Source organism: Roseiarcus sp., from assembly GCF_049514155.1.
Taxonomy (GTDB): Bacteria; Pseudomonadota; Alphaproteobacteria; order Rhizobiales; family Beijerinckiaceae; genus Roseiarcus.
The window spans coordinates 1-48322 of sequence record NZ_JBEKVH010000008.1; the positions used below are offsets into that span (position 1 = coordinate 1).

42 protein-coding genes and 2 pseudogenes are annotated in these 48322 nt (G+C 69.3%); 20 read left to right on the plus strand and 24 right to left on the minus strand.

Going from position 1 to position 48322, the window contains the following annotated elements:
* The 6 genes from ABSF49_RS02085 to ABSF49_RS02110 form a co-directional block, all read left to right on the plus strand.
* A partial coding sequence (locus ABSF49_RS02085) for a GMP reductase (RefSeq protein ID WP_424110972.1) occupies positions 1 to 777 on the plus strand: 777 nt, incomplete at its 5' end.
* Positions 778 to 888: 111 nt separating this feature from the next.
* Positions 889 to 2085: a dual-specificity RNA methyltransferase RlmN gene (gene rlmN / locus ABSF49_RS02090; RefSeq protein WP_424110973.1), complete on the plus strand. Its 1197-nt coding sequence runs from the start codon at positions 889 to 891 to the stop codon at positions 2083 to 2085.
* Between the two features lie 87 nt (positions 2086 to 2172).
* On the plus strand, positions 2173 to 3285 hold the full coding sequence (gene hflK / locus ABSF49_RS02095) for an FtsH protease activity modulator HflK (RefSeq protein ID WP_424110974.1): 1113 nt from the start codon (positions 2173 to 2175) through the stop codon (positions 3283 to 3285).
* Positions 3282 to 4193: a protease modulator HflC gene (gene hflC, locus ABSF49_RS02100; RefSeq protein ID WP_424110975.1), complete on the plus strand. Its 912-nt coding sequence runs from the start codon at positions 3282 to 3284 to the stop codon at positions 4191 to 4193. The genes hflK and hflC overlap by 4 nt, the downstream gene beginning before the upstream one ends.
* 47 nt (positions 4194 to 4240) lie before the next feature.
* Entirely contained in the window at positions 4241 to 5224 is a 984-nt protein-coding gene (locus ABSF49_RS02105) for a YjbE family putative metal transport protein (protein ID WP_424110976.1), read from the plus strand.
* 24 nt (positions 5225 to 5248) lie between these two features.
* The gene (locus tag ABSF49_RS02110; protein ID WP_424110977.1) at positions 5249 to 5725 is read left to right on the plus strand and encodes a GNAT family N-acetyltransferase; all 477 of its coding nucleotides are present in this window, start codon (positions 5249 to 5251) and stop codon (positions 5723 to 5725) included.
* Between the two features lie 6 nt (positions 5726 to 5731).
* On the opposite strand, the gene ABSF49_RS02115 is transcribed toward ABSF49_RS02110, so the two are convergent.
* Positions 5732 to 8017, minus strand: coding sequence for a putative bifunctional diguanylate cyclase/phosphodiesterase (locus ABSF49_RS02115; RefSeq protein WP_424110978.1), 2286 nt, complete (start codon positions 8015 to 8017; stop codon positions 5732 to 5734).
* A gap of 142 nt (positions 8018 to 8159) precedes the next feature.
* On the opposite strand from ABSF49_RS02115, the gene ABSF49_RS02120 reads away from it, so the two are divergent.
* Complete coding sequence (locus ABSF49_RS02120) at positions 8160 to 9167, plus strand: sugar-binding transcriptional regulator (protein ID WP_424110979.1); 1008 nt, start codon at positions 8160 to 8162, stop codon at positions 9165 to 9167.
* Here the strand turns inward: ABSF49_RS02120 and ABSF49_RS02125 are convergent.
* A complete protein-coding gene (locus tag ABSF49_RS02125; protein ID WP_424110980.1) occupies positions 9164 to 10372 on the minus strand; it encodes an acetoin dehydrogenase dihydrolipoyllysine-residue acetyltransferase subunit in 1209 nt (402 codons plus the stop codon). The genes ABSF49_RS02120 and ABSF49_RS02125 overlap by 4 nt on opposite strands.
* Positions 10373 to 10728: 356 nt before the next feature.
* On the opposite strand from ABSF49_RS02125, the gene ABSF49_RS02130 reads away from it, so the two are divergent.
* Both ABSF49_RS02130 and ABSF49_RS02135 read left to right on the plus strand, forming a co-directional pair.
* Complete coding sequence (locus ABSF49_RS02130) at positions 10729 to 11067, plus strand: P-II family nitrogen regulator (protein WP_424110981.1); 339 nt, start codon at positions 10729 to 10731, stop codon at positions 11065 to 11067.
* A gap of 287 nt (positions 11068 to 11354) precedes the next feature.
* Positions 11355 to 12650 carry a PAS domain-containing protein gene (locus tag ABSF49_RS02135; protein ID WP_424110982.1) on the plus strand — a complete coding sequence of 432 codons (1296 nt, stop codon included), beginning with the start codon at positions 11355 to 11357 and terminating at the stop codon, positions 12648 to 12650.
* A gap of 102 nt (positions 12651 to 12752) precedes the next feature.
* On the opposite strand, the gene ABSF49_RS02140 is transcribed toward ABSF49_RS02135, so the two are convergent.
* Complete coding sequence (locus tag ABSF49_RS02140) at positions 12753 to 13769, minus strand: asparaginase (RefSeq protein WP_424110983.1); 1017 nt, start codon at positions 13767 to 13769, stop codon at positions 12753 to 12755.
* A 150-nt stretch (positions 13770 to 13919) separates the two neighbouring features.
* On the opposite strand from ABSF49_RS02140, the gene ABSF49_RS02145 reads away from it, so the two are divergent.
* Entirely contained in the window at positions 13920 to 14636 is a 717-nt protein-coding gene (locus tag ABSF49_RS02145) for a CBS domain-containing protein (protein ID WP_424110984.1), read from the plus strand.
* A gap of 12 nt (positions 14637 to 14648) precedes the next feature.
* Here the strand turns inward: ABSF49_RS02145 and ABSF49_RS02150 are convergent, their stop codons facing one another.
* Together ABSF49_RS02150 and ABSF49_RS02155 are read right to left on the minus strand one after the other, a co-directional pair.
* Complete coding sequence (locus tag ABSF49_RS02150; protein ID WP_424110985.1) at positions 14649 to 15656, minus strand: CBS domain-containing protein; 1008 nt, start codon at positions 15654 to 15656, stop codon at positions 14649 to 14651.
* A gap of 94 nt (positions 15657 to 15750) precedes the next feature.
* Entirely contained in the window at positions 15751 to 16662 is a 912-nt protein-coding gene (locus ABSF49_RS02155; protein WP_424110986.1) for an NAD-dependent epimerase/dehydratase family protein, read from the minus strand.
* Positions 16663 to 16750: 88 nt separating this feature from the next.
* Between ABSF49_RS02155 and ABSF49_RS02160 the strand changes: the two genes are divergently transcribed.
* Both ABSF49_RS02160 and ABSF49_RS02165 read left to right on the plus strand, forming a co-directional pair.
* Positions 16751 to 18577, plus strand: coding sequence for an ATP-binding protein (locus tag ABSF49_RS02160; RefSeq protein ID WP_424110987.1), 1827 nt, complete (start codon positions 16751 to 16753; stop codon positions 18575 to 18577).
* 36 nt (positions 18578 to 18613) lie between these two features.
* Positions 18614 to 20257, plus strand: a complete 1644-nt coding sequence (locus tag ABSF49_RS02165) for a putative bifunctional diguanylate cyclase/phosphodiesterase (protein WP_424110988.1) — start codon at positions 18614 to 18616, stop codon at positions 20255 to 20257.
* 19 nt (positions 20258 to 20276) lie between these two features.
* Here ABSF49_RS02165 and lpdA read toward each other — a convergent pair whose 3' ends face one another.
* From lpdA to aceE, 3 genes are all read right to left on the minus strand, one after another.
* Entirely contained in the window at positions 20277 to 22022 is a 1746-nt protein-coding gene (lpdA, locus tag ABSF49_RS02170) for a dihydrolipoyl dehydrogenase (RefSeq protein WP_424110989.1), read from the minus strand.
* A 66-nt stretch (positions 22023 to 22088) separates the two neighbouring features.
* The gene (locus ABSF49_RS02175; RefSeq protein WP_424110990.1) at positions 22089 to 23378 is read right to left on the minus strand and encodes a 2-oxo acid dehydrogenase subunit E2; all 1290 of its coding nucleotides are present in this window, start codon (positions 23376 to 23378) and stop codon (positions 22089 to 22091) included.
* 55 nt (positions 23379 to 23433) lie between these two features.
* A complete protein-coding gene (gene aceE, locus ABSF49_RS02180) occupies positions 23434 to 26097 on the minus strand; it encodes a pyruvate dehydrogenase (acetyl-transferring), homodimeric type (protein WP_424110991.1) in 2664 nt (887 codons plus the stop codon).
* 204 nt (positions 26098 to 26301) lie between these two features.
* On the opposite strand from aceE, the gene uraH reads away from it, so the two are divergent.
* The 5 genes from uraH to ABSF49_RS02205 all read left to right on the plus strand — a co-directional run bounded on the left by uraH (position 26302) and on the right by ABSF49_RS02205 (position 31859).
* Positions 26302 to 26658 carry a hydroxyisourate hydrolase gene (gene uraH, locus ABSF49_RS02185; RefSeq protein WP_424110992.1) on the plus strand — a complete coding sequence of 119 codons (357 nt, stop codon included), beginning with the start codon at positions 26302 to 26304 and terminating at the stop codon, positions 26656 to 26658.
* Between the two features lie 233 nt (positions 26659 to 26891).
* Positions 26892 to 28382 carry a DHA2 family efflux MFS transporter permease subunit gene (locus ABSF49_RS02190; protein WP_424111013.1) on the plus strand — a complete coding sequence of 497 codons (1491 nt, stop codon included), beginning with the start codon at positions 26892 to 26894 and terminating at the stop codon, positions 28380 to 28382.
* A gap of 216 nt (positions 28383 to 28598) precedes the next feature.
* Positions 28599 to 29048, plus strand: coding sequence for a MarR family winged helix-turn-helix transcriptional regulator (locus tag ABSF49_RS02195; protein ID WP_424110993.1), 450 nt, complete (start codon positions 28599 to 28601; stop codon positions 29046 to 29048).
* A gap of 190 nt (positions 29049 to 29238) precedes the next feature.
* The gene (locus ABSF49_RS02200; protein WP_424110994.1) at positions 29239 to 30309 is read left to right on the plus strand and encodes an HlyD family secretion protein; all 1071 of its coding nucleotides are present in this window, start codon (positions 29239 to 29241) and stop codon (positions 30307 to 30309) included.
* Positions 30306 to 31859: a DHA2 family efflux MFS transporter permease subunit gene (locus ABSF49_RS02205; RefSeq protein WP_424110995.1), complete on the plus strand. Its 1554-nt coding sequence runs from the start codon at positions 30306 to 30308 to the stop codon at positions 31857 to 31859. Before ABSF49_RS02200 ends, ABSF49_RS02205 begins: the two co-directional genes overlap by 4 nt.
* 19 nt (positions 31860 to 31878) lie before the next feature.
* Here ABSF49_RS02205 and ABSF49_RS02210 read toward each other — a convergent pair whose 3' ends face one another.
* The 5 genes from ABSF49_RS02210 to plsX are packed head-to-tail and all read right to left on the minus strand — an operon-like array spanning position 31879 to position 35936.
* Positions 31879 to 32673, minus strand: coding sequence for a bestrophin-like domain (locus ABSF49_RS02210; protein WP_424110996.1), 795 nt, complete (start codon positions 32671 to 32673; stop codon positions 31879 to 31881).
* A 56-nt stretch (positions 32674 to 32729) separates the two neighbouring features.
* On the minus strand, positions 32730 to 33410 hold the full coding sequence (locus ABSF49_RS02215) for a hypothetical protein (RefSeq protein WP_424110997.1): 681 nt from the start codon (positions 33408 to 33410) through the stop codon (positions 32730 to 32732).
* 25 nt (positions 33411 to 33435) lie between these two features.
* The gene (locus ABSF49_RS02220; protein ID WP_424110998.1) at positions 33436 to 33852 is read right to left on the minus strand and encodes a GNAT family acetyltransferase; all 417 of its coding nucleotides are present in this window, start codon (positions 33850 to 33852) and stop codon (positions 33436 to 33438) included.
* Positions 33853 to 33866: 14 nt separating this feature from the next.
* Positions 33867 to 34850, minus strand: a complete 984-nt coding sequence (locus ABSF49_RS02225; RefSeq protein ID WP_424110999.1) for a beta-ketoacyl-ACP synthase III — start codon at positions 34848 to 34850, stop codon at positions 33867 to 33869.
* A 30-nt stretch (positions 34851 to 34880) separates the two neighbouring features.
* Entirely contained in the window at positions 34881 to 35936 is a 1056-nt protein-coding gene (plsX, locus tag ABSF49_RS02230) for a phosphate acyltransferase PlsX (protein ID WP_424111000.1), read from the minus strand.
* 198 nt (positions 35937 to 36134) lie between these two features.
* Between plsX and ABSF49_RS02235 the strand changes: the two genes are divergently transcribed.
* Complete coding sequence (locus tag ABSF49_RS02235) at positions 36135 to 37625, plus strand: amidase (protein WP_424111001.1); 1491 nt, start codon at positions 36135 to 36137, stop codon at positions 37623 to 37625.
* Between the two features lie 69 nt (positions 37626 to 37694).
* Here the strand turns inward: ABSF49_RS02235 and ABSF49_RS02240 are convergent, their stop codons facing one another.
* Both ABSF49_RS02240 and ABSF49_RS02245 read right to left on the minus strand, forming a co-directional pair.
* On the minus strand, positions 37695 to 38231 hold the full coding sequence (locus ABSF49_RS02240; protein ID WP_424111002.1) for a YceD family protein: 537 nt from the start codon (positions 38229 to 38231) through the stop codon (positions 37695 to 37697).
* The gene (locus ABSF49_RS02245; protein ID WP_424111003.1) at positions 38228 to 38773 is read right to left on the minus strand and encodes a ubiquinol-cytochrome C chaperone family protein; all 546 of its coding nucleotides are present in this window, start codon (positions 38771 to 38773) and stop codon (positions 38228 to 38230) included. The genes ABSF49_RS02240 and ABSF49_RS02245 overlap by 4 nt, the downstream gene beginning before the upstream one ends.
* An 85-nt stretch (positions 38774 to 38858) precedes the next feature.
* On the opposite strand from ABSF49_RS02245, the gene ABSF49_RS02250 reads away from it, so the two are divergent.
* Positions 38859 to 39320: an outer membrane protein assembly factor BamE gene (locus ABSF49_RS02250; protein ID WP_424111004.1), complete on the plus strand. Its 462-nt coding sequence runs from the start codon at positions 38859 to 38861 to the stop codon at positions 39318 to 39320.
* A gap of 88 nt (positions 39321 to 39408) precedes the next feature.
* Here the strand turns inward: ABSF49_RS02250 and ahpD are convergent, their stop codons facing one another.
* The 9 genes and pseudogenes from ahpD to ABSF49_RS02295 form a co-directional block, all read right to left on the minus strand.
* Positions 39409 to 39951 carry an alkylhydroperoxidase, AhpD family gene (ahpD, locus tag ABSF49_RS02255; protein WP_424111005.1) on the minus strand — a complete coding sequence of 181 codons (543 nt, stop codon included), beginning with the start codon at positions 39949 to 39951 and terminating at the stop codon, positions 39409 to 39411.
* Between the two features lie 4 nt (positions 39952 to 39955).
* Complete coding sequence (locus ABSF49_RS02260) at positions 39956 to 40510, minus strand: peroxiredoxin (RefSeq protein ID WP_424111006.1); 555 nt, start codon at positions 40508 to 40510, stop codon at positions 39956 to 39958.
* Positions 40511 to 40712: 202 nt separating this feature from the next.
* The gene (locus ABSF49_RS02265) at positions 40713 to 42851 is read right to left on the minus strand and encodes a sodium-translocating pyrophosphatase (RefSeq protein ID WP_424111007.1); all 2139 of its coding nucleotides are present in this window, start codon (positions 42849 to 42851) and stop codon (positions 40713 to 40715) included.
* 257 nt (positions 42852 to 43108) lie between these two features.
* Positions 43109 to 44062, minus strand: a complete 954-nt coding sequence (locus tag ABSF49_RS02270; protein ID WP_424111008.1) for a lytic murein transglycosylase — start codon at positions 44060 to 44062, stop codon at positions 43109 to 43111.
* 116 nt (positions 44063 to 44178) lie between these two features.
* A complete protein-coding gene (gene folD / locus ABSF49_RS02275) occupies positions 44179 to 45081 on the minus strand; it encodes a bifunctional methylenetetrahydrofolate dehydrogenase/methenyltetrahydrofolate cyclohydrolase FolD (RefSeq protein WP_424111009.1) in 903 nt (300 codons plus the stop codon).
* 55 nt (positions 45082 to 45136) lie between these two features.
* Complete coding sequence (locus tag ABSF49_RS02280) at positions 45137 to 46009, minus strand: aldose epimerase family protein (RefSeq protein WP_424111010.1); 873 nt, start codon at positions 46007 to 46009, stop codon at positions 45137 to 45139.
* A 163-nt stretch (positions 46010 to 46172) separates the two neighbouring features.
* A pseudogene (locus ABSF49_RS02285) lies at positions 46173 to 46724 on the minus strand (inositol monophosphatase family protein); the annotation flags it as partial.
* A gap of 16 nt (positions 46725 to 46740) precedes the next feature.
* A complete protein-coding gene (gene thiL / locus ABSF49_RS02290; protein ID WP_424111011.1) occupies positions 46741 to 47721 on the minus strand; it encodes a thiamine-phosphate kinase in 981 nt (326 codons plus the stop codon).
* Complete coding sequence (locus ABSF49_RS02295) at positions 47718 to 47987, minus strand: DUF3658 domain-containing protein (protein ID WP_424111012.1); 270 nt, start codon at positions 47985 to 47987, stop codon at positions 47718 to 47720. The genes thiL and ABSF49_RS02295 overlap by 4 nt, the downstream gene beginning before the upstream one ends.
* 152 nt (positions 47988 to 48139) lie before the next feature.
* On the opposite strand from ABSF49_RS02295, the pseudogene ABSF49_RS02300 reads away from it, so the two are divergent.
* Positions 48140 to 48322 (plus strand): annotated as a pseudogene (locus ABSF49_RS02300) (tyrosine--tRNA ligase); the annotation flags it as partial.

Sequence of the window (48322 nt, forward strand, 5' to 3'; positions counted from 1 at the left end):
GAAGACGGCGTTCACGCCTTCTACTCGCTCGGCGCCGCCGAGGCCGACCGCGCCAAGCTCGCCGCGGTGCGCAAGCGCGCGCAGCCGCGCCTCATCTGCATCGACGTCGCCAACGGCTACGCCGAGAAGTTCCTCGGCATCGTCAAGCAGGTGCGCGACGAAAACCCGCAATCGGTGATCATGGCCGGCAATGTCGTCACCGGCGATATGACGGAAGCGCTGATTCTCGCCGGCGCCGACATCGTCAAGATCGGCATCGGCCCCGGCTCGGTGTGCACGACGCGCCGGGTCACCGGCGTCGGCTATCCGCAGCTCTCGGCGATCATCGAATGCGCCGACGCCGCTCACGGCCTCAAGGGTCAGGTCTGCGCCGACGGCGGCTGCACCGTTCCCGGCGACGTCGCCAAGGCCTATGGCGCCGGCGCCGACTTCGTCATGCTCGGCGGCATGCTCGCCGGCCACGACGAATGCGACGGCGAAGTCCGTTACGAGATGCGCGACGGCGAGAAGGTCGCGGTCGGCATGCAGTTCTACGGCATGTCGTCGGAGACGGCGATGAAGCGCTATTCGGGCGGCGTCGCCGCCTACCGCGCTTCCGAGGGCAAGACGGTCGAGACCCCCTATCGCGGCCCGGTCGACGCCACCATGGCCGAGATCATGGGCGGCGTGCGCTCGATGATGACCTATATCGGCGCCACCCAGCTCAAGGAGGTTTCCAAGCGCACGACCTTCGTCCGGGTGACGGCGCAGACCAACGACGTGTTCGGCGGCTCTTAACCCTCGCCGCTAACCGTAGCTGCGAATCCAGCGCTCAAAGGAGCGCCGGACCCGAGCTGCGCCGGTCCTCGGCCTTTTTCCCACCCCGACCCATGTGATAGAAGCCCCCTCATGTCCCCGGCCCTCGCCTCCCTGACGGCTGCGCCGCCGAGCCTCGCCGGCGCGACCCGCGCCGAGATCGCGCGCGCGCTCGCCGAAATCGGCGCGCCCGAGCGGGAGCTGCGCATGCGCGCCGGTCAGCTTTGGCACTGGATCTACCATCGCGGCGCGCGCGAGTTCTCGGCGATGCGCAACATCGCCCGGCCGGTGCTCGACGCGCTCGGCGAGCGCTACACGCTGGCGAGGCCCGAGATCGTCGCCGAGCAGGTCTCCGCCGACGGCACTCGCAAGTGGCTGTTGCGCATGGCGTCCGCCTATCCCGGCGACCGCGGGGCCGAGATCGAGGCCGTCTACATTCCCGAGACCGCCCGCGGCACCCTGTGCGTCTCGAGCCAGGTCGGCTGCACCCTCAACTGCACGTTCTGCCACACCGGCACCCAGGCCTGGGCGCGCAACCTCACGGCGGCGGAGATCGTCGGGCAAGTTCTGGTCGCGCGCGACCGGCTCGGCGACTTTCCCGGCGGGACGCCGCCGACCGACGGACTCGTGCCCTCCGGCGAAGGCGTGCGCGCGGTGTCGAACGTCGTTTTCATGGGCATGGGCGAGCCGCTCTACAATTTCGGCAACGTCCGCGAGGCGATCGCGATTCTGACCGACGGCGACGGCCTTTCGCTGTCCAAGCGGCGCGTCACCGTGTCGACCTCCGGTGTCGCGCCAGAATTGGCGCGGCTCGGCGCCGAATGCGGGACGATGCTCGCGGTGTCGCTGCACGCGACCAACGACGCGCTGCGCAACACGCTGGTGCCGCTCAACAAGAAGTACCCGATCAAGCAACTCCTGCAGGCCTGCCGCGACTATCCCGGCGCGTCCAACGCGCGACGCATCACCTTCGAATACGTGATGCTGAAGGGGGTCAACGACTCGCCGGCCGAGGCGAAGGCGCTGGTGCGGCTGCTCGCCGGCCTGCCGGCCAAGATCAACCTCATCCCCTTCAACCCTTGGCCGGGCAGCCCTTATGAATGTTCGGACTGGGAGGCGATCGAGCGCTTCTCCGACATCGTCTTCGCCGCCGGCTACGCCAGTCCGGTGCGCACCCCGCGCGGCCGCGACATCCTCGCCGCCTGCGGCCAGCTCAAGAGCCAGACCGAGCGGCTCAGGGCGCGCGCGCGGCTGATGCTGGAGGAGAACCTCGCGGTTGGCCTCGATTGACCCATCGCAAAGCGCGGCGCGCCGGAGCGCCCCCCCTGGCGGTCGGCGGCGCCCGCCGCCCGACCCAGCCGTCGTCAAGGACGCGCCATGACTGATGCGCCTGCCGCAGGCGACGAGCCGACGCCGCAGCCCGAAGGCCTCGGCGCGCTGCTGCGCGAAGGCGTCCTCAACCTGGTGCGCGCGCCGCGGCTCGGCCGGCGCGGCGTCCGGCTGCTTGTCGCCATCGTCGTCATCGGCTGGGCCGCCACGTCGATCTACAGGGTTCAGCCCGACGAGCAGGGCGTGGTGCTGCGTTTCGGTCACTGGATCGACACCACCCAGCCGGGTCTGCACGTCCACCTGCCGTTCCCGATCGACTCGGTCCTTTTCCCCAAGGTTACTCAGATCAACCAGGTTCAGCTCGGCAACCCGAGCGCGCCCGGCGACCCCGCGAGCGGACGCGAGCGGCAGATGCTGACCGGCGACGAGAACATCGTCGAGGCCGATTGCGCCGTGTTCTGGAAGATCCGCGACGCGGGCGAGTTCCTGTTCCGCGTCAACGCCCCCGAGGCCGCGGTGAAGATCGCCGCGGAGGGCGCGCTGCGCGACGTCATCAGCCATACGCCGATCCAGGCGGCGATGTCCGACAAGCGCCAACAGATCGCCGACGAGACCAAGACGCTGTTGCAGTCGCTGCTCGACTCCGAGCACGCCGGCATCGAGATCACCCAGGTCCAGCTGTTGCGCGTCGAACCGCCGCTGGCGGTGATCGACGCCTTCAACGACGTGCAGCGGGCCCGCGCCGACCAGGAGCGCTCGCGCAACGAGGCCGAAGCCTACGCCAACGACATCCTGCCGCGCGCCCGCGGCGACGCGGAGCGCATCCGCCAGGATGCGGAGGCTTACAAGACCCAGGTGGTCAACCTCGCTCAGGGCGACGCCAGCGCCTTTCTATCGGTCTACGCGAGCTACCAGAACGCCAAGGAGGTCACGGCCTGGCGCCTCTATCTCGACAGCGTCGACGAAGTGCTGCGCAAGGCGACCAAGGTCATTTTCGACACTTCGGGCAAGGGCGTCTCGAGCGTCGTGCCCTACATGCCGGTCACCGAGACGCGCGCCCGTCCCGCCGTCCCGCAGGGCTTGGCCCCGCCCGCGATCCTGCCGAGCGTTGCGCCGCCCGCAGGCGCGCAACCGACGCCGGCGCAGGGAGCCGTGCGATGAAGACGCGCCTCCTTCTCGCGCTGGCGGCGATCGTCGCCGCCATCGTTTATCTCGTCGCCTCGTCGCTTTACGTCGTCGGCGAGGGCGAGCAGGCGCTGGTCGTCCGCCTCGGCGCGCCGGTCGGCGTGGTCGTCGAGCCCGGCCTGAAGGCCAAGGCGCCGTTCATCGACAGCGTCTATGTCTACGACACGCGACTGCAGCTGCTGGAGCCGCCGCCCGAGCAAGTGATCCTCGGCGACCAGAAGCGGCTCGAGGTGCAGCCTTACACCCGCTTCCGCATCGTTGAACCTTTGCGCTTCTATCAGGCGCTGCGCACCCTCGATCAGGCGCGCGCTCAGCTGGCGCAGCTGGTGAGCTCGTCGGTGCGCCGCGAGCTCGGCCAGGTTTCGCTGCTGACGCTGCTGACGCCGCAGCGCAGCGACATCGTCGACCTGATCAAGAACGAGGTCGTGACCAAGGCGCGTCCGCTCGGCGTCGAAATCGACGAAGTGCGCTTCCATCGCGCCGACCTGCCGTTCGAAACCAGCCAGGCGATCTACGACCGCATGAAGTCGGAGCGGCAGCGCGAAGCCAAGGAGCTGCGCGCGCAAGGCGCCGAGTGGGCGCAGCAGATCGAGTCGCGCGCCGATCGCGACCGCACCGTCCTGCTCTCGGAGGCGCAGCGCGCCGCCACGATCAGCCGCGGCGAAGGCGACGCGGAGGCCAACCGCGCGCTCGCCGAGGCGTTCGACAAGGATCCGGGCTTCTATCAGTTCTATCGGGCGCTGAAGACCTACCGCAGCGCCCTCGCCGATTCGGGCCCGACGCTGGTGTTGTCTCCCGACGCCGATTTCATGCGGACTCTGGAGAGCGGGCCGAATCCGCCGCAAAGCCCGCCGACGCCGCCGGCGCCGCGGAGCGCGCCGTGAGCGTCGCGGCGCGCGCGGCGCTCGGCCCGGCGGCCGGGGCGTGAGGCATGGACCTCTCGGCCGGAGCCGCCTGGCTCGCCATTCCTCTGCAAATCTTCGTCGTCGACCTGCTGCTCGGCGCCGACAATGCGCTGCTGATCGCAGTCGCCTGCAGCGGCCTCAGCCCGCAGGACGCGCGTCGCGCGGCGACGGTCGGCGCCGGCGGGGCGATCGTCCTGCGCCTGCTTCTGGCGACCATCGCCGCTTCGCTGCTCGCCGTGCCGCTGGTCAAGCTGATCGGCGCCTGGGCGCTGATCGTCGTCGCCCTCAACGTTTCCGCCGACTCCCAGCGCGGCGCCCTGCCGACGCGTGAAGCTGGCGCGGCGCGCCGCGATCTGTGGGCGGCGGCGGCGGCGATCGTCGTCGCCGACGCGGCGATGAGCCTCGACAACGTCATCGCCCTGGCGGCGATCGCGCGCGGCAATTTCTGGCTGCTGGCCGCAGGCGTCGTCGTGTCGATCCCGGTGCTCGCCTATGGCGGCGTCGTTCTTTCGGCCGCGCTGCGCGCCGCGCCATGGCTGGTCAAGCTCAGCGCGGCGCTGCTCGGCTGGATCGCCGGCGACATGGCGGTCACCGACCCGCTGGTCGGCGGCTGGATCGCGGCCAACGCCCCAGCGCTTGCGGCGATCGCCCCGGCGCTCGGCGCCCTCTTCGTCTTCTTCGCCGACCCGTCGGCGCGGCCCCCGACGCCGGCGCCGTCCGCCGCCGGCCGACCCGCGCCTGGCGCCTTGCCGGCGAAGCCCGCGCTCGCCGCTCCTCAGCCACCGCGCCCGCGGCCGAAGCTCGTCGCCGCCGAAGCGGCGTCGGCGACGCCGGCCGCGACCGCGCCGAAGCCGCCGCAGTCGGAACCGGCGGAACCCGAGGCGCGCGTCGAGCGCGGCCGCTTGGCGATGTCGCCCGAGGACCGTTTCGCCGTGATCGGCGTGCTGGTGCTCGCCTTGATCGCCGGCATCGTTCTGATGCTTGTTTCCTATCTCGACAGCGTCAACTGACGCCGGCCCGCGGCGGAGGAGATCATGCAGCCGAGCGCAGCGACGCCGACGCCGCCCGCGAAGATCGTTCCCCTCCTCGCCGCCGATCGCGCCGAATGGGCGCCGTTGTGGCGCGGCTATCTCGACTTCTATCGCGCCGCGGTCGACGCGACGACGACGGAGACCACGTTCGCCCGCTTGACCGGCGGGAGCGAGCCGATGGGCGGCTTCCTCGCCCGCGACGGCGACGGCGCGGCGATCGGCCTCGTCCACTGGATCGTCCATCGCTCGTGCTGGACCGTCGGCGACTATTGCTATCTGCAGGACCTGTTCGTCGCCGCGGGCCGCCGCGGCGGCGGGGTCGGTCGCCTGCTGATCGACGCGGTCGCCGCCAAGGCGTGGGCGCTCGGCTGCTCGCGCGTGCACTGGCTCACCCACGAGACCAACCGCGACGCCATGCGGCTCTACGACAAAGTCGCTGAGCGTTCGGGCTTCATCCAGTACCGGATCATGATCGGCTGAGGCCGGTCAGCCGTTGGCGATCCGCCGATACGGCGCAGCGCCGCCGCGCTCGAGCTCGGCGAGCGCGAGAACCTCGTCAAGCCGCTTGGGCTGGCCGAACAGGAATCCCTGCGCCTCCGCGCAGCCGAGCTCCGCCACCGTCGCGAGCTGGGCGCGCGTTTCGACGCCCTCGGCGATGGTCGTCATGCCGAAGCTCGAGGCGAGCTCGATGATTGCTCGCACCGTCGCGCGCGTCGCCTCGCGCCGCTCCAGCTTCTGCACGAACGAACGGTCGATCTTGATGCTGTCGAACGGATATTGCTCGAGGCAGTTGAGGCTCGAATAGCCGGTGCCGAAGTCGTCGAGCGAGATGCGCACCCCCATTTCCTTGAGGCGGCGCAGCTGCGCGGCGATGCGCGGGCTGTCGTTGATGAGGAACGACTCGGTCACCTCGATCTCCAGCCGGTCGCTCGACACGCCGAAATGATCGAGGCACTTGCGGACATGCGAGGCGAGGTCGAACGATTCGAGCTGCACCGGCGAACAATTGACCGCCACCCGAACGTCGACCGGCGTGCGCGCCATGTCGGCGCAGGCGCGCTCCAGCACCCACGCGCCGATCGGCACGATCAGCCCGGTCTCCTCGGCGACGGCGATGAATTCGGACGGCGGGATCATCGTCGATCCGAACCGCCAGCGCAGCAACGCCTCGTAGCCCACCGTCAGTTCGCTGCGCGTCTCCTTGATCGCCTGGTAGGCGAGATACAGCTCGTCGCGCTTGATCGCGTTGCGCAAGCCGCCCTCGATCATCACCTTGCGTTGAACCGCGTGATGCATGTCGGGGTGGAAGAAACGAACCGAGCCGCGCCCCTGCCCCTTGGCGGCGTAAAGCGCCATGTCCGCCGCCTTCAGCAGCTCGCTGGTCGCGATCGCGTCGCGCGCGGCGAAAGCGACGCCGACGCTGGCGCCGACCGAGGCGTGGATCGAGCCGAGCTCGTAGGGCGCCGCCAGCTCGCGACAGATGCGCAGCGCCAGGACGCCCGCCTCGTCGCCGTAGCCGGCGACCAGCTGGACGACGGCGAATTCGTCGCCGCCGAGCCGGCCGACCAGGTCGTCTGGCCCGGCCAGGGCGCGCAGGCGATCGGCGACGACGCGCAGCAGGTCGTCGCCGATCGGATGGCCGTGGGTGTCGTTGATGTATTTGAACCGGTCGAGGTCGATGACCAGCAGCGCCATCGCGCCTTCGCCGGAGGGAGAGGCGAAGGTCTGATCCAGACGCTCGCGGATCGCGGTGCGGTTGGCGAGCCCGGTCAGGGAATCGCGACGCGCCTGTTTGGAGATGCGCGCCTCGAACAGCGCTGCGCGCAGCGCCAGCGCGTAAGCCGTCGCCGCAATGAGCAGCGACAGGATCGCAGCGACGGTGACGCACAGCGCGCCCCAGCGCATGAGGCGCGGATCGCGGTCGAGATCGGGCGGCGTCGCGACGACGGCGAGCGGCGAATCGGCGATCGCCGCGACATAACCCGGCCGGTCGCCGCCGAGCGCTGCCGGCTCGCTCGCATCGGCGCCGCGCAGGGGTTCGCCGAGCGGCAGATTTTGGCCCACGAGGCCGCCGAGCGTTCCGGCGCCGGCGAGAACGTCGCCGGTCCGTTCGACCAGCGCGACGCCGCCGCGGCTCGCGTCGCGCTCGGCGGCTTCGGCGATCAGCGAAGCGGGGTCGACGACGGCGACGAGGACGCCGAGAACGCCGCCGTCGCGGTCGGCCAGGCGGCGCGCCAAAACGATGCGCCCAGACGAAACGATTACGGATCGGCCGGAGCGGTCGCCGCCCGAGCCGTCGACGAACGTCCGCCGTTCGCTCTCGGACGTTGCGGCGACCGCGCCGAGCGCAACGGCGCCGGACGCGTCGAAGACAGCGAAAGCGCCGCGCTCGCCAATGAGCGCCGAGCCCTGGTCGGCGAGCGACCGCCAGTCGACTGCCGCGCCGTCGCGCCCAGCGCGGTCGGCGAGGCGAACGAGCGCGCTGTCGATGTCGGCAAGCGAGCGGGTGGCCACGCGTCCGGCGATCTGAACCAGCTCGGCGGCGTCGCGCTCGCCCTCGTCGCCGAGCATGGCGCGCTCGTGCGCGAAGACGCCCCAGGCGACCATGCAGACGACGGCGATCCGCAGCGCGCCGAAGGCGATCGCCTGCTGGCGCAGCAGCCTCCGGATCCGCCCGGCGATCCGCGCGAGCCGATCAAACGCGGCTCCGCCGACGGCGGCGGCGGACGACGATCCCGAGGTCGCGCGCGGCGTCATCCCTGGGACCGACATCGACACTCCTGGAGGATCGTGGTTGTTGCGCAAGTTAGAGGCGAGGAATTACCAATTCATCAAAGTCTTCCTGCGTCGGAAGCGCGCATTGCCCGCACATTCGGCGTTAAACTCCAGCGATTCGCAGCCGACCGAGACCGCCATGACCCGCACGCCTCCTCAAGCCGACCCTGCCGCGCATCGGCAGCGCGCGCCGCTGCGCCGCGGCGAACGGCTGCGCCAGCGCGCGGCGTGGATGTATTACGTCGAGGAGATGACGCAGAGCGCGGTCGCCGAGGCGCTCGGGGTCGGCCGCGTCACGGTGGTGCGCATGCTGGCCGAGGCCCGTGCGCTTGGCGAAGTCAGGATCGCCCTGGCGCGCGGCGCTTCCGACCTCGCCGGCCTTGAAATCGCTCTCGCCAAAGCCCTCGGGGTCGGCGAGGCGATCATCGCGCCCTTGTCCGCCCCCGACGCCGACCCGACCGCGCCAATCGGCGCTGCGCTCGGCGCGGTCATTTCCGAGCTCGTCGCCGACGACATGAAAATCGGCCTCGGCTGGGGCCTGACGCTGCGCCGGGCGCTCGACCACCTGAGCGAACGCGCGGCGAAGGCGGTGACGGTGGTGTCGCTGGTCGGCGGCGTCACCCACGTCGGCTCGATCAATCCGGCTGAATTCGCGTGGGAGTTCGCGCGCGCCTACAACGCCGACTGCTACCTGATCCCGGCGCCGGCCCTGGTCGACAGCGCCGAGACGCGACAGGCCTTGATCGAACGCTGCGGCCTCGCCGAAGTCTATGAATTCGCCCGCCGCCTCGACGCGATCGTGTTCGGCGTCGGCGCGCTCGACGCCAACTCGACCGTCGTCCGCTTCGGCCTCATCGGCGAGGCCGAGCGCCGTCGCCTGCGCGAATATGGCGCGGTCGGCGAGGCGCTCTGCTACGTCTATTCGGCCGAAGGACGGTTGATCGACCACCCGATCAACGCGCGCGTGATGTCGGCGCCGCTGGAGGCGGTGGTCGCCGCGCCGATCCGGGTCATGGCGGCGGGCGGCGCCGCCAAGATCGAAGCGTTGCGCGGCGCCGCGCGGCTGCTGAGGCCGACGACGCTGGTGACCGACGAAACGACCGCGCGGACGCTGCTCGCCGTCGACCCGGGCGCGAAGGCGCGCTAACCGCCGGCGCGGACGAGTTCGCTCAACAGCCGCGCCACCTCGTCGGGGGCCTCGAGATGGGGCATATGGCCGACGCGAGCGAGGCGATGAAGCGCGATCAGCCCATTCAGGCCCTCCGCCTGCCGAGCCGGAAGGACGCGATCCTCGACGCCGACGATGACCTTGGCGGGAATGGCGATCTCGGCCAGCCAGGGACGAATGTCGATCGCTTGCGCGCCGTCGGGGAACAACGCCTCGGCGAGGCGAGCCTGAGCCTCGACCAACCCGCCCGCCGCCCGTTGGCGCAAGGTCGTATTGACCAGCGCCGAACCGAGCGCCGCCGGATCGGCGACGAGTTCGCGCATCCATGGGCTGAGGCTCGCTTCCGAGCGCGCGCGCAAGAAGCCGGCGATGAACGCGCCGTTGACCTCCGGGCCGAGACCGGCAGGCGAGATGAGCGCCAGCGACAGAGCGCGAAAGCCGGGCGCGGTCGTCAGCGCCGCCGCAACCGCGCCGCCGAGCGAATGGCCGACGAGATGCGCCGCCGCGACCCCCTCCTCCGCGAGCGTCGCGGCGACCGCCGCCGTCAGCGCCCCGAGCGTCGCTTCGCCGGCGAACGGCGAAGCGCCGTGGCCGGGCAGATCGAGCGCCAGCGCCGAACAATCGCCCGCCAGACGGCCGATCAGCGGCCGCCAGCCGTTGAGGTCGGCGCCGAAACCGTGAACGAAGACGATCGGCGCGCCCTCGCCGCGCGCCAGCCACAGGCGGTTGAGCCGCGCGCCCGCGCCAATCACGAGCGCCGGCGCGGGCGGCAAGGCGGGCGAGGGCTCGTCGGCCTCGTCCGATCGAGCCGGCGCATCGCCGGACGCATCGGATTGCGACGGCGCGGCGACCGGCGCCAGCAGCGCGCGCAGCTCGCCGGCGAGCGCCTGCAGATCGGGATCGAAGGGCTCGTCCTCGCCGACAATCCAGGCGACGGTCGCCCCGACCGGCAGCCGGTCGCCAGCCTTGGCGCGCAGGCCGCGCAGCACGCCGCTCGCCGGCGCCTCGACCACCGTCGCCGCCTGGTCGGCCTCGATCTCGAATAGCGGCTGCCCTACGCGCACACGCTCGTCTTCGGCGGCGAGCCAGCGGTTGAGCTTGCCCGTCTCAGCGTTCGACGCGACGCGCGGCAAAATGACTTCGACGGCCATCGACGCTCCGTTGGCGGCCGCTTTCACCGACATTGCGCGCTCTCCCTCGCAATTGCGCGCGCCATCGCGACGATCGCCCCGACCTGCGGCGCGGCGGCCCGGCCGACGACCCGCCGATCGGCAATCGGCAGGTTGAGATCATCGAACGCCTCGCGCTCGGCGACAAGCGCGCAGACCGTCGGACGGCCGCCTGTAGGCGGCGATGGCGCAGCCTCGGAGTCCAACTGGCGGTCGCTGCGGCAATTCGCCCGGAACAGTCGCATTCGCGCGCTTTTCAATGCTGATTTCCTGTGCATATTGCTGGAGAATTGATCAGAATGTCGTCCGCCCGGTCAAGGCGCGGCGGACGCGACGCCGCGAGAGGGGCGGCGAAGGAAGCACGGGGATCCATGAAGCTCATCACCGCCATCGTCAAACCCTACAAGCTCGACGACGTGCGCGCGGCGCTCGATCGGCTCGGCGTGCGCGGCATGACCGTGACCGAGGTCAAGGGCTACGGGCGGCAGAGGGGCCATACCGAAATCTACCGCGGCGCTGAATACGATGTGAGGTTCACGCCGAAGTCCTGCGTCGAGGTCGTCGTCGCCGACCGCCTCGTCGACGGCGCCGTCGATGCGATCTGCGCCGCCGCGCGGACCGGCACAATCGGCGACGGCAAGATCTTCGTCTCGCCGATCGAAGCCGCGTACCGCATCCGCACCGGCGAGACCGGCGAAGACGCGCTGTAAGCGCGCGTCGCTCGCATGGCGGCCGGCGCCGGTTTTGCCCCCTGCGTCAAGAGCGGACCCACTTGCCCCCCATCGTTCGCCCGCGACGAGACGCTCAACAGCGTCACGACGCCGCTTTACCTAGTTGATAACGCCCGCAGGCGAAGTCGATCGCGCTTGTAAAAGTGCTAGGGTAAAATCATACGAATCGCGACTCAAATCGATCGCGGACGCTCCGCCGATTCGTCGCGAACGCTGCGTGGCGTCATTCCGGTCGAGTCTTGCGCGACGGAACGGGAGGACTGCGAGTGAGTCGAGACGCTGGCGCCCCCGCCGAGTTGGAAGCTCGCGTCGCCGAGCTCGAGACGAAGTTGCAGCGCTATCAGAAGGCGTTCGACGCCATTTCGCAGGGCGTCGCCTTCTTTGATCACGAGCAACGGCTGATCATGGGCAATCGGCGATACGCGGAGATTTATCGCCTCACGCCCGATCAGATTCCGCCGACGACGACGTTGCGCGAAATCACCGAGCGTCGAGCCGCGGTGGGCGCCTGTCCGATGGCGGTCGACGACTACATCGCTTATGTGGCGTCGATCAACGCCAAGCGGGAGGACCGCGATTGGAGCATCAGGCTCGACGACGGTCGCTCCATCAACGTTCGTTATCGGCCGATGGCCGACGGCGGGTGGATATCGATACATGAGGACGCGACGGATCTGCGAGAAAAGCGGCTGCTGATCGAAGAGAGGATTTCGCAGCAGTCGCTGATCGACGTCGTGCCTGACAACCTCTGGGTCAAGGATGTGGAGAGCCGCTTCGTCGTCGCCAATCGCGCGACGGCGCTGCGGATGGGCCACGCGTCGCCCCAGGAGCTGATCGGCAAGTCCGACCTTGAACTTTGTCCGTGGGAAACGGCGCAGAAGTACCTGGCGGACGAACGCGAAGTCATCGAGAGCGGCCGTCCGATGATCGACAGCGAGGAATACGTCCTAGCGCCGGACGGCGCAAAGGTCTGGATCGCGACGACGAAAGCGCCGCTTCGCAATGAGCGCGGCGAGGTCGTTGGAATCATCGGCGTTTCGCGCGACGTCACACGGCGAAGGCTGGCGGACGCGCTGCGGGAGGGCCAGGCCGAAATCTTGCAGATGATCGTCGGCGGCGCGTCGGCGGAAATCGTGCTTGAGGAGCTCGTCCACCTCGTCGAATCGCAGTCGAACGGAACCGTCGTCGCGATCGTCCCACTCGCCGACAACGGACGGAAGTTGCGGCGGTCCGTGACGTCGCTGGCGGAAATCGAAGTCCAAAGCGGTCAACTTCTCGCCGGACCGCTGGGCGAGACGGTTCGTCGCGGCGACTTGGTCATCGTTCCCGATATCGCCTCCGATCCCGCTTGGGCGGAGCAGCGCGAACGCATCGGCGCACTGGGACTGCGCGCCTGCTGGTCGACCCCAATCATGTCGCAAGGCGGCGAGCCGCTCGGCGTGCTGGCGGTCTTCGCCCACTCGGCGCGCGAGCCGAAAGAAGCAGAAATCAAGCTCGCTCAAGTTGCGGCGCAGTTGGCCGCGATCGCGATCGGACGAAGCAGCGCGAAAGCGACGGGCTAATCCCTTAGCGCTTGGGTAGCCGCGCGCGGGCGGGCGGCGCCGTTGCATTGAGCTTCGTCGTGAGACCCGGCTTCCGAGGCCGGTCGCGTCCGACGCTGGCGATCACGCGGGCAGTCCTTGCAGCGGCGCCGAAGGCCGTAGGCTTCCGACCGCGATCCCGTTCCAGTTGCGCACGATCGGCGCGGCGAAGGGCCCAAGCCGAGCGCGATCTTCCCCATCGGCAGGCAGGAAGCGGCGGATCAGCGTCGCAATCATCGTCTGCGCCGCGCGGGTCGCGCCGTCGTCGGCCTTGACCGCGAGGCCGAGGCCGAGCTCCGGCAAGGCGGCGCAATAGACGCCCTCGGCCCCGGTCTTGACGAAGACGCGCGCGCCGCAAAGGCGCATGACCTCGGTGTCGAACCGACCCTCGCCGGCGACCATTGCCGGGTTCGCCGCGGCGGCGGCGAAGATTCGTTTGGCGGCGGCGGCGCGGCGCGGCGCCAGGCCCGCGCCTGTCGCCAGACGCGCGAAGCCGAGCGCCAGCGCGCGCAACGGAACGGCGTAAGTCGGGATCGAGCAGCCGTCGGTCGCGCAGACGTCCTCGCCGAGCGCCGCGCCGGTCACGTCCTCGATCGCCGCCTTGACCGCGCGCTGGACCGGATGCGCCGCCTGTTCGTAGCCCTTGGACGCCCAGCCCGACGCGCAGGCGAGGCAAAGGAAGCCCGCGTGTTTGCCCGAGCAGTTGTTGTGCAGCGGCGACGGCGCCTGGCCAGAGCGCGCAAGCGCGCGCGACGCGTCTTCGCCGAGCGGCCAATGCGCGCCGCAGGCGAGCGACGAAGCGTCGAGCCCCGCCTTGGCGAGCATCGCCGCCGCCGTCTCGACATGCGCCGCGGCGCCGGAATGCGAGGCGCAGGCGAGCGCAATCTCGGCCTCGCTGAGCCGCAAAGCGTCGGCCGCGCCGCTCTCGACCAGCGGCAGCGACTGCAGCGCCTTGACGGCGGAGCGCGGAAAAACCGGCTCGTCGATTTCGCCGAACATGAGCGCGACCGCGCCGTCGGCGTCGACGACCGCGCCGGCGCCGCGGTGGCGCGATTCGACGCGCGCGCCGCGCATGACCTCGACGACGACGGGATTGGACAAAGCGAGCGCTCCTGTGACGATAGAGCCTGGGCGAGCTATACAGGGGGCGCGATCGCCACTCTAGCTGCGGCGCCCAAGCGTTTGCGCGCGGTCAAGGCGGCGAAAGGCGAACTGCCGCAAATTAAGGCGGGGGAAAAGAGGAAGAACGACATGCGGGTTCGCGACGCGATGACGCACGGCATTATCGGCGTGCGCGACACGGCCAGCCTCGCCGAGGCGGTCGAGACGATGTTGCGGGCCGGAATCAGCGCGCTGTGCGTCTTCGACGAGCGCAAGGCGCTGGTCGGCATCTTGAGCGAAGGCGACCTGTTGCGGCGCGGCGAACTCGGCACCGAAAAACGCCGGCCGCGCTGGCTGGAATCGCTGTTGAGCGGCGGACGACTGGCCCACGCTTACGCCCATGAGCATGGCCGCACCGCCGCCGAAGTCATGACCCGCGAAGTCGTCACCATCGACGAGGACGCGCCGCTGTCCGAAGCCGTCGACGCGATGATCCGCCGCCGGGTCAAGCGCCTGCCGGTGGTGCGAGGCGGCAGCGTGATCGGCGTCGTGTCGCGCTCCGACCTGCTCAAGCGGCTCTATGTCGAGTTGCGGCGCGATGCGGAGCCCCGTTCCGACGTCGAAATCTGCGCCGCCATCCAGGCGGAGATCGAGTCGCGAGGCTGGGCCCCGCGCGCCTCCATTCGCGTTTCGGCCAAGAACGGCGAAGTGTCGCTCGAGGGCGCGATCGCCGACGAACGCCTGCGCGAGGGCCTGCGGGTGATCGCCGAGAACATCCCCGGGGTGAAGTCGGTGCGCGACCGGCTCGCCTGGGTCGAGCCCAATTCCGGCATGTTGCTGTCGGCGGAGGACGAACCGCGCGAGTGAGCGGCGGCCCCGCTAGTCGTTCCAGCTGAGAAACAGGCCGACGTCGCCGAGCACGCCGTCGACGTAGCTGACGATGCGCGCGACAAGGCGGAAGCCCTTGGGTTTCAGCTCGTATCGCCATCGTTCGACGACCTCTGCGGGTTCGCCCCGTAACGTCGTCTCCCAGCCGGACTCGGCCGCGTTGATCATGCGGCCGCCGTCGGAGCACAGATCGCTGGAAAAGCGGTGCAGGAGAAACTCCTTGTCGCCGCGCCGCGCCGCCGCTTCGGCGCGATCGAGAAGTCGGCGCCAGGATGCTTCGCTCAAGTGGCGGCGCAGGATCTCGCGGGCCTCGCGTCGCCTGACTTCGAGCTCCGCGACCTCCTCCGCCGCCGCCCTTTCGATCGCCGCGCGCTCGGCCGCGCGCGACTCGCTGCGAAAGGCGTCGGCTGAGATCCGACTCTGACCCTCGCGCGTTGCGGCCGACGCCGCGCCCGACGAGGCGACGCCGCCTCTGAGGCTCGCCCCGCCGGCCAGAGACTCGAGAAATCGCAGCAATCCGGGCGCATGCCGGCTCTTGGTCCGCGACAGCTTGTCCAGCTGTTCGACCACGGCGAGCAGATCGGTGCGGCTGACGATGCCAACCAGCCGGCCGTCGCGCACTACGGGAAGCCGCTTGATCCGCCGCCAATGCAGGAGAGCGGCGATCTCGTCCGCCGGCGTGCCGGGATCGACGAAGATCAGCGGCGCGCTCATGACGTCGCTTACCCGTCGAAGCCCGGCGGCGTCGGACGGCGACAGGACGGCTGCCCCGGCGAGCATCTCGAGCCACCATTCGCGGCGGTAGTCCTCCGTGCGTCGGCCAAGCAGGTCGCCGTCGCTGACCATGCCGATCGGCTTACCCGCGGAGTCCACGACCGGGGCCGCCCTCACGCCGCTCTCCAGCATCAATCGCGCGGCGTCCTGGACGGTCGCGTCCGCCTGAACGGTGATCACCCCGTGGGTCATCAACTCGCTGGCGATCAACTGCGCGTCTCTCAATCGGACGCCTGGCGGAGGCTGCCGCGGCCCCGCCGACGGCGTCCACTTTCCTCCCTGCCCCTATCTAGAACCCTTTTTCGCGGTTTGCGAGCCGTCACGTCGTCGCGCGTCCCTCCCCCGCCGCAGCCAAGGCCTCAAGGCCCTCGCGGTAGGTCGGGTAGAGCCAGCGATAGCCGAGCTCGCGCCTGAGCCTGCCGACGTCGACGCGACGATTGTCGTCGTAGAAGCTGCGCGCCATCGGCGTCAGGCGCGCTGTCGCAAAGTCCTCCTCAGGCGGCGGCGCGGCGCCGACGAGTTCGGCCGCAAAGACGATGACGTCCTGCGGCGGCGCCGGCTCTTCGTCGGCGACGTTCCAAAGCCCGCCCGGCCCGCCGGCCGCGATCAACCGAGCCGCGACCGCCGCGACGTCGTCGACATGGATGCGGTTGAACACCTGGTCCGGCTTGACGATCCGCCGCGCTTGACCGCTGCGAAGCCTCTCGAGCGCGTTGCGGCCTGGCCCGTAGACGCCCGCGAGCCGCAGTGCGTCGACCGCGACGCCGCGCTCTTCGCCGAACGCGCGCCATTCGCCTTCCGCCGCCAGTCGCCGCATGGCGCGCGGCGAACCCGGCGCCGGCGCGCTCAACTCGTCGACCCAGGCCCCACCGCGGTCGCCGTAGACGCCGACGCTGGAAAGGTAGACGACCCGCCTCAACGCCGGCGCGGCGGCGATCGCCGGCGCGAAACGCTGAAGCGCCGGATCGCCGTTTTCGTCGGGCGGCGCGCTGACGAGCAGCGTGTCGGCGCCGCGCAACGCGGCCTCCAACGCCGGCTGCGCCGACCGATCGTCGACCGCCCAGGCGGCGACGCCGTCGCGACGCCAGGCGCGCGCCGTCTCCGGGTCGCGCGTCGCGCCGCTCGCTTCGACGCCGGGAAGGCGCGCCAGGACGCGCCGCGCCGTGTAGCCGAGCCCGAAGGCGAAGAGTCTCATCGCGGCGAAGAAACGTCGATCGGGCGAGGAATTCAAGCCTGAACGCCGCGGTTAACCCGGCCGAAAGGATCGCCCGCCAGTATTCCGTTGAATTCCCGCGCGGCAGCGCCGCTTTAGGTCGCCAATGGCCACGACCGTCACCGCGTTCGATTTTTCCCCGCCAGCGCCGATCGAGTCGTCGCTCGGCGCCGTGCTCGGCGTGAGGGGGTCGGAGGCGCGCGTCGGTCTGCCGGCGCCGTCTCTCAGCGACTCGTTGCGCGCGACCGTCGGCACGTTTCTCGCCATCGCCGCCGGCCCCCATCGCCTGGTCGGCGTGGTGACGGAGGTCGACGGCAACGCCGACCGCGACGACTCGCGTTTCGGCGCCATCGCGCGCGTCGATCTGATGGGGGAGATCAAGCAGGACGCCGGCGCCGAGCATTTCGTCCGCGGCGTCTCGGCCTATCCGGCGATCGGCGACAGCGCGCGCATCATCGGCGCCGACGAACTCAGGCTCATCTATCGCACGTCCGGCGCGAGGACGATCGACGTCGGCGCGCTGCGTCACGACGAGACCATTCACGCCACTGTCGACGTCGACAATCTACTCAGCAAGCACTTCGCCATCCTCGGTTCGACCGGCGTCGGCAAGTCGAGCGGCGTCGCAGTGCTGATCAACGAAATTCTCGACGCGCGGCCCGATCTGCGCGTCTTCCTGCTCGACGGCCACAACGAGTATGGCCACTGCTTCGGTTCGCGCGCCAATGTCGTCAGCGCCTCGCAGCTCAAGCTGCCGTTCTGGCTGTTCAACTTCGAGGAATTCATCGACGCGCTCTATTACGGGCGTCCGGGCGTCGAGGACGAGGTCGAAATCCTCGCCGAGCAAATCCCGATCGCCAAGAGCCTCTACCAGTCGCAGCGCGGCCTCGCCGAGCGCGCCACCCTGCGCCGCGTCGATCCGCGCAACGCCGGCTTCACCGTCGACACGCCGGTTCCCTACACGATGCAGGACCTCGTTGCGCTGATCGACGAGCGCATGGGCAAGCTCGAGAACCGCGCCTCGCGCATGCGCCACCATCACCTGCTCTCCCGCATCGACGGGCTGCGCAACGACGCCCGCTACGCGTTCATGTTCGAGAACGCGAACGTCGGCGGCGACACGATGGGCGAGATCCTCACCTATCTGTTCCGCATCGAGCCGAACGGCCAGCCGTTGACCGTGCTGCAGCTCGCCGGCCTGCCGCTCGAGGTCGTCGACGCGGTCGTCAGCCTGTTGAGCCGCCTCGCCTTCGACTTCGGCCTGTGGAGCGACGGGGCGATGCCGATGCTGTTCGTCTGCGAAGAGGCGCACCGCTACGCTTCCGCCGACCGCGCCGTCGGCTTCGCGCCGACCCGTCGCGCCCTGCTGCGCATCGCCAAGGAGGGGCGCAAATACGGCGTCTGTCTCGGTCTCGTCACGCAGCGACCAGCCGAGCTCGATCCGACCATCATCTCCCAGTGCAGCACGCTGTTCGCGATGCGCATGGTCAACGACCGCGACCAAGCGCTGCTGCGCTCGGCGGTCACCGATGCGGCGGCCAACCTCGTCGCCTTCGTCCCCTCGCTCGGCACCCGCGAAGTGGTGGGATTCGGCGAGGGATTCCCGTTGCCGACCCGGCTGACCTTCAAGCCGCTGTCGGCGGAACGGATTCCGCACAGCGAGACGTTCCACGAGGACGGCTCGCTCGACGAGTTCTCCGACTCCCAATCCTTCGTCAAACAGGTGGTCGAACGGTGGCGCGGCGCGGCGGGGGCAAGACTCGTCGCGCGGGAAGAGCCCACTCTCGAGGCGACCGGCGAGCCGAGGGTCGCCATGGCCCCGCCGGCCTCGACTCGGGTCGACGCGCCGCCCACAGCTTCGACTCGCCTCGACGGGGTCTCGCCGGCCTCGACCCGCCTCGATCTGATCCGCGCCCAACTTCTCCGACGCTGATATGATCCCCGCCTTGAGCGGCGGGAGGAGGAGGCGATGGCGAACGAGACGACCGATGGGCCCCATCACGCCGACGACCGCGCGACGCTGATCGGCGAGGCGCTCGCCGCGCTGCCGATCGCGGTCGAGATCCGCACCGCGGCCGGCGAACGCGTCTACGCCAATCCGGCCGCCGACGCGGCCCCCGATCCCAAGCGCGCGCGCGCGACCGTGGCGCGCGGCGGTCGCGCCGAGCTGGTTGAGGCGGCTGATTTCCGCCTCGGTCTCGACGCCTATCGCGTCAGCGCCGCCGTCGACGTCGACGACGAGCGGCGGCTGCAGGACGAGCTGTTTCAGCGCGCCTACTTCGATCCGCTGACCAAGCTGCCGAGCCGCGCCTTCTTCGAGGAGGCGGTCGCGCGTTCGCTCGGCGGCGCCTCCGGTGAAGCGCGCTTCGCCGTGGCGGCGATCGGCTTCGACCAGTTCGACTCGGTCAATGAGTTCTACGGCCGCTTGGCGGGCGATGCGCTGCTCGCCGAGGCGGCGCGACGCGTCGGCGCTTCGATCGACGGCGACGACGTCGCCGCGCGCTTCGGCGGCGACCAGTTTGCGATCTTCATCGTGCGGCCGGGCGACGACTCGGCGACCTTGGGGCGGGTTGAACAGCTGCTCGGGCGCCTTCGCGACCCCTTTTACGTCGATGGCGTCGAGATTCTGCTCTCCGCTTCCGCCGGCGTCAGTCTCTACCCGGCCAACGACTCCGCTGCGCCGGGTCTGATCGCCAAGGCCGAGGCGGCGCTGACCCAAGCCAAGCGCCGCTACCGTGGCCAGGCGCGCCTCTACGACCCGGCGATCGCACAACGCGCCCTCGAGCACGCCCGGCTGGAGCAGAGCCTGCGCCTCGCCATCCGCGACCGGAGCTTCGCCTGCGCGCTGCAACCCAAGGTCGATTTCCGCGCCGGCAAGATCGCCGGGCTCGAAGTGTTGATGCGCTGGCGCGACGAGAACGGGGAGCCGCGCTCGCCCGGCGACTCGATCGCCTTCGCCGTCAACCTCGGCCTGATGAACGAGATGACGCAACTCCTATTCGAGGAGACGCTCGCCTCGCTCGACGCGATCGACGCGACCTTCGGTCCCGACCTCAGGCTCGGCTTCAACATCGCGGCGCAGCAGGCTGGCGACACGCGATTCATGCGCGCATTCGCCGACCGACTCGCCGCCAGCGGCCAGGCGCGGCGGTTCATGATCGAGCTGACCGAAGAGGCGCTGCTGCGCGCCAGCCAGTTCCAGCTCCAGGTCGCGCCGATGCTGCGCGAGATCGGCGCAAAGATTTCGATCGACGACTTCGGCGTCGGCTATTCGTCGTTGTCGACCCTGGCCGAGATCGAAGCCGACGAAATCAAGGTCGACCGTTCGTTCATCACCGCAATCCACGAACGACCGCGCAACCAGGGCCTGCTCCGCGCGATCGAATCGGTCGGCGAGGCGCTGAACACGCCGGTGATGGTCGAAGGAATCGAGACGAAGGACGAGCTCGCCTATCTGCGCGACCACACAGGCATCAGCGTCGCGCAGGGCTATCTGTTCTCAAAGCCGGTGGTGATCGGCCGAACCAGCAACCTCGGCGGCGATCCCGGCGCTGCGCATATCGACGGACGCGCGAGCGCGCCGAGCCGCGTCGTCGAGCTGCGCGGCCGCTGAAACGCGCCGCCGCGAGGGCTCAGCTCTTCTTCTTCGGCAGATAGAGGTCGATCAGCGTGCCGGTGAACGCCTCCGCCGACATGGCGAAGGTCTCCGACAGGGTCGGATGCGGATGGATCGTCAGGCCGACATCCTCCGCGTCGCAGCCCATCTCGATCGCCAGCGCCGCTTCGGATATGAGGTCGCCGGCGTTGGGACCGACGATGCCGCAGCCGATCAGGCGGCCGCTCGTCTCGTCCCACAGCGTCTTGGTCAGGCCTTCGTCGCGACCGAGCGACAGCGACCGGCCGCTCGCCGCCCACGGGAACACGGCCTTGCCGTAGGCGAGCCCCTTCGCCTTGGCCTCGGTCTCGGTGACGCCGACCCAGGCGACTTCAGGGTCGGTGTAAGCAACCGCCGGGATGACCTTGGCGTCGAAAGAGGATTTGTGTCCGCTGGCCGCCTCGGCGGCGACCCGGCCCTCGTGCGAGGCTTTGTGGGCGAGCATCGGCTGGCCGACGATGTCGCCGATGGCGAAGATGTGCGAGACATTGGTGCGCATCTGCCGGTCGACGGCGACGAAGCCGCGCCCGTCGACGGCGACCCCGGCTGCTTCGGCGCCGATCGCCACGCCGTTCGGGCGGCGTCCGACCGAGACCAGCATCGCGTCGAAGACGTCCTCGCCCGAACCGAACTTGCCTTCCCAGGCGACCTTCACGCCTTCGGGCAGCGCCTCGACCCACGTCACCTTGGTCTCGAGCAGGATCTTCTCGTAGCGCTTCTCGACCCGCTTGGCGAAAGGCGCGACGACGTCGCGGTCGGCCCCCGGCATCAGCTGGTCCATCATTTCGATTACGGTGATCTTCGACCCGAGGGCGCTGTAGACGGTCGCCATCTCCAGGCCGATGACGCCGCCGCCGAGCACCAGCAGGCGTTTGGGGATGGAGCGCAGTTCGAGCGCGGCGGTCGAATCCCAGATGCGCGGATCGCGCGGGATGAAGCCGGGCGCAGCGGGTTCCGAGCCGGCGGCGATGATCGCGCAGTTGAAGCGCACCGCGCGATCGCCCTCCGGCGCCTTCACCGCCAAGGTGTGCGGCGACGTGAACGCCCCTTCGCCGCTCAGCACCGTCACCTTGCGCTGGCGCGCGAGGCCGGTCAGGCCGGTCGTCAGGCGCTTGACCACCCGCTCCTTCCAGTCGCGCAAAGCCTCGAGATCGATCTTCGGCGGCGCGAAGACGAGGCCGCGGTCGGACATTTCGGCCGCCTCGTCGATGACCTTTGCGGCGTGGAGCAACGCCTTCGACGGGATGCAGCCGACGTTGAGGCAGACGCCGCCGAGCGTCGGCCGGCGATCGACCAGCACCACGCTGACGCCGAGATCGGCGGCGCGGAAGGCGGCGGAATAGCCGCCGGGACCGGCGCCGAGCACCAGCACGTCGCATTCGAAATCGGCGCGCGCCGGCGCAGCGGCGGGCGTCGCGACGACGGGCGGGGCGGCGGGAGCGGTCGCGGCGGTCGACTGGGCGACGGGCGCCGGCGCGCTCGCGGCGCCGCCGGACGCCCAGGTCGCGAGCAGCGCGCCCTGGCTCACCTTGTCGCCGACCTTGACCTTGATCTCGCCGATGATTCCGGCTTCGGGCGCGGGCACTTCGAGCGTCGCCTTGTCGCTCTCGAGCGTCATCAGCACGTCTTCCTTGGCGACGCTCTGGCCGGGCTTGACGTGAATCTCGATGATCGGGACGTCCTTGAAGTCGCCGATATCGGGAAGCCTGATTTCACCAGCCATGGACGCGCTCTCCGAGCCGAACCTTCAATGCCTTGCCGTCGCGACGCGGCGCCCGAAACGACGCGGCTAAAGCAGCACGCGCCGCATGTCGGTCGCCGTGTCGCACAGGCGGCGCATGAAGCGCGCCGCCGCCGCGCCGTCGATGACGCGATGGTCGTAGGAGAGGCACAGCGGCAGCATCAGCCGCGGCTGGAACGCCTGGCCGTCCCACAGCGGCGCCATGCGCGCACGGACGACGCCGAGGATCGCCACTTCCGGCGCGTTGACGATCGGCGTGAACGCCGTGCCGCCGATGCCGCCGAGCGAGGAGATGGTGAAGGTCGCGCCTTGCATCTCGGTCGGAGCGAGCTTGCCCTCGCGCGCCTTGGCCGACAGCGCGCCGAGTTCGCGCGCGAGCTCGACGACGCCCTTCTTGTCGACGTCCTTGACCACCGCGACGACGAGGCCGTCGGGCGTGTCGACGGCGACGCCGATGTGCCAGTAGTGTCGATAGATCAGGGCGTCCTTGGCGGGCGCCAAGGCGGAATTGAAGGCCGGAAACGCCTTCAGAGTCGCCACCGACGCCTTCATCAGCAGCGGCAGCAACGAGACGCGATAGGGCGCCGTCTTGTCGGCCTTGGCCGCGTCGTCGAGCGCCCTGCGGAACGCCTCGAGCTCGGTGATGTCGGCCTCGTCGCTATGGGTGACGTGGGGGACGTTGACCCAGGAGGCGTGCAGTCGCGGGCCGGAGATGCGCTTGATGCGCGACAGCGGCACGGTCTCGACCGGCCCGAATTTGGCGAAATCGACGGCGGGAACCTCAGGCAGCCCCGTCCCGCCGCCGCCGCCGCCGCGCGCCGCGATCTTGATGTCGGCGACGGTGATGCGGCCCTTGTCGCCGGTGCCTTGCAGCGCCGTCAGATCGATGTCGAGCTCGCGGGCGAGGCGGCGCGCCGCTGGGCCGGCGAAGACGCCGGAGAAGTCGACCGCCAGGGTCGAGGGCCGCGCCGGGGCGGGCTTGGCGGGGGCGGGCGCGACATCGCGCGCGACGGCGATCGGGACCGCCGGCGCGGGAGGGGCGGCAGGCGGCGCGGCTTCCGCCTTCGGCGCCGGCTGAGCGGCGGCGGCGGGCGCGCCAGCCGCGGCCTCGAGCGTCAACAGCGGCGTGCCCATCGACACCTTGTCGCCGACCTTGGCGACGATCGCTGCGACGACGCCGGCGCTCGGCGCGGGAACCTCGAGCGTCGCCTTGTCGGATTCGAGCGTCAGCAGCGGCTGCTCGGCCGTCACCGCGTCGCCGGGCTTGACCAGAATCTCGATGATCGGCACGTCCTTGAAGTCGCCGATGTCAGGCACTTTGACTTCGATTTTGGCCACCGCCGGTTCTCCTTCGCGCGCGCCAGTTCGGGTCAGTTCAGGAAGGCGAGGCGCATCAGCTCCGCGCCGGATTGGGGGCTTCCGAGTCGATCTCGTAGCGGGCGATCGCCTCGGTTACGCGGCGAGTGGGCAGAAGCTGATCGTCGGCGAGCGCCTTCAGCGCCGCGAGGGCGACGTGGCGCCGGTCGACTTCGAAGAACGAGCGCAGCCGGCGGCGATAGTCGGAACGCCCGAAGCCGTCGGTGCCCAGAGCCTTGTAACGGGCGGGAACGAACTGCCTGACACCGTCGGCGATCGCCTTCACGTAGTCGGTGGCGGCGACGACCGGGCCCGTCCCCTTGCCGAGCGCCTGCTCGACATAGGACAGGCGGCGCGGCTGATCGGGATGCAGCATCGACCAACGGTCGGCGTCGAGGCCGTCGCGGCGCAACTCGGTGAAGCTGGTGACGCTCCAGATCTCGCTCGAGACGCCGAAATCCTGGGCCAGCATCGCCGCAGCGGCTTCGACTTCGCGCAGGATCGCGCCTGAGCCGAGCAGGCGCACGCTCGGGCCGCCTTTCGTCGCTTCGACGGTCCTCAGCCTGTACATGCCGCGCAGGATGCCCTCTTCGGCGCCTTCCGGGATGCCGGGGTGCGGGTAATTCTCGTTGAGGGTGGTGATGTAATAGTAGACGTCCTGGTTCTCGGCGTACATGCGCTTGAGGCCGGCTTGGATGATGACCGCCAGCTCGTAGGCGTAGGTCGGATCGTAGCCGACGCAATTGGGGATGGTCGAAGCGATGAGATGGCTGTGGCCGTCCTCATGCTGCAGGCCCTCGCCGTTGAGGGTCGTGCGACCCGACGTGCCGCCGATGAGGAAGCCGCGAGCGCGCATGTCGCCCGCCGCCCAGGCGAGATCGCCGACCCGCTGGAACCCGAACATCGAGTAGTAGATGTAGAACGGGATCATCGGCGTGTTCGACGTCGAATAGGACGTCGCCGCGGCGATGAAAGAGGCCATCGCGCCGGGCTCGTTGATGCCCTCCTGGAGGATCTGCCCTTTGCTGTCCTCGCGGTAGTACATCAGCTGGTCGGCGTCCTGCGGCCGGTAGAGCTGGCCGACCTGGCTGAAGATGCCGATCTGGCGGAACAGGCCCTCCATGCCGAAGGTGCGGCTCTCGTCGGGGACGATCGGGACGATGCGCTGGCCGATCGCCTTGTCGCGCAGCAGCGTCGTCAGGATGCGCACGAACGCCATGGTGGTGGAAATCTCGCGGCCTTCGGCGGTCGGCTTCAGCAGCGCGTCGAAGGCGGAGAGCGGCGGGATCTCGAGCGGCGCGGACGAGCGCCGGCGCGACGGCAGCGGCCCGCCGAGCTCGGCCCGGCGCGCGCGCAGATATTTCATCTCCTTGCTGTCTTCAGGCAGGCGGAGGAACGGAACTTTGGCGAGGTCGGCGTCGGAAACGGGAATGTCGAAGCGGTCGCGGAACGCCTTCAGCGCTTCGTCGCCGATCTTCTTGGCCTGGTGGGCGATCATCTGGCCTTCGCCCGCCGTGCCCATGCCGTAGCCCTTGACGGTCTTGGCGAGGATGACGGTCGGCTGGCCCTTATGGTCGACCGCGGCCTTGTAAGCGGCGTAGACCTTGATCGGATCGTGGCCTCCGCGCGTCAGCGACCAGATCTTGTCGTCGCTCCACTCGGCGACCATCGCCGCCGTCTCGGGATAGCGGCCAAAGAAATTCTTGCGGATATAGGCGCCATTCTTGGACTTGAAGTCCTGGTATTCGCCGTCGACGCATTCTTCCATCAATTGGCGCAGCTTGCCGGAATGGTCCGCCTCCAGCAGTTCGTCCCAACCGGAGCCCCACAGGCACTTGATGACGTTCCAGCCCGAGCCGCGGAAGCCAGCTTCGAGCTCCTGAACGATCTTGCCGTTGCCGCGCACCGGCCCGTCGAGGCGCTGCAGGTTGCAGTTGACGACGAAGATGAGATTGTCGAGCTTTTCGCGGCCGGCGAGCGAGATCGCGCCAAGCGACTCCGGCTCGTCCATCTCGCCGTCGCCGCAGAAGACCCAGACCTTGCGCCCGGTGGTGTCGGCGAGGCCGCGGCCGTGCAGATAGCGCAGGAAGCGCGCCTGGTAGATCCCCATCAGCGGCCCGAGGCCCATCGAGACGGTCGGGAACTGCCAGAATTCCGGCATCAGCCACGGGTGCGGATAGGAAGACAGGCCGTGGCCGCCGACTTCCTGGCGGAAATGGACGAGCTGATCCTCGCTGAGGCGGCCTTCGAGAAAGGCGCGCGCGTAGATGCCGGGCGAACTGTGGCCCTGAAAATAGACCAGGTCGCCGCCGTGGTTGTCGTCGGCGGCGCGCCAGAAATGCATGAAGCCGGTGTCGTAAAGGGTCGCCGCCGACTGGAAGCTGGCGATGTGGCCGCCGAGCTCGGAGGATTCCTTGTTGGCGCGCAGCACGATCGCCGCCGCGTTCCAGCGGATGTAGCGGCGGATGATCTGCTCGAGTTTGCGATCGCCGGGATGCGGCGGCTGGTCCTCGAGGCGGATCGTGTTGACGTAGGCGGTGTTGGCGGCGAACGGGAGCTGCGCGCCCTTGCGCCGCGCCGACGTCACCACGGCGTCAAGCAGCTCGTCGACGCGATTGAGGCCTTCAAAAGCCTCGACCGAATCCAACGCATCGAGCCACTCGCCGGTTTCGGCGGCGTCGCCCCTCAGGTCGTCGTTCATGAAGCCTCCCTGACGCCGCGATTCGGTCGGTTTCGTCGGCCCGCGGCTTTTGCCTCTCTGTCACGAGGTCTGTCGATTGGCAATTGCGACGCAGGCGATCCACGCATGCGGAATTCGCATGGCCCAGCCGCCCCACTGACGCTTTTCTCCTACCAAAGGCGAACGGATTCGACTAGACGGACCGCTTAAGGATGAGGCAGACGCATGGCGGGCCTGACGACGCACGTTCTCGACACCAGCATCGGACGCCCCGCCTCGGGCGTCGAGATCGAACTGCATCGGCTCGGCGCGGACGGCGTGCGGACGCTGATCAAGCGGGCCAAAACCAACGCCGACGGTCGCACCGACGCGCCCCTCCTCGCCGCCGCCGAGGCGCGAGCCGGAACCTACGAACTGTCGTTCCATGTCGGCGCCTATTTCCGCAGCCGGGGCGCGCCGACGAGCGAGCCGCCGTTCCTCGACGTCGTGCCGATCCGCTTCGCCCTCGCCGACCCGGGCGCGCATTACCATGTTCCGCTGGCAGCGACGCCGTGGAGCTATTCCACCTACCGCGGCAGCTAGGCCGGCGCCCGCTGCGGCGACGAAATTCGGAAAAATTGGCCTAGCGCAAAGCCGGCGGTAACGCTCGCCGCTTATTATAAGCCTGCATATCATAAGCGAGCCTTGTTGTGACTCTGGCGCACCACTGGGCCGGAGGCCGGGCGTCGGCGTTTCGCGCCGCCGTGCGGCATCCGGTCGTCGAATCGTTACGCGAATTGTCGGCCTCGCGCCGCGCCATCATCAGCGTGTTCGTGATGACGGCGACGATCATGCAGGTGCTCGACACCACCGTCGCCAATGTCTCGCTGCCCTACATGCAGGGGACGCTGTCGACCACCCAGGATCAGATCAACTGGGTGCTGACCTCGTATATCATCGCCTCGGCGATCATGACCTCGCCGGTGGGGTGGATGTCGGCGCGCTTCGGCCGCAAACGGCTCTACATCGTCTGCACCGCCGGCTTCACCGTCGCCTCGATGCTGTGCGGCGTCTCGCAAAACATCGAACAGATGGTGCTGTTCCGGCTGACCCAGGGCGCATTCGGCGCGGCGCTGGTGCCGCTCGCCCAGGCGGTGATGCTCGACGCCTACCCGACCGCCCAGCGCGCCGCGGCGATGGCGATCTGGGGCATGGGCATCATGCTCGGGCCGATCATGGGCCCGGTGCTCGGCGGCTATCTGACCGAGAACTATTCCTGGCGCTGGGTCTTCTACGTCAACGTGCCGTTCGGCCTCCTGACCGCGTTCGGGCTGTCGGTGTTCATGCCGGAGAGCCGCCTCCGCCGCGACCAACCGTTCGCTTGGTTCGGCTTCCTGTCGCTGTCGATCGGCGTCGGCGCGCTGCAGATGATGCTCGACCGCGGCCAGGACATCGGCTGGTTCGACTCAAGCGAGATCTGGGCCGAGGCGATCCTGTCGGTCGCCGGCTTTTATTTCTTCGTCGCCGACAGCGTCACCGCCGAACGCCCGTTCATCGAGATGCGCCTCTTCCGCGACCGCAACTTCTCGCTCGCGCTGGTGCTGATGTTCCTCAACGGCTTGGTGCTGATGTCGACGATGGCGCTGTTGACGCCGATGTTGCAGAACCTGCTCGGCTATCCGGTGCTGGCGAGCGGCTATTTGCTCGGCGCGCGCGGCATCGGCACCTTCGTGGCGATGAGCATCGTCGGCCGCCTGCTCGGCACGCGCGACGGGCGTCCATACATGCTGTTCGGCCTCGCGCTCGCCACGCTGGCGCAATGGGTGATGGCGGGCTGGAACGACAACGTCTCCGCCAGCGAGATCGCGTTCAACGGCATGTTGCAGGGCTTCGGCCTCGGCTTCGTCTTCACCCCGCTCAACACCATCGCGTTTTCGACCCTGCCCAAGGAGCTGCGCACCGAGGCGACCGGACTGTGGACGCTGGTGCGCAACATCGGCGCCTCGATCGGCATCTCGATTCTCATCGCCAGGCTGGTCAGCCGCACCGCCTATTTCCACAGCCAGCTCGCCGAGCACGTCACCCCGTTCAACGACGCCATGCGCCTGCCCGACGCGGCGGCGCTCGCCGACCACAGCCAGCGCGGCCTCGCCATCCTCGACGGGATCGTGACGCAGCAGGCGGCGGTGATGAGCTATTCGAACGACTTCTACGTGATGACGATCATCTCGCTGGTCGCCTTCCCGTTCGTGATGATGATGCGCCATACGAAACCAGCCGCCGCCCCGCCGAGCGAAGAGGAGGCGGCGGCTGCGCCAGCGGAGTGAACGCACGACCAACGGTCAAGCGACGATGGCGCGACCAGACCACGGCCAGGGGCGCCGGAAGCCCCGGTCGAGGTCCGCCACGCCGCCGGCGAATGTGTGGAAAACGCCTCAGAATAAATCGGAATTTAAATGATTACGCAGAATCTTCAGTCGCCTCCCCTTGCAGGGGGGAAACCGGCTTATTATAAGTCACCATATAATAAGCGAGACCGAAATTTGACCGCCGCCTCCCCCTCGCGCGAGTTCGCGTTCGCGCTACATGATGTTGCGCGCATGCTGCGCACCTATTCCGACCATCGCGCCCGCGAGGTGCACATGACGCGCGCCCAATGGGCCGTGCTCAGCAAGTTGAGGCGCAGCGAGGGCCTCAAGCAGCGTGAGCTGGCCGACATGCTCGACGTCGCGCCGATCACCCTGGCGCGGCTGGTCGACAAGCTGACGGCCTCGGGCCTGGTCGAACGGCGCGAGGACGCCGCGGACCGCCGCGCCAACCGCCTCTTTCTTACGCCGGACGCGGCGCCGGCGCTCAAGCGACTCGACATCCTCAGCGAAGACGTGCTCGGCCGCGCGTTGAGCGGCCTCGACGAAGCGACAATTACGAACCTGCGGACGAGTCTCGAGCGGATCCGCTCCAATCTCAAGCACGAACTGAGCTGCGGAGGCTGACCTGGTGTCGCAATCGTCAATGAGTTCCCGCGACAGGCCGAACGAACCGACCCCGCTCAACCGGGCGCCGGCGACTCCCGCGCGCCCCATCGATCCGGCCCCAGCCGCGCCCGTTTCGCCGTCCGCGCCGCCGCGCGAGGAGGCGCTCACCGCCCCTGCGCCGCGCAATCGCGCGGGTTTGAGCCGCTTCATGCTGCTGGTCGTCTTGCCGGCCGTGGCGGTCGTGCTCGGGACGATGTGGTGGCTTTCGGGCGGCCGCTACATCTCGACCGACAACGCCTATGTCGGCGCGGACAAGTCGCTGATCACGCCGCAAGTCACCGGCCCGATCGTCGCCGTTCACGTGCGCGAGGGCCAGCGGGTTGAAGCCGGCGCGCCGCTGTTCGACCTCGACTCGGCGCCCTACCAGACCGCGCTGACTCTGGCGCAAGGGCGGGTGGCGGCGGCCAAGGTCGAGTTCGTCAATCTGCAGGCCTCATTCGCCAGCAACGAGGACCAGATCCGGATGGGCGAGGAGGCGGTGCAACTGCGCCAGAAGGACTACGACCGCAAGTCCAATCTGCAGAGAACCGGCGCCGGCACGGCCGCGGATGTCGACACCTCGCGCGCCTCCCTCCTTATGTACCAGCAGATTCTCGCTTTCACGCGCTACATGCAGCAAACGACGACGGTCAAGCTCGGCGGCGGGCCAGAGGCGACGATCGACGCTTTCCCTGACTACATTCAGGCCAAGGCTGGGCTCGACGACGCCGAGCGCAATCTGGCCCGCACCCATATTGTCGCGCCAATCTCCGGCGTGGCGACGCAAGTCGACCAGATCGAGCTTGGCCGGGTCGCGCCGGCGGGCCAGGCCGTGTTCGCCATCGTCGAAGACCGCGGCCTGTGGGTCGACGCCAATCCGAAGGAGTCGGACCTCACTTACGTTCACGCCGGCCAGCCGGCGAGCGTGACGATCGACACCTTCCCCGGACGCGAGTTCAAGGGCCGGGTCTGCTCGATCGCGCCCGGCACCGGTTCGCAATTCTCGATCCTGCCGGCGCAGAACGCGAGCGGCAACTGGGTCAAGGTGGTGCAACGCGTGCCGTTGCGTTTCTGCTTCGACGCCGACGAGAACACCATCGGTCTGCGCGCCGGCATGAGCGCGAACGTCTCGATCGACACCGGGCGCTCGCGCTCGCTGGGCGAGCTGCTGATCTCGCCCTTCGTCTGGATCGAGTCCTGGTTCGTCTCGCCGTCGGCCGCCGAGACCGCCGCCCCATGAACCAGCAGACCGCCGATAACATGGCGCCGTTGACGCGCGCCATGCTGACGGTCTGCGTCATGATGGCGACCGTCATGCAGGCGCTCGACACGACGATCGCCAATGTCGCCCTGCCCTACATGCAGGGGTCGCTGTCGACCACCCAGGATCAGATCAACTGGGTGCTGACCTCCTATATCGTCGCCGCGGCGATCATGACCTCGCCGCTCGGCTGGCTGGCGACGCGCGTCGGCCGCAAAAAGCTGTTCATCGTCTGCACCGCCGGCTTCACCGTCGCCTCGATGCTGTGCGGGATCGCACAGAGCATCGAGGAGATGGTCGCCTTCCGCCTGTTGCAGGGCGTGTTCGGCGCTGCGCTGGTGCCGCTCAGCCAAGCGGTGATGCTCGACGCCTATCCGCCGGCCCGTCGCGGCTCGGCGATGGCGATCTGGGGCATGGGCGTGATGCTCGGGCCGATCATGGGCCCGACCCTCGGCGGCTGGCTGACCGAGTATTATTCGTGGCGCTGGGTGTTCTTCGTCAACCTGCCGTTCGGCATCCTGACCGTGCTCGGCCTCTCCGCCTTCATGAGCGAGAGCCCGGTCCGCCGCGACGTGCCGTTCTCGTGGTTCGGCTTCCTGTCGCTGTCGCTCGGCATCGGCGCGCTGCAGATGATGCTCGACCGCGGCCAGGATCTGGGCTGGTTCGGCTCCGGCGAAGTCGTCGCCGAAGCGATCCTCTCGGTCGTCGGCTTCTATTTCTTCCTCGTCGACTCGACGACGTCGAAGCGGCCGTTCGTCGCCGTGCGCATCTTCCGCGACTGGAACTTCTCGGTCGCGCTGGTCTTCATGTTCATCATCGGCATCATCCTGCTGGCGACGATGGCGCTGGTGACGCCGTTCATCCAGAACCTGCTCGGCTACCCGGTGCTGGCGAGCGGCTATTTGCTCGGCACACGCGGCGTCGGCACGTTCTTCGCGATGATGCTGGTCGGGCGGCTGCTCGGCAAATACGACGCGCGGATCCTGATCTTCATCGGTCTGGTCCTTTCGACCGCGTCGCTGTGGGTCATGGTCGGCTGGACCACCGACACCTCCGCCACCACGATCGCGATCTACTCGGTCATTCAGGGCGTCGGGCTCGGCTTCGTCTTCGTGCCGCTCAACACCATCGCCTTCGCCACCCTGCCCGGCGCCCTGCGCACCGAAGGCGCGGCGCTGTGGACACTGATTCGCAACATCGGCTCGTCGGTCGGCATTTCGATCGTCATCGCCCAGCTCACCAACATGGTGACGACTTACCACAGCCAGCTGGTCGAGCACGTCACGCCGTTCAACGACGCGATGCGCCTGCCGGACGCCGTGACGATCGCGGGACAGTCGCTCGGCACGCTGGCGCGGCTCGACGGCCTCGTCACCCAGCAGGCGGCGATCATCGCCTATTCCAACGACTTCCTGCTGATGACCTTCGTCTCGCTCTCGGCATTCCCGCTGCTCGCCTTGATCCGCGCGGCCAAAAGCGCGCCCGCGCCGAGCGGCCAGGGCCATTCGGCGGCGGCGGCGATGGAGTGAGGCGAGCGCCTCCCGCGCCTCACTGCATCATGTCGGCGAGCGCGCGGCGCATCGAATCGCTCGGCACGCCGAACAGGCCGCCGTAGGGCACGTCGAGATCGTGGATGACGAAGACCGCCGAGCTGACGGCGACGGCGCACATCACGACGACGATCACGTTGAGCGTGTTCGGCGGCGCGCGCAGACCGAAGCTGGCGAAAACGATCGCCAGCCAGAACACCAGCACCCAATAGAACGGCGTCGAGATCGACCCGTGCACGCCCTCGATCACCACCCAGCGGCTCTTGACCGCGTCGGAATAGTCGCTCGCGCAGGCGGCGGCTTGCGCGCGGTGGAAGGCGTCGCTCGGCTCGAGCCCGCGCACTGCGAGGCCTATGTCGTCCATGAGGTTGGCGAGCGTCGGATCCTCGCCGGTCTGGCGCATGTGGCTCGTGTCGGGAAAGGCGACGCCTTGCGGCGCCGGCTCGTCGGGCCAGGTCGAGGCGATGACGGCCGCGACATAGCCGCGCAATTGCGCGCGCGTCGACGCCGTCTCCGGTCCGTAGTCGCGCAGGCAACGGTCGAGCTGGGCGAGTTGGCCGGCGTAGAGCCCACGCGCCTGATAGGCGTTCTCGAACCCGGTCTTGACCGACGACGTCAGCAGGCCAAGCACGATCGCGGTGAAAGTCACCAGCAAGCCGAGCGCCAGATGGACGAGCTCGATCGAATCGGGCGTGCGATGCCGTTCGGGAAGGCGGCCATGAACAAAGAAGCCGAGCGCCGCGCTGGCGCACAGCGCGAAGAAGACCAGCAGCGGCGGCCACAGCTCGGACATGACCCAGACTTCACCGGACGCGCCACCCCCGTCAATGGCGCGCTGCGCCGCGAGGGTTAAGCGGAGCCACGCGCTGAAAGAAAGGCGCGCATGTGGAAAGCCGCCTCGGCCGGCTCATGGGCCCAATCGGCGCCGACCGGACAGGCGCGTCGGGCAAGACAGGCGCCCGCCATGCAGGCGCGGCCGGCCGGACGACCGAGATGGGCCGCGCAGGCGGCGACGTCGTAGCCGGCGCCGGTGAAGGCGCCGACCGGACAGGCGGAGAGGCACGGCCGCGCGACGCAGGTCTCGCAGGCACTCGCCGCGGCGCGGAACGGCGGGACCGCGAGGCGTTCGGCGAAGGCGAGCGCGCCGCGATAGCCGCGCCACAAGCCCTCGGTCGGATGGATCAGCAGGCCGAGCGGCGAGACGTGCATCGGCTCGGCGCGCATCGCCCACCGCTGAAACGGCCAGTGCGGCGGACCGTCGAACGGGTAGAGCGCACGCGCGCCGAGTTCCGTCGCCAGCGCGCCGACGACGCGCCGGCTCCAGCGGTCGAGCGGATCGGCGCCGCGGTCCTCGGCCTCCGGCGAGCCGGAGAACGCCGCCCAACCGCGCCGACCGGCGAGGCCGACGAGCGCGATCGTCGCGACGTCGGCCAACTCGCCCTGACGTTCGTCGTCTTGGAGCGCGAAGGCGCCGTGCGCGGCGAGGCCGCGCCGTTCGATCGTTTTCACGATCGGCGCCCAGGCGAGCATCCGCCCTCCCCGTTCGCCCGCGCCGTCAGCTGAGGACGCGCTGCAACAGAACCGCGTCGCTGCGGCGATAGCCGAGCGACTCGTAGAAGCCGAGCACCGCGGCGTTTTCGGCGCGCACCAGCAGGTTGAGCTTGGGCGCGTCGCGCTCTGCGAGCCAGTCTTCCGCCGCCTTCACCATGCGCGCGCCGATCCCCCGGCGCTGCAGATCGCGCGCCACGGCGAGATAGTAGATCCAGCCGCGATGGCCGTCCCAGCCGACCATCACCGTCGCCGCCAGGCGCGCGCCCGCGTGGGCGGCGAGGATCGTCGAGTTCGGCCCGACCAGCGCGAGGCGAATATCGGCGTGCGGGTCGTTCCACGGCCGCCACAGACCCGCCTCTCGCCACAGGGCGACGGAGGCTTCGATTTCGCTCTCGGCGAGCGAGTCGATGACGAGATCCACGACTTCCATCGCCCTCACCAACGGATCAGCGCCGCGCCCCAGGTGAAGCCGCCGCCCATCGCTTCGATCATCACCAAGTCGCCCTTCTTGATTCGCCCGTCCTTGACCGCAACGTCGAGCGCGAGCGGGATCGAGGCGGCCGACGTGTTGCCATGGCGGTCGACGGTGACGACGACCTTCTCGCGCGCCAGCCCGAGCTTGTCGGCGGAGGCGTCGATGATGCGGCGGTTGGCCTGATGCGGCACGAACCAGTCGATGTCGGCGGCGGTGACGCCGGCGTCGTCGAAGCAGGCCTTGATGACGTCGGTCACCATGCCGACCGCGTGCTTGAACACCTCGCGGCCTTCCATGCGCAGATGGCCGACCGTCTGGGTCGTCGACGGGCCGCCGTCGACATAAAGCTTCTCGCGATGACGGCCGTCCGAGCGCAGCTGAGTCGAGATGATTCCCGGCGACGTCAGCTTGCCGTCGCTCGAGCCCGCCTCGAGCACGATCGCCCCCGCCCCGTCGCCGAACAGCACGCAGGTCGTGCGGTCGGTCCAGTCGAGCAGGCGCGAGAAGGTCTCGGCGCCGATCACCAGCGCGCGCTTGTGCGAGCCGGAGACGAGAAACTTGTCGGCCGTCGCGACGGCGAAGACGAAGCCGGAGCAGACCGCCTGCAGATCGAAGGCGACGCCGTGTCTGATCCCGAGCGCCGCCTGCACCTGGGTCGCCACCGCCGGAAACGTGTAGTCGGGCGAAGAGGTGGCGACGACGATGAGGTCGATGTCGGCGGGCTTCAGCCCGGCGTCGGCGAGCGCCGCCTCGGCGGCGCGCGTCGCCAGCGTCGACGTCGTCTCGCCGTCGCCGGCGACGTGGCGCTGGCGGATGCCGGTTCGCTGCACGATCCACTCGTCGGTGGTGTCGACGATCGTCGCCATTTCGGCGTTGGCGATCACCCGCGGCGGCAGGCAGGCGCCGACGCCACGCACGGTTGAACGAAGTCTGGCAGCATTCATGAAGGAAAGGTCCCTAAGCGGGAAGGCGTTTCAGGTGACGGCCGGCGCGACGGTCGGGGCGCGCGCTTCGTTGGCCTGGGCGATCATGTCGCGGATCTTGCCGAGCAGCTCCTGGCGGACCATGTCGTAGCCGACTTCGATCGCGCCGGCGACACCCTCCGCGTCCGCCCCGCCGTGGCTCTTGATCACGACGCCGTCGAGACCGAGGAAGACCCCGCCGTTGACCCGCCCGGGGTCCATCTTGTCGCGCAGCGCGCGAAACGCGTCGCGGGCGAGCAGATAGCCGAGGCGCGACATCCAGCTGTGGTTCATCGCGTCGCGCATCCATTGCGAGATCTGCTTGGCGGTGCCTTCGGCGGTCTTGAGCGCGATGTTGCCGGTGAAGCCCTCGGTGACGAAGACGTCGACCGCGCCCTTGCCGAGGTCGTCGCCCTCGACGAAACCGTGATAACGCAAGTTGGGCAAGGCGGTTTCGCGCAGCACGCGGCCCGCCGCCTTGACCTCCTCGATGCCCTTGATCTCTTCGACGCCGACGTTGAGCAGGCCGACGGTTGGGCTGTCGATGTCGAAGACGATGCGCGCCATCGCCGCGCCCATGATCGCCAGGTCGATCAAGTGCTCAGCGTCGGCGCCGATCGTCGCGCCGACGTCGAGGACGATCGATTCGCCGCGCAAGGTCGGCCACATCGCGGCGATCGCCGGGCGCTCGATCTGCGCCATGGTGCGCAGGCAAACCTTGGCCATCGCCATCAGCGCGCCGGTGTTGCCGGCCGAAACGGCGCAGTCGGCCTCGCCCTTCTTCACCGCCTCGATCGCCTGCCACATCGACGACGTGCGCCGGCCGGCGCGCAAGGCCTGGCTCGGCTTGTCGGTCATTTTGACCGCGACGTCGCAATGACGCAGGCGCGATTTGCTTTTCAGGGCCGGATACCCCGCCAGCAGCGGCGCCATCGCCGGCTCGTCGCCGAACAGAAGGAACTCGACGTCCGGCCTCCGCTCGAGGGCGATGGCCGCCGCCTTGAGCACGACTGGCGGCCCGTGATCGCCGCCCATCACGTCGAGCGCTATGCGGATATCCCTTTTCATACCCTTTTTCTGTCCCGCGGGGGTCCGGCGCCCCGCCGGCGCGCGGCACAATAACGTCTTCGCGCCGCAAGGCAAATTTTCTTGCGCCGTCTACGCCCTTGCCATGGGCGCGCCGCTCGGCCGAAGATGAGGTCCGCGGCTCCATGCGCGCCGGGGTCGAGGCGTCGGCGCCGCGCCGCCAACAGGGAGGCGAACGGCATGGGCGGCTTTGCGGATTTTGCGCGCTTCGACGGCCTCGGGCTCGCCGAGCTGGTGCGCCGCGGCGAGGTCGCGCCGATCGAGCTCGTCGAAGAGGCGATCGCCCGGATCGAGGCGCGCAATCCGGCGCTCAGCGCCGTGGTCTACAAGCTCTACGACAGCGCCCGCGCCGCGGCGCGCGGCCCGCTCTCCGGCCCGTTGGCCGGCGTGCCGTTCCTGCTCAAGGATCTTGGCGCGACGCTCGCCGGGACGCCGACCAGCGAGGGCAACCGCCGCCTTGCCGAAATTCCGCGCGAGGCCGACAGCGAGCTCGTCGTCCGCTATCGCAAGGCAGGGCTGATCTTCGTCGCCAAGACCAACACGCCCGAGTTCGGCCTTGCTCCCGTCACCGAGCCTGAAGCATTCGGAATCTGCCGCAATCCCTGGGATGTGAGCCGCACGCCGGGCGGCTCGAGCGGCGGCTCCGGCGCGGCGGTGGCGGCGCGCATGGCGCCCTTCGCCCACGCTTCCGACGGCGGCGGCTCGATCCGCATTCCCGCTTCGTGCTGCGGCCTGGTCGGCCTCAAGCCGACGCGCGGGCGCACGCCGACCGGCCCGGTCGAGGGCGAAGCGTGGCGCGGCTTCACGATCGGCAACGCGCTGACGCGTTCCGTCCGCGATTGCGCGGCCCTGCTCGACGCCGTCCAGGGCGCCGACGCCGGCGCGCCTTACGAAATCAAGCCGCCGGCGCGACCCTATCTCGACGAAGTCGGCGCGCCGCCCGGCCGGCTGCGCATCGCCTTCACCGTCGCGCCGATGCTCACCGATGCGATTCATCCCGATTGCGTCGCCGGCGTCCAGGCGACCGCGGCGCTGCTCGCCGAACTCGGCCACGAGGTCGTCGAAGCGCAGCCGCCGCTCGACCGCGAACCCTGGCTCGACGCGTTCGTGAAGATCGTCGCCGCCGAGACTTGCGTCGACATCGAGCGGGCGCAGCAACTGGTCGGCCGTAAGCTCGGCGCCGGCGATTTCGAGATCGCCACCTGGGTGGTCGGTTCGCTCGGCCGCTCGTTCAGCGCCGCCGAGTACGCCGCCGCGGCGCGCTTCGCGCAGCGCTGGTCGCGGCAGGCCGGCGCGTTCTTCAGCGGATACGATGTTCTACTGACGCCGACTCTGGCGCAGCCGCCGCTGCCGCACGGCGCGCTGAAGCCGACGCCGGCTGAGGCCGCGATTCTGCAGGCGGTCGGCCGCCTCGACGCCGGCTGGTTCATGCGCATAACCGGGCTGGCGCGCGAATTGTTGAAGAAGCCGCTGACCTTTATTCCTTATACGCCGCTGTTCAACGTCACCGGCCAGCCGGCGATGTCGCTGCCGCTGCACTGGACCGAGTCCGGCCTGCCGATCGGCATGCAGTTCGTCGCGCGGATGGGCGACGAGGCGACCCTGTTCCGCCTCGCCGGCCAGCTCGAGCAGGCGCGGCCGTGGTTCGACCGCGCGCCGCCGGGCTATTGAGCGGCTCTTGTCGACGCGCTCGGCGAGCGCGTCTGCGCGGCCGGCGGCCGCGCCTACAAGCGCTGCGCGTCAGCGTTTCTTCTTCGGCTCGGCGAGCGGGGCGAACGGCGAATCCTGGCCGCCCTGCGGCTCGGGCGGATCGAACGCGACGCCGGGCTTGCGCGGATAAGGATCGAGGCCGAGCGCAAAGAACTCGGCCGCCAGCGCGCCGAGGTCGATTCTGCCGTCGACGATCGGATCGGGGGGATCCTCGCCGCCGACCTCGACCGTTTCGGCGTCGTCTTCTCTCGCGCGCCGGACCGTCTCGGCCGCTTCAGCCGGCGCGAAACGCACATCGACCGGCTCGTCGACCGTCGCCGCGAACGGCTCGAGGCTGACGACGCAGACCTGGGTGACTTCGGCGTGGACGTCGCCGGTCACGCGCGCGCCGCCGCGGCCGCTACGCCGCACCGTGAAGTTCGCCGTCACGCTGGCGATCGCCGGCAGGCGGTTGATCGCGGCGAGCGCCGCGCATTCCTCGGGGCTGGCCTCGATCGTCTGGGTCAGGCCGTCGGCCGGCAGCGCGTCGATCCTGACCCGGCGGCTAAGCGGCGGCGCGTCGCTCATCGGGCTTCTCCTTCAACGGCGGGCAAGCGGAAGCGCCCGGCGGCGAAATCCTCGTAGCGTGTCCGGTCGAGCGCCGCTGCGGCGGCGGCGACGCGGCGAGCGAGGCCGCTCACCCCGGGCGGCGCGGCCGACGCGCCATAGACATTTCGCGCCAGAGCCGCGGCCAACGCCGCTTCGTCGCCGGAATCAAGAGCGGCGGCATAGGCCCGGCTGCGCCCGGCGAAGTCGCCGGCCATCGTCTTGATCCGCCGCGCGACGCCAGCGTCGCCGATCGCCATCTCGCGCAGCGCGTCCTCGAAACCGCGAAAGACGCGGTCGACCAGCTCCTGCGCCATATCCGCCCCTTGCGGACCGAGGGCGAGAAGCCGACGCACCACCAGCGCCGCATGCAGCACCACCATCTCGAAGCGGCCTTCGATCGTGTCGGCGACCCCAGCTTCCTGGTAAAGTGCAGGCGTGCGCGCCGCGGCCACGATCTCGCCGTGAATCTGGTCGATCAGGAAGCGGTTGGCGCGCCGGGCGCGCCAGTGGGCAAAGAACATGCGGCGCCTTGCTTTTGGTCGGCGCGTCGGGTTAGGCATCGCCGGACGATCTGGCAAGCGAAAAGCTGCGGAGGGGAAAGCCATCATGCGGCCGAACATCAAGGTCAGCGCCCCTCGCCTGTTGGCGGCGGCCGGAGCGCTTGCGCTCGCGGCGGCCTTGAGCGGCTGCCTCGGCTACGACGGCGACTTCGATCGCGGCTATCAGGTCGACCAGCAGACGCTCGATCAGGTCCAGGTCGGCAAGACCGACAAGCCGCAGGCGCTGGCGCTGATGGGCACGCCGTCGACGACCTCGACCGTCGGCGGCGACGCCTGGTACTACATCGGTCAGAAAATGTCGCGCGCGCTCGCCTTCATGCCGGCCAAGATGACCGACCAGACCGTGCTGGCGATTTATTTCGACAAGGGCGGGAAGGTCGCGCGAATCGCCAATTACGGCATGAAGGACGGCGAGGTGTTCGACTTCGTTTCGCGCACGACGCCGACCGGCGGCGCGGAGCCGGACTTCCTGCGCAACATGATGACCGGCCTGTTCCGCTTCAGCTGAGCGACGGCTTACGGACGCGCGCGGCGGGCGCGTCTCTCTTCACCGACAAGGAAAGCGCGGCCGGCGGCCGCGCTTTTCGTCGGACGGGTCAGGCGGCGCTGGCCGGCGCTGTCGCCGCCGCCTCGAGCGCCACTGCGGTCGACTGGACGATCGCGGCGTAGCGCAGCGCGGCGTGGATCTGATCGGCCGGAACGCCGCCGTCGCGAAGAACCTTCTCATGCGAATCGATGCAGGCGCCGCAGCCGTTGATCGCCGACGCCGCCAGGCACCACAGCTCGAAATCGAGCTTCGGCGCGCCGGGGTTGGCGATGACGTTCATCCGCAACCGCGCCGGCATCTTCGCGTATTCCTTGTTGGAGGCGAGATGCACGGCGCGATAGTAGACGTTGTTCATCGCCATCACCGTCGCCGCGGCGCGCGCCGCCTGCTGGACCTCCTCCGGCAGGCGGGCGGCCGCTTCGGCGGCGAAGGCGTCGCGCACTTCGGCGTTGCGCGTGGCGATGGCGCAGGCGAACAGCAGGCCCCACTTGGTCGGCTCGGCCAGAATCTCCTCGCTGGCGAGAGCGGAGAGATTGAGCCGCGCGTCGCGGAACGCTTCCGGCAGTCGCGCCTTGAGCGCGTCGATCGACATCGGCTCAGGCTGCGTTCAGCGTCGCGCCGCCAACCTCGCGGCCGCAGGCGCACAGCTCGTCGGTCTGCAGCGCGTCGAGCACGCGCAGCGTGTCCTTGGGGGCGCGGCCGACGTTGAGATTGGTGGCGTAAACGTGCTGGACGACGTTGCTCGGATCGACGACGACGGTGACGCGATAGGCGACCCCGTCAGGCGAACGCACGCCGAGACCGTCGACCAGCGAGCCGTTGCTGTCGGCGAACTGCCACATCGGCAGCTTGTGCAGATCCTTGTGGTCGCGCCGCCAGGCGAGCTTGACGTGCTCGTTGTCGGTCGAGCCGCCGAGCACGACCGCGTCGCGATCGGCAAATTCGGAACCGAGCCGCGCGAATTCGGCGATCTCGGTCGGGCAGACGAAGGTGAAGTCCTTGGGATAGAAGAAGATGACTTTCCACTTGCCGGGGAAGCTCGCTTCCGTCAGCGTTTCGAACGCGCTTTGTCCGTTCTCCTCGTGGAAATGGAACTTCGGCTTCACGCCGACGACCGAAAATGCGGGAAGCTTTTCGCCAATGCCGATCATCATGCTCTCCTGAAAATCGTCCGGATCAGGTCCGCTACGACTTAGAACGGTTCTAAGACCTCAGCCGCGGTCCGCAATGCGGCCATTCGCCGCGTTGACGCCATTGCTGCAGCGCGCGCGCCAAACGAAAAGGGCGGGGTTTCCCCCGCCCTGATCTGTCTGTGACGCGCCGCTTTGGCGGCGGCGCGTGGAGATCCGCCCGTCAGTGGTGGGCGAGGATCGCGAGCAGCAACAACGCGACGATGTTGATGATCTTGATCAGCGGGTTGACCGCCGGGCCGGCGGTGTCCTTGTAGGGGTCGCCGACGGTGTCGCCGGTCACCGACGCCTTGTGCGCGTCGGAACCCTTCAAGTGCTTGACGCCGTCCTTGTCGACGAAGCCGTCCTCGAAGCTCTTCTTGGCGTTGTCCCACGCGCCGCCGCCCGAGGTCATCGAGATGGCGACGAACAGGCCGTTGACGATGACGCCGAGCAGCGAGGCGCCGAGCGCGGCGAAGGCCGAAGCCTTGGAGCCGGAGATCAGCAGCACGCCGAAGTAGACGACGAACGGCGCCAGCACCGGCAGCAGCGAGGGGATGATCATTTCCCGGATCGCCGCCTTGGTCAGCATGTCGACCGCGCGGCCGTAGTCGGGCTTCTGCGTGCCCTGCATGATGCCGGGCATTTCCTTGAACTGCCGGCGAACCTCCATCACCACCGAGCCCGCCGCCCGGCCGACGGCGGTCATCGCGATGCCGCCGAACAGGTAGGGGATGAGACCGCCGAAGATCAGGCCGGCGACGACAAACGGGTTGGCGAGGCTGAAATCGACCGTGCCAACGCCCTGGAAGTAAGGCACCCCGGTATCGACGAAATGCTTGATGTCGTTGGTGTAGGCCGCGAACAGCACCAGCGCGCCGAGGCCCGCCGAGCCGATTGCGTAACCCTTGGTGACCGCCTTGGTGGTGTTGCCAACCGCGTCGAGCGCGTCGGTCGAATGACGCACCTCCTTGGGCAGGCCCGCCATTTCGGCGATGCCGCCGGCGTTGTCGGTGACCGGGCCGAAGGCGTCGAGCGCGACGATCATGCCGGCGAGGCCGAGCATCGTCGTCACCGCGATCGCCGTGCCGAACAGGCCGGCGAGTTCGAAGGTGGCGATGATGGCGGCGACGATGACGATCGCCGGCAGCGCCGTCGATTCCAGCGACACCGCAAGACCCTGGATGACGTTGGTGCCGTGACCGGTGACCGACGCCTGGGCGATCGAAACCACCGGGCGCTTGCCCGAGCCGGTGTAGTACTCGGTGATGACGACGATCAGGCCGGTGACAATGAGACCGATCAGGCCGCAGACGAACAGCGCCCAGCCGAAGACCGTCTGACCGGCGATGACGCCGATCGAGCCCCAACCGACAACGAGCTGGGTGGCGATCGCCAGACCGACGATCGACAGCAAGCCGGTGGCGATGAGACCCTTATAGAGAGCGCCCATGATCGAGTTGTTGGCGCCAAGCTTGACGAAGAACGTGCCGATGATCGAGGTGATGATGCACACGCCGCAGATCGCCAGCGGATAGAGCATCGTCTGCGCGAGGTTGGGAGCTCCGGCGAAGAAGATCGAGGCGAGCACCATCGTCGCCACGACCGTCACCGCATAGGTCTCGAACAGGTCGGCGGCCATGCCGGCGCAGTCGCCGACGTTGTCGCCGACGTTGTCGGCGATCGTCGCCGGGTTGCGCGGATCGTCCTCGGGAATGCCGGCTTCAACTTTGCCGACCAGGTCGGCGCCGACGTCGGCCCCCTTGGTGAAGATGCCGCCGCCGAGACGGGCGAAGATCGAGATCAGCGAGGCGCCGAAGCCGAGCGCCACCAGCGCGTCGATCACGGTGCGATCGGACACCGCGTAGCCGAGCGGACCGGTGAGCACCCAGTAGTAGACGGAGACGCCGAGCAGCGCGAGACCAGCCACCAGAAGTCCGGTCACCGAGCCGGCCTTGTAGGCGACGTCGAGGCCGGCGGCGAGCGACTGGGTCGCCGCCTGGGCCGTGCGCACGTTGGCCCGCACCGAGACGTTCATGCCAATGAAGCCCGCCGCGCCGGAGAGGATCGCGCCGATCAGGAAGCCGATCGCCACCGTCCACGACAACAGCAGGCCGAGGGCGATGAAGACGACCACGCCGACCGCGGCGATGGTGGCGTACTGGCGCTTCAGATAGGCTTGCGCGCCTTCGCGCACCGCGGCGGAGATTTCCTGCATCCGCGCCGAGCCGCTATCGGCGGCCATCAACTTCGTGACGGTGTAACCGCCGTAGACAAGCGACAACGCGCCGCAAAGTATAATAAGAATTAGACCCAAGGCCATGGCGTCCCCCAGGGAACGGAATCGCGGCGTTAAGCGCCGCCCGCTTCAGACGAGGCGGCGTATGCCAGAATCCCAACCCACAAACAATGCGCAGGCTCAAATGCGACCGCTTGTTGCGTTGCGATAAAATGTGACGAAACTGCCGGCCAATTCGTGGCCTAGCCGACGAAACCGCCGCTTGAGCGGAGCGTGGAGCGCCCGCCGCGGTCCGCGCTAATTCGCCGCAGTCCGCGCCCCATGTCGAATGCAGCGGGGACTCACTGCGCGTCGGACTCGGCCAGCCGGTCGGCGAAGAAGGCGATCGTCTTGGCGTAGACCGGCGCGGCGTTCCATTCGAGCAGCGCGGCGAAATTGGGCTCGCCCTCGTGGAAGCCCTGGCCGCGCTTCCAGCCCTTGTTCTTGAGGAAATTGGCGGTCGAAGCGAGCGCGTCCTCGGCGTTGCCGACCAGATCGGCGATCACGCCGCCGTCGGCGCTGGTCGCGTATTTGAGATAGGTCGAAGGCATGAATTGCGTTTGGCCGATCTCGCCCGCCCAGGCGCCGTGCATCTCCTCCGGCTGCATGTCGCCGCGCGCGACGAGCTTCAAGGCGTCGACGAGTTCTTCGCGGAACTGGTCGGCGCGGCGGCAATCGTAGGCGAGCGTCGCCAGCGCGTTGAATGTCGGATAATTGCCGACGCCGGCGCCGAACTCGGATTCGAGCCCCCAGATCGCCACCAGCACCGGGCCGGGCACGCCGAAGCGCTTCTCGATCTTTTCCAGCGGCTCGGCGTAGGCGACCAGCATCTGCCGCCCCTTGCGCACGCGATAGGCGGTGACGCGCTTGGCGACGAATTTGTCGAAGTCCTGCCCGAACGAACCTTGGCGCCGGTCGTGGGCGATGACGTCAGGATCGTAGGCGACGTCGCTCAGCGCCGAGTCGATGACCGCCGGCGGCAGGCCGTCAATCTCCGCTTGCTGTTTGAAGCCCTGGAGCCAGGCGGAGAAGCCGTCCGGCGTCACGCCGCAATCGGCGGGCGGCGCGGCCAACTTTGCGGCGACCGGCGCCGGCGGCGGCGGCGCGGCGACCGGCGAAGCGAATGGAGCGGCGATCGGCTGGGAAGACGGCGCGGCGAGCAAGTCCTGGCTGGCGAGCGCCAGCGCTGCGCCCGCCATCGCGGCGCGCGCGAAGGCCCGAAGACCCCGGGCGGCGATATCGGCCTCTTTCTTCATCGGCGAACTCCGGCCTCCTCCAAGCAAACTCTCGGCCAAATGTCGGCCAAAGCCAATGTTGAAGACGTCGCCGCAAAATAATGGCCGAAGCTTGGCGGGCGCCGCGCCAGCCAGGCTCAGGCCCGCGCCGCGCGCGTCGCGGCGGCGAGCGTGTTGGCCATCAGCATCGCGACCGTCATCCGGCCGACGCCGCCGGGAACCGGCGTGATCGCGCCGGCGCGCGCCGCGGCTTCGGCATAGGCGACGTCGCCGACCAGTCGCGTCTTGCCTTCGCCCTTTTCGGGCGCGGCGACGCGATTGACGCCGACGTCGATGACGATCGCGCCCGGCTTGATCCAATCGCCGCGCACCATCTCCGGTCTGCCGACCGCCGCCACCAGCACATCGGCGCGGCGCGCGACCGCCGCCAACTCGCGCGTGCGCGAGTGCGCGATCGTCACCGTGCAATTGCGGGCGAGCAGCAGTTGCGCGATCGGCTTGCCGACCAGATTCGAGCGGCCGACGACGACCGCTTCGAGCCCGTCGAGCTTGCGGCCGAGCGCCTCGCACGCCTTGTCGATCATCGCCATCGCGCCGGCCGGCGTGCAGGGAACGATCGCGCGCTCGAGCGCGCCGGTCGCAAGCAGCCCGGCGTTGACCGGATGCAGGCCGTCGACGTCCTTCTCCGGCGCGATCGCTTCGACCGCGCGCGCCGCCGACAGGCCGGCGGGCAACGGCAGTTGCACCAGCACGCCGTGGATCGCCGGGTCGGCGTTGAGCTTGGCGATCAACCCAAGCAGCTCGGCCTCGCTCGTCTCGGCCGGCAGCGTGCGCTGGAGGGAATGGAAGCCGCAGGCGAGCGCGGCGCGACCCTTGGCGGCGACGTAGGTCTGGCTCGCCGGATCGTCGCCGACCAGGACCACCGCGAGGCCCGGCTTGACGCCGCGCGCTTCGAGCCCCCGCGCCCCCTCGGCGACGCGCGCCAGCACGCCGTCGGCGATGGCTTTGCCGTCGAGCACGAAAGCGGAGGAAGCGGTCATCATGTCTCCTGCGACGCGGCCGGTCCGCGCTCATTGCCCTCTCGCGGCGCGAATCTCAAGCGGCGAAATAGCGGTAGACCGCCTGATGGCGCGCGCGCGCGCCGGGCGCGAGCGAACGCATCGCCGGCTTTTCGAACAGGTCGCCGGCGAAGCCCTCGGGATCGCTGTAGCCGGTCCAGGCTTCGAGACAGAGAAACGGCGCGCCGGGCCGCGTCCACAGCGCGGCACGGCCGAAGCCGGCGAAATCCATTGCGATCGCCGAGCCGTCGGCCTGTTCAAATCGCAGCGAGCGGCTCGCCGGATCGAGGAAGCACAAGGCGTCGCTGGCGAAGAGGCCGTCGTCCAGCGGCAGCGCCTTGCCCTCGAGCGGAATCGCGCGCCTCTGGGCGCTGATCAGGCCGCCCGGCGCGAGCGCCGGCACGAGCGCGGGCTCGTCCTGCTCGAAGCGGACGCGCGCGCCGGCGCGCCCGGCGCCGGCGAACGGCCATCGGAAGCCGGGATGGAGGCCGCAGGCGTAGGGCGCCGGCGCGTCGCCGGGATTGGCGACTTCGAGCGTGATCTCCAGCGCCGCACCGGCAAGGCGATACTCGACTGCGAATGCGAATGCGAATGGGTAGAGCGCGCGCGTCCGGGCGTTGTCGCGCAGCGTCAGTCGGGCGAAAGCGCCGGCCGCCGTCTCGACGGCGAAGTCCTGATCGGAGGCGAAGCCGTGCAGGCGCAGCGGATAGCGCTGGCCGCCGACCCGCGCCCCGTCGCGCGTCCAGCCGACCACCGGATAGAGGATCGGGCTGATCTGATCCCAGATCGCCGGATCGCTCGGCCACAGCAATTCGACGCCGCCGACGCTCCACGCGATCGCTTCCGCGCCGCGGCGCGCGATCGCAAGCCGCGCCTCGCCCGCGGCAAGCGCAATCGCCGCTTCCGTCATGGCGCGAGCCCTGGAATCGCGGCGACGGCGACCAGCGAATCTTTGAGGCCCGGCGCGCAGGCGACGATCGGCGCGCCGCGTCGCAGACCATCGCCGGCGAGGAAAGTCCGGCGGCGACGTAAGCGAGCGCGAGCGCGCCCGAGCCGCCGCGCGTCACCGCCGCGCCGGACGCCACGACCCGGCCTATCAGTCCGAGAAAGGCGTCAGCGCCCGAGCGCATGTTCCAGCCGACCTCGACGCCCGCCGTCTTGAGATCGGCGACGGCGGAAGCGCGGATCGTCGCGCCGTTGAGCGTCGCCCCGCCGCCGCGGCGGGCGGCGAACAATTCGTCGACCATCGGATCGTAGATCACGCCGACCTCGGCCTGGCGGTCGAGCACGGCGGCGATCGAGACGCAAAAATGCGGCGCGCCGCGAGCAAAATTCGACGTGCCGTCGATCGGATCGACCACCCAGATCGGCGCGCCGGCCTTGCCGACCCGCCCTTCGCCCTCCTCGCCGATGAAGCCGTCTTCAGGAAAGGTCGCGTGCAGGCGCGTGGCGATGAAGCGTTCGATCTCGCCGTCGACCTCGGTCAGATAGTCCTGCGGTCCCTTGAAGCCGACGGTGAACGACGAGCGGTCGAGAAAGCGACGCTTGGCGTTCTGGCCGGCTTCGCGCGCCAGCGCGCAGGCGACGAGCAAGCGGTGGACGAAAGCGGACGCTTCGACGGTCAAGCTCTGGCTCCTGGATTCAAAAGTGGCTGAACGAGCCGCGCCCGAACTTGAACGGGCGCCCCTCGTGATCGACGAAGCGCGGCGCTGCGGCGCCGGCGACCGCTTCGCCGATCGGCGTGACGGCGACGCCGGCCTCGGCGGCGGCCGCCTCGAATGCGGCGGCCGCGGACGCGGGCGTCGCGACAATGAGTTCGTAATCGTCGCCGCCGCTGGCGGCGACTGGAAACAGGCTCGGATCGGCGCCGATCGCCGCGCTGGCGGCGGGCGACAGCGGCAACCGGCTCATCTCGATCGTCGCGGTGACGCCGCTCACCCTGAGCATCTTGGTCAGGTCGCCAACGAAGCCGTCGGAAATGTCCATCCCAGCGCTGGCGAAGCGGGCGATCGCGGGCGCCAGAGCCAGCCGCGGCTGCGGCAGAAGGTAACGGTCGAGCAATTGCAGGCGGTCGGCGTCGGCGAGCGCCGGCCCCTGCCCGAGCCGCAGGCGCAGGCCGAGCGCGGAATCGCCGACCGTGCCGGTGACGTAAAGCCGGTCGCCGGAGCGCACGCCGCCGCGCGCGGCGAAGCGGCCGGGCTCAACCGCGCCGATGGCGGTGATCGCCAGCGTCAGCGGCCCCGGCGTCCTGACGGTGTCGCCGCCGATTAGCGGACAGCGATAGGCCGCCGCGTCGTCGCCGAGCCCGGCGGCGAAGCCGGCGAGCCAGTCCGCCGTCCAGTCGCCGGGCAGCGCCAGATTGAGCGCGAAGCCGATCGGCTCGGCGCCCTTGGCGGCGAGGTCGGACAGATTGACCCTCAGCGCCTTGCGCGCGATCGCGCCGGGCGGATCGTCGGCGAAGAAATGGACGCCGGCGACCAGGGCGTCGGTGGTGACGACGAGATCGCGCCCCGCCGGCGGCTTCAGCAGCGCGACGTCGTCCTTCAGCCCGAGCCCGGCCGGGCCGGCGAGCGGCGCGAAATAGCGCGCGATCAGTTCGTCTTCGCCGGGGCGGTCGGTCACGTGCGGAGGTCCTGGCGCCAAGCGTTGTCGCCGCCTTCCGCGCCCGGCAGTCGCACTTCGCTGAATCGTGAACGGCTCAGGTTTCCCTGAGCGACCAGGCGCCCCCGCACGACGAGCGCGCGCACGCGAGCCACGACGACATCGAGCTGTTCGTCCGACGGATCGAGGCCGCGTTCCTGCATTGTCTCAGCGGCGATCCTCGCCACCTTCAGCCAACGTTCGCCAGCATGCGACAAGATCGTCGCGTCGAGTTCGTCGACGTCCATGCGCAATCTCCCACGCGTTGGAAGGCCCGCCGGCGCAGGTCGACCCCAGTGTGACTCTCGCGCGGTTGATTGGGCAAGGGGCCGGCTCGTCCGGTTGCATAACCGCCTGTGGCCTCCTAAACAACCCGCGCCAGCGGCCGAGGAGCCAAAAGGTGACCGACGCGTTCAACCCCCGTTCCGATTTCCTGCGCGTGCTGATCGAGCGCGGCTACCTCCACCAGTGCTCGGACTTCGCCGGCCTCGACGCGAAAGCGCTGAGCGGATCGCTGGTCGCCTATATCGGCTTCGACTGCACCGCGCCGTCGCTCCACGTCGGCTCGCTGCTGCAGATCATG

Coding starts and splice junctions, on each gene's coding strand:
- rlmN (WP_424110973.1), top strand. CDS start 889: ATGTCCCCGGCCCTCGCCTCCCTGACGGCTGCGCCGCCGAGCCTCGCC.
- hflK (WP_424110974.1), top strand. CDS start 2,173: ATGACTGATGCGCCTGCCGCAGGCGACGAGCCGACGCCGCAGCCCGAA.
- hflC (WP_424110975.1), top strand. CDS start 3,282: ATGAAGACGCGCCTCCTTCTCGCGCTGGCGGCGATCGTCGCCGCCATC.
- ABSF49_RS02105 (WP_424110976.1), top strand. CDS start 4,241: ATGGACCTCTCGGCCGGAGCCGCCTGGCTCGCCATTCCTCTGCAAATC.
- ABSF49_RS02110 (WP_424110977.1), top strand. CDS start 5,249: ATGCAGCCGAGCGCAGCGACGCCGACGCCGCCCGCGAAGATCGTTCCC.
- ABSF49_RS02115 (WP_424110978.1), bottom strand. CDS start 8,017: ATGTCGGTCCCAGGGATGACGCCGCGCGCGACCTCGGGATCGTCGTCC.
- ABSF49_RS02120 (WP_424110979.1), top strand. CDS start 8,160: ATGACCCGCACGCCTCCTCAAGCCGACCCTGCCGCGCATCGGCAGCGC.
- ABSF49_RS02125 (WP_424110980.1), bottom strand. CDS start 10,372: ATGTCGGTGAAAGCGGCCGCCAACGGAGCGTCGATGGCCGTCGAAGTC.
- ABSF49_RS02130 (WP_424110981.1), top strand. CDS start 10,729: ATGAAGCTCATCACCGCCATCGTCAAACCCTACAAGCTCGACGACGTG.
- ABSF49_RS02145 (WP_424110984.1), top strand. CDS start 13,920: ATGCGGGTTCGCGACGCGATGACGCACGGCATTATCGGCGTGCGCGAC.
- ABSF49_RS02160 (WP_424110987.1), top strand. CDS start 16,751: ATGGCCACGACCGTCACCGCGTTCGATTTTTCCCCGCCAGCGCCGATC.
- ABSF49_RS02165 (WP_424110988.1), top strand. CDS start 18,614: ATGGCGAACGAGACGACCGATGGGCCCCATCACGCCGACGACCGCGCG.
- lpdA (WP_424110989.1), bottom strand. CDS start 22,022: ATGGCTGGTGAAATCAGGCTTCCCGATATCGGCGACTTCAAGGACGTC.
- aceE (WP_424110991.1), bottom strand. CDS start 26,097: ATGAACGACGACCTGAGGGGCGACGCCGCCGAAACCGGCGAGTGGCTC.
- uraH (WP_424110992.1), top strand. CDS start 26,302: ATGGCGGGCCTGACGACGCACGTTCTCGACACCAGCATCGGACGCCCC.
- ABSF49_RS02190 (WP_424111013.1), top strand. CDS start 26,892: ATGACGGCGACGATCATGCAGGTGCTCGACACCACCGTCGCCAATGTC.
- ABSF49_RS02200 (WP_424110994.1), top strand. CDS start 29,239: ATGCTGCTGGTCGTCTTGCCGGCCGTGGCGGTCGTGCTCGGGACGATG.
- ABSF49_RS02205 (WP_424110995.1), top strand. CDS start 30,306: ATGAACCAGCAGACCGCCGATAACATGGCGCCGTTGACGCGCGCCATG.
- ABSF49_RS02210 (WP_424110996.1), bottom strand. CDS start 32,673: ATGTCCGAGCTGTGGCCGCCGCTGCTGGTCTTCTTCGCGCTGTGCGCC.
- ABSF49_RS02215 (WP_424110997.1), bottom strand. CDS start 33,410: ATGCTCGCCTGGGCGCCGATCGTGAAAACGATCGAACGGCGCGGCCTC.
- ABSF49_RS02225 (WP_424110999.1), bottom strand. CDS start 34,850: ATGAATGCTGCCAGACTTCGTTCAACCGTGCGTGGCGTCGGCGCCTGC.
- plsX (WP_424111000.1), bottom strand. CDS start 35,936: ATGAAAAGGGATATCCGCATAGCGCTCGACGTGATGGGCGGCGATCAC.
- ABSF49_RS02235 (WP_424111001.1), top strand. CDS start 36,135: ATGGGCGGCTTTGCGGATTTTGCGCGCTTCGACGGCCTCGGGCTCGCC.
- ABSF49_RS02240 (WP_424111002.1), bottom strand. CDS start 38,231: ATGAGCGACGCGCCGCCGCTTAGCCGCCGGGTCAGGATCGACGCGCTG.
- ABSF49_RS02245 (WP_424111003.1), bottom strand. CDS start 38,773: ATGTTCTTTGCCCACTGGCGCGCCCGGCGCGCCAACCGCTTCCTGATC.
- ABSF49_RS02250 (WP_424111004.1), top strand. CDS start 38,859: ATGCGGCCGAACATCAAGGTCAGCGCCCCTCGCCTGTTGGCGGCGGCC.
- ahpD (WP_424111005.1), bottom strand. CDS start 39,951: ATGTCGATCGACGCGCTCAAGGCGCGACTGCCGGAAGCGTTCCGCGAC.
- ABSF49_RS02260 (WP_424111006.1), bottom strand. CDS start 40,510: ATGATCGGCATTGGCGAAAAGCTTCCCGCATTTTCGGTCGTCGGCGTG.
- ABSF49_RS02265 (WP_424111007.1), bottom strand. CDS start 42,851: ATGGCCTTGGGTCTAATTCTTATTATACTTTGCGGCGCGTTGTCGCTT.
- ABSF49_RS02270 (WP_424111008.1), bottom strand. CDS start 44,062: ATGAAGAAAGAGGCCGATATCGCCGCCCGGGGTCTTCGGGCCTTCGCG.
- folD (WP_424111009.1), bottom strand. CDS start 45,081: ATGACCGCTTCCTCCGCTTTCGTGCTCGACGGCAAAGCCATCGCCGAC.
- ABSF49_RS02280 (WP_424111010.1), bottom strand. CDS start 46,009: ATGACGGAAGCGGCGATTGCGCTTGCCGCGGGCGAGGCGCGGCTTGCG.
- ABSF49_RS02295 (WP_424111012.1), bottom strand. CDS start 47,987: ATGGACGTCGACGAACTCGACGCGACGATCTTGTCGCATGCTGGCGAA.